Source organism: Streptomyces sp. NPDC088261 (assembly GCF_044740805.1).
Lineage (GTDB): Bacteria > Actinomycetota > Actinomycetes > Streptomycetales > Streptomycetaceae > Streptomyces.
In genome coordinates, this window is record NZ_JBIURL010000019.1 from 1 (window position 1) to 57,671 (window position 57,671).

General features: G+C 71.7%; 43 protein-coding genes, 1 tRNA gene and 1 riboswitch (1 of these 45 running past the window's edge). Of the genes, 33 read left to right on the forward strand and 11 right to left on the reverse strand.

The genetic code is table 11. The features are described 5' to 3' along the window. Positions 1-82 precede the first annotated feature (82 nt). Positions 83-1,267 (reverse strand): methyltransferase domain-containing protein, encoded by a 1,185-nt coding sequence (locus ACIODU_RS28625; protein WP_401771096.1) that lies wholly within the window; start codon positions 1,265-1,267, stop codon positions 83-85. A gap of 422 nt (positions 1,268-1,689) precedes the next feature. On the opposite strand from ACIODU_RS28625, the gene mfd reads away from it, so the two are divergent. Together mfd and ACIODU_RS28635 are read left to right on the forward strand one after the other, a co-directional pair. Further along, entirely contained in the window at positions 1,690-5,241 is a 3,552-nt protein-coding gene (gene mfd / locus ACIODU_RS28630) for a transcription-repair coupling factor (protein ID WP_401771099.1), read from the forward strand. A 113-nt stretch (positions 5,242-5,354) separates the two neighbouring features. Further along, a complete protein-coding gene (locus ACIODU_RS28635; RefSeq protein WP_401771101.1) occupies positions 5,355-6,158 on the forward strand; it encodes an HNH endonuclease family protein in 804 nt (267 codons plus the stop codon). A gap of 71 nt (positions 6,159-6,229) precedes the next feature. On the opposite strand, the gene ACIODU_RS28640 is transcribed toward ACIODU_RS28635, so the two are convergent. Then, the gene (locus tag ACIODU_RS28640) at positions 6,230-7,036 is read right to left on the reverse strand and encodes a hypothetical protein (RefSeq protein WP_401771103.1); all 807 of its coding nucleotides are present in this window, start codon (positions 7,034-7,036) and stop codon (positions 6,230-6,232) included. A 173-nt stretch (positions 7,037-7,209) separates the two neighbouring features. Between ACIODU_RS28640 and ACIODU_RS28645 the strand changes: the two genes are divergently transcribed. The 18 genes from ACIODU_RS28645 to ACIODU_RS28730 all read left to right on the forward strand — a co-directional run bounded on the left by ACIODU_RS28645 (position 7,210) and on the right by ACIODU_RS28730 (position 29,048). Beyond that, the gene (locus ACIODU_RS28645; RefSeq protein ID WP_401771105.1) at positions 7,210-9,327 is read left to right on the forward strand and encodes an N-6 DNA methylase; all 2,118 of its coding nucleotides are present in this window, start codon (positions 7,210-7,212) and stop codon (positions 9,325-9,327) included. A gap of 177 nt (positions 9,328-9,504) precedes the next feature. Next, positions 9,505-10,164: a hypothetical protein gene (locus ACIODU_RS28650; protein ID WP_401771107.1), complete on the forward strand. Its 660-nt coding sequence runs from the start codon at positions 9,505-9,507 to the stop codon at positions 10,162-10,164. Then, entirely contained in the window at positions 10,161-11,690 is a 1,530-nt protein-coding gene (locus ACIODU_RS28655) for a protein kinase (protein ID WP_401771110.1), read from the forward strand. The genes ACIODU_RS28650 and ACIODU_RS28655 overlap by 4 nt, the downstream gene beginning before the upstream one ends. Beyond that, complete coding sequence (locus ACIODU_RS28660) at positions 11,690-12,109, forward strand: GtrA family protein (protein ID WP_356429539.1); 420 nt, start codon at positions 11,690-11,692, stop codon at positions 12,107-12,109. The genes ACIODU_RS28655 and ACIODU_RS28660 overlap by 1 nt, the downstream gene beginning before the upstream one ends. Before the next feature lie 99 nt (positions 12,110-12,208). Continuing rightward, positions 12,209-12,865, forward strand: coding sequence for a SurA N-terminal domain-containing protein (locus ACIODU_RS28665; protein ID WP_356429536.1), 657 nt, complete (start codon positions 12,209-12,211; stop codon positions 12,863-12,865). 140 nt (positions 12,866-13,005) lie between these two features. After that, positions 13,006-14,013, forward strand: a complete 1,008-nt coding sequence (locus ACIODU_RS28670) for a nucleoside triphosphate pyrophosphohydrolase (RefSeq protein ID WP_356429533.1) — start codon at positions 13,006-13,008, stop codon at positions 14,011-14,013. A gap of 95 nt (positions 14,014-14,108) precedes the next feature. Beyond that, positions 14,109-15,350, forward strand: coding sequence for a cytochrome P450 (locus tag ACIODU_RS28675; protein ID WP_401771114.1), 1,242 nt, complete (start codon positions 14,109-14,111; stop codon positions 15,348-15,350). Positions 15,351-15,531: 181 nt separating this feature from the next. Next, positions 15,532-16,533, forward strand: a complete 1,002-nt coding sequence (locus ACIODU_RS28680; RefSeq protein ID WP_401771117.1) for a transglycosylase family protein — start codon at positions 15,532-15,534, stop codon at positions 16,531-16,533. 321 nt (positions 16,534-16,854) lie between these two features. Further along, a riboswitch (cyclic di-AMP (ydaO/yuaA leader) is annotated at positions 16,855-17,050 on the forward strand. 4 nt (positions 17,051-17,054) lie between these two features. After that, entirely contained in the window at positions 17,055-17,756 is a 702-nt protein-coding gene (locus tag ACIODU_RS28685) for a transglycosylase family protein (RefSeq protein ID WP_401771120.1), read from the forward strand. 292 nt (positions 17,757-18,048) lie between these two features. Then, positions 18,049-19,335, forward strand: coding sequence for a phosphopyruvate hydratase (gene eno / locus ACIODU_RS28690; protein WP_161311171.1), 1,287 nt, complete (start codon positions 18,049-18,051; stop codon positions 19,333-19,335). 150 nt (positions 19,336-19,485) lie between these two features. Beyond that, positions 19,486-19,959 carry a septum formation initiator family protein gene (locus tag ACIODU_RS28695; RefSeq protein WP_356429522.1) on the forward strand — a complete coding sequence of 158 codons (474 nt, stop codon included), beginning with the start codon at positions 19,486-19,488 and terminating at the stop codon, positions 19,957-19,959. An 82-nt stretch (positions 19,960-20,041) separates the two neighbouring features. After that, positions 20,042-20,668, forward strand: coding sequence for a DUF501 domain-containing protein (locus ACIODU_RS28700; protein WP_401771123.1), 627 nt, complete (start codon positions 20,042-20,044; stop codon positions 20,666-20,668). Next, positions 20,665-21,612 (forward strand): exopolyphosphatase, encoded by a 948-nt coding sequence (locus ACIODU_RS28705; RefSeq protein WP_401771125.1) that lies wholly within the window; start codon positions 20,665-20,667, stop codon positions 21,610-21,612. Before ACIODU_RS28700 ends, ACIODU_RS28705 begins: the two co-directional genes overlap by 4 nt. Positions 21,613-22,151: 539 nt before the next feature. Then, the gene (locus ACIODU_RS28710) at positions 22,152-24,539 is read left to right on the forward strand and encodes a glycoside hydrolase domain-containing protein (protein WP_401771296.1); all 2,388 of its coding nucleotides are present in this window, start codon (positions 22,152-22,154) and stop codon (positions 24,537-24,539) included. Beyond that, the gene (locus tag ACIODU_RS28715; RefSeq protein ID WP_401771127.1) at positions 24,540-24,914 is read left to right on the forward strand and encodes a hypothetical protein; all 375 of its coding nucleotides are present in this window, start codon (positions 24,540-24,542) and stop codon (positions 24,912-24,914) included. A gap of 41 nt (positions 24,915-24,955) precedes the next feature. Beyond that, positions 24,956-25,597, forward strand: a complete 642-nt coding sequence (locus tag ACIODU_RS28720) for a hypothetical protein (RefSeq protein WP_401771130.1) — start codon at positions 24,956-24,958, stop codon at positions 25,595-25,597. 502 nt (positions 25,598-26,099) lie between these two features. Further along, the gene (locus ACIODU_RS28725) at positions 26,100-27,485 is read left to right on the forward strand and encodes an NAD(P)/FAD-dependent oxidoreductase (protein WP_356429515.1); all 1,386 of its coding nucleotides are present in this window, start codon (positions 26,100-26,102) and stop codon (positions 27,483-27,485) included. Between the two features lie 243 nt (positions 27,486-27,728). Continuing rightward, entirely contained in the window at positions 27,729-29,048 is a 1,320-nt protein-coding gene (locus tag ACIODU_RS28730) for a class I SAM-dependent methyltransferase (RefSeq protein WP_401771134.1), read from the forward strand. A gap of 85 nt (positions 29,049-29,133) precedes the next feature. Here ACIODU_RS28730 and ACIODU_RS28735 read toward each other — a convergent pair whose 3' ends face one another. Both ACIODU_RS28735 and ACIODU_RS28740 read right to left on the reverse strand, forming a co-directional pair. Next, a complete protein-coding gene (locus tag ACIODU_RS28735; RefSeq protein WP_401771136.1) occupies positions 29,134-31,704 on the reverse strand; it encodes an ABC transporter permease in 2,571 nt (856 codons plus the stop codon). A 112-nt stretch (positions 31,705-31,816) separates the two neighbouring features. Further along, positions 31,817-32,587, reverse strand: a complete 771-nt coding sequence (locus tag ACIODU_RS28740; protein ID WP_401771139.1) for an ABC transporter ATP-binding protein — start codon at positions 32,585-32,587, stop codon at positions 31,817-31,819. A gap of 386 nt (positions 32,588-32,973) precedes the next feature. Between ACIODU_RS28740 and ACIODU_RS28745 the strand changes: the two genes are divergently transcribed. The 3 genes from ACIODU_RS28745 (at position 32,974) to ACIODU_RS28755 (ending at position 34,595) form a co-directional block, all read left to right on the forward strand. After that, positions 32,974-33,057: transfer RNA gene (locus ACIODU_RS28745), tRNA-Leu, on the forward strand. Positions 33,058-33,273: 216 nt separating this feature from the next. Further along, on the forward strand, positions 33,274-34,134 hold the full coding sequence (locus tag ACIODU_RS28750) for a Bax inhibitor-1/YccA family protein (RefSeq protein WP_401771142.1): 861 nt from the start codon (positions 33,274-33,276) through the stop codon (positions 34,132-34,134). 101 nt (positions 34,135-34,235) lie between these two features. Continuing rightward, positions 34,236-34,595, forward strand: a complete 360-nt coding sequence (locus tag ACIODU_RS28755; RefSeq protein WP_401771144.1) for a hypothetical protein — start codon at positions 34,236-34,238, stop codon at positions 34,593-34,595. A gap of 28 nt (positions 34,596-34,623) precedes the next feature. On the opposite strand, the gene ACIODU_RS28760 is transcribed toward ACIODU_RS28755, so the two are convergent. The 3 genes from ACIODU_RS28760 to ACIODU_RS28770 all read right to left on the reverse strand — a co-directional run bounded on the left by ACIODU_RS28760 (position 34,624) and on the right by ACIODU_RS28770 (position 38,577). Then, entirely contained in the window at positions 34,624-35,568 is a 945-nt protein-coding gene (locus ACIODU_RS28760; RefSeq protein ID WP_356429500.1) for a hypothetical protein, read from the reverse strand. Between the two features lie 331 nt (positions 35,569-35,899). Continuing rightward, a complete protein-coding gene (locus tag ACIODU_RS28765) occupies positions 35,900-37,120 on the reverse strand; it encodes an acetyl-CoA C-acetyltransferase (protein ID WP_401771147.1) in 1,221 nt (406 codons plus the stop codon). Positions 37,121-37,440: 320 nt separating this feature from the next. After that, positions 37,441-38,577, reverse strand: a complete 1,137-nt coding sequence (locus ACIODU_RS28770; RefSeq protein WP_401771298.1) for an SGNH/GDSL hydrolase family protein — start codon at positions 38,575-38,577, stop codon at positions 37,441-37,443. A 169-nt stretch (positions 38,578-38,746) separates the two neighbouring features. Between ACIODU_RS28770 and ACIODU_RS28775 the strand changes: the two genes are divergently transcribed. Beyond that, the gene (locus ACIODU_RS28775; RefSeq protein ID WP_356429495.1) at positions 38,747-40,153 is read left to right on the forward strand and encodes a cystathionine beta-synthase; all 1,407 of its coding nucleotides are present in this window, start codon (positions 38,747-38,749) and stop codon (positions 40,151-40,153) included. A 345-nt stretch (positions 40,154-40,498) separates the two neighbouring features. Here ACIODU_RS28775 and ACIODU_RS28780 read toward each other — a convergent pair whose 3' ends face one another. Continuing rightward, positions 40,499-40,912, reverse strand: a complete 414-nt coding sequence (locus ACIODU_RS28780; protein WP_401771150.1) for a hypothetical protein — start codon at positions 40,910-40,912, stop codon at positions 40,499-40,501. 195 nt (positions 40,913-41,107) lie between these two features. On the opposite strand from ACIODU_RS28780, the gene ACIODU_RS28785 reads away from it, so the two are divergent. From ACIODU_RS28785 to ACIODU_RS28800, 4 genes are all read left to right on the forward strand, one after another. Next, complete coding sequence (locus tag ACIODU_RS28785) at positions 41,108-42,055, forward strand: FkbM family methyltransferase (protein ID WP_401771153.1); 948 nt, start codon at positions 41,108-41,110, stop codon at positions 42,053-42,055. 156 nt (positions 42,056-42,211) lie between these two features. Continuing rightward, entirely contained in the window at positions 42,212-43,876 is a 1,665-nt protein-coding gene (locus tag ACIODU_RS28790) for an aromatic amino acid ammonia-lyase (protein ID WP_401771155.1), read from the forward strand. Continuing rightward, on the forward strand, positions 43,873-44,709 hold the full coding sequence (locus ACIODU_RS28795) for a MurR/RpiR family transcriptional regulator (protein WP_401771158.1): 837 nt from the start codon (positions 43,873-43,875) through the stop codon (positions 44,707-44,709). The genes ACIODU_RS28790 and ACIODU_RS28795 overlap by 4 nt, the downstream gene beginning before the upstream one ends. A gap of 124 nt (positions 44,710-44,833) precedes the next feature. Beyond that, positions 44,834-45,412, forward strand: a complete 579-nt coding sequence (locus ACIODU_RS28800; protein WP_401771161.1) for a hypothetical protein — start codon at positions 44,834-44,836, stop codon at positions 45,410-45,412. 1,408 nt (positions 45,413-46,820) lie between these two features. On the opposite strand, the gene ACIODU_RS28805 is transcribed toward ACIODU_RS28800, so the two are convergent. The 3 genes from ACIODU_RS28805 to ACIODU_RS28815 all read right to left on the reverse strand — a co-directional run bounded on the left by ACIODU_RS28805 (position 46,821) and on the right by ACIODU_RS28815 (position 50,389). Beyond that, positions 46,821-48,083, reverse strand: a complete 1,263-nt coding sequence (locus tag ACIODU_RS28805) for an MFS transporter (protein ID WP_401771163.1) — start codon at positions 48,081-48,083, stop codon at positions 46,821-46,823. A 69-nt stretch (positions 48,084-48,152) separates the two neighbouring features. Further along, a complete protein-coding gene (locus ACIODU_RS28810; RefSeq protein WP_401771166.1) occupies positions 48,153-48,842 on the reverse strand; it encodes an alpha/beta fold hydrolase in 690 nt (229 codons plus the stop codon). 2 nt (positions 48,843-48,844) lie between these two features. Next, on the reverse strand, positions 48,845-50,389 hold the full coding sequence (locus ACIODU_RS28815) for a diaminopimelate decarboxylase (protein ID WP_401771168.1): 1,545 nt from the start codon (positions 50,387-50,389) through the stop codon (positions 48,845-48,847). Between the two features lie 192 nt (positions 50,390-50,581). Here ACIODU_RS28815 and hutU point away from each other — a divergent pair, with 192 nt between their 5' ends. The 5 genes from hutU to ACIODU_RS28840 all read left to right on the forward strand — a co-directional run. Beyond that, on the forward strand, positions 50,582-52,327 hold the full coding sequence (gene hutU / locus ACIODU_RS28820; protein WP_401771170.1) for a urocanate hydratase: 1,746 nt from the start codon (positions 50,582-50,584) through the stop codon (positions 52,325-52,327). 122 nt (positions 52,328-52,449) lie between these two features. Further along, on the forward strand, positions 52,450-53,694 hold the full coding sequence (locus tag ACIODU_RS28825; protein WP_356429581.1) for an allantoate amidohydrolase: 1,245 nt from the start codon (positions 52,450-52,452) through the stop codon (positions 53,692-53,694). Continuing rightward, positions 53,691-55,085, forward strand: a complete 1,395-nt coding sequence (locus tag ACIODU_RS28830) for a formimidoylglutamate deiminase (protein ID WP_401771173.1) — start codon at positions 53,691-53,693, stop codon at positions 55,083-55,085. The genes ACIODU_RS28825 and ACIODU_RS28830 overlap by 4 nt, the downstream gene beginning before the upstream one ends. A gap of 83 nt (positions 55,086-55,168) precedes the next feature. Further along, the gene (hutI, locus tag ACIODU_RS28835) at positions 55,169-56,416 is read left to right on the forward strand and encodes an imidazolonepropionase (RefSeq protein WP_401771176.1); all 1,248 of its coding nucleotides are present in this window, start codon (positions 55,169-55,171) and stop codon (positions 56,414-56,416) included. Between the two features lie 123 nt (positions 56,417-56,539). Beyond that, positions 56,540-57,671, forward strand: the 5' portion of a protein-coding gene (locus ACIODU_RS28840; protein ID WP_401771179.1) for a GNAT family N-acetyltransferase. The gene runs 35 nt beyond the window's last position; the window shows 1,132 of its 1,167 coding nt (coding positions 1-1,132); it begins with the start codon at positions 56,540-56,542; its stop codon lies off the right edge, out of view.

The window sequence follows — 57,671 nt, forward strand, 5'->3', positions numbered from 1 at the left end:
CCCTTGACGCCCGGACCGGACCCGCGACAATCAACACCAAGGGGCGGCCCCACCCCGCACCACACAACCCGGCCACCCCCGACTACCCCTCGGTCTGAACCGATGGCCACCTCGGACCTGTTGCCGCGTCTCCGCACCACACATATTGACCGTCGGGCTCCACCGTCATGCCGTAGTCGTACAGGCTGGGACTGCCCATGCCCACCCATGCGTCCCACGCCTCCTCCAGCTCGTCCGCTAAGCGGCGTGGTCCGCCCTGATGTACCACCGTGCCGCCGCCGCCTCCGCAGCCATCACCGCCACCGCCGACGGCGGACAGTGTTGCCCAGGAGGTTGCCCAGGAGCCGGGACTGCACCCACCCTCGTCGTGCAGCCACGCGTTCAGGCCGTCTTCGTCCTCCGCTGTGGTGATTCGGACGTCCGGCAGGGCGACTCGCAGCGCGAACCGTAGGTGGACATCGTTCCGCAACGGGCCCAGGTTTCTCGTCATCGGGCGTTCGGCTTCGGCGGGGGCTGTTCCTCGTACCTGGCTGAAGGTCCGGCCCGGACCGGTGGTTCCCCTCGCGGACATGAACTGGGCCAGTCCCTGCACCCAACCCGTCGCCGACGCGCCGTCCTCCGCCACCGTCAGCGCGACATGCCCCAGCCGGCCCCACGGGGTCACGATCCTGCCGCCCGGGCGGGTCTGTGCCACCCAGGCCCACGGGATCCGGTCCACCGCGTACGTGGCCATCACCCGGTCGTACGGTGCCCCCGCCGGCCACCCCGTGCCGCCGTCGCCCACCACGACCCGTACACGGTCACCCGCTTCCCCGAGGCGCTCCCGTGCCCGTACCGCCAAGCCTGGATCCACCTCGACGGTGGTCACCAGCTCGGCCCCGGCCCGCCACGCGAGCAGCGCGGCGTTCCGGCCGGTGCCGGTGCCCAGTTCCAGGACGCGGTGGCCCGGTTCCAGCAGGAGCGAGTCGAGCATGTCGGCCACGACCGCCTCGCAGGAGAGGCTGGAGGAGGGGAGACCGTCGGTGACCTGGGTGACGGCGGCGCTGTCCGGATCCCCGTACACCTGCGCCGACCACCCGTCGGGGTCGCCGTCCCGGTCCACCGGCACGTACGCGCGGCCGTCCCAATACCACAGCCGGTCCGGTGCGAAGAGGTGGCGTGGTACGGCGTCGGCGGCCCGGCGGACCCAGGGTGACCGCACCGGCCAGTCACCACGCCGGTCCATCTCCGCCGCCAGGCCGCGACGCCACGCATCCGATGAGTCCACGCGTTCCTACCTCTTTGCTTGCCGTCCGGGGCTCGGCGGGTGTCTCAGGATGACGTCAGCGCTTTCCGCTCATCCACTGCTTGCCGCGGATGCACCCCAATGCGGTCACTTCACGTCTGCGTTGACCCCCAGCGGTCGGTGTTGTCCTCAATCGCCGGACGGGCTTATTCGGCAGGCGGCCCCGTGCGGGTAATGACCGGTGCCGGTCACTGTGTCCTCAATCGCCGGACGGGCTTGATCGCCCCTCGGCCTGGAAGGGACCTGGAAGGGGCGGCCGGGAAGCGACGGGGGCCGCCGCCCCCTCCGTCGGCGTCGTACTCTGGATGTACCCCGGCCCGTGCGACGTGTCGGGTCCTTCGCGTTGTCCCCTCAGCCGCACCGCGGCAGCCCCGCTCAACGGATCTGGACGGAAACCACCCTTCATGAGCCTGCACGGTCTGCTCGACGCCGTCATCAAGGACCCGGCGCTCGCCGAAGCGGTGAAGGCCGCCGCCGGCGGTCACCGTATGCACGTCGACCTGGTCGGGCCGCCCGCCGCGCGGCCCTTCGCCGTCGCCGCCCTGGCGCGGGAGTCGGGACGGCCGGTGCTCGCCGTGACCGCGACCGGGCGGGAGGCCGAGGATCTGGCGGCGGCGCTGCGGACGCTGCTGGACCCGGACACCGTCGTGGAGTACCCGTCCTGGGAGACGCTGCCGCACGAGCGGCTCTCGCCCCGGTCCGACACCGTCGGCCGGCGCATCGCCGTCCTGCGCCGCCTCGCCCACCCCGCCAAGGACGATCCCTCCGCCGGGCCGGTCAGTGTGGTCGTGTCCCCGATCCGGTCCGTCCTCCAGCCGCAGGTCAAGGGGCTGGGGGAGCTGGAACCCGTCGCCCTGAGGAGTGGGCAGAGCGCCGATCTGAACGAGGTGACGGAGGCCCTTGCCGCAGCCGCCTATGCCCGTGTGGAGCTGGTCGAGAAGCGCGGTGAGTTCGCCGTACGCGGCGGGATCCTCGATGTGTTCCCGCCCACCGAGGAGCACCCCCTGCGGGTGGAGTTCTGGGGCGACGACGTCGAGGAGATCCGTTACTTCAAGGTCGCCGACCAGCGTTCGCTGGAGGTCGCCGAGCACGGGCTCTGGGCGCCGCCCTGCCGTGAGCTGCTGCTGACCCCGCAGGTACGGGAGCGGGCCGCCGCCCTCGCCGAGGTCCACCCCGAGCTGGGCGAACTGCTCGGCAAGATCGCCGAGGGGATCGCCGTCGAGGGCATGGAGTCCCTGGCCCCGGTGCTGGTGGACGACATGGAGCTGCTGCTCGACGTCCTGCCCGAGGGGGCCATGGCGCTGGTCTGCGAACCGGAGCGGGTACGGACCCGGGCCGCCGACCTCGTCGCGACCAGCCAGGAATTCCTCCAGGCGTCCTGGGCCGCCAGCGCCGAGGGCGGGAAGGCCCCCATCGACGTGGGCGCGGCCTCGCTGTGGGGCATCGCGGACGTCCGCGACCGGGCCCGTGAGCTGGGCATGATGTGGTGGTCCGTCTCCCCGTTCGCGGCCGACGAGGACGTCTCGGCGGAGACGATCCGGCTCGGGATGCGCGCCCCGGAGTCGTACCGCGGCGACACCTCCCGCGCCCTCGCCGACACCAAGGGCTGGCTGGCCGACGGCTGGCGCACGGTGTACGTCACGGAGGGCCAGGGCACCGCCTCCCGTACCGTCGAGGTCCTGGGCGGGGAGGGCATCGCGGCCCGCCTCGACACCCCCGAGGCCGGGAACGGCCGCGGCCTCGTGGACATCTCCCCGAACGTCGTGCACGTCGCCCGCGGCTCCATCGACTGGGGCTTCGTCGACCCCGCGCTCAAGCTCGCCGTCCTCACCGAGACCGACCTCTCCGGCCAGAAGGCCGCCGGCAAGGACGGCCAGCGCCTGCCCACGAAGCGCCGCAAGACCATCGACCCCCTCACGCTGGAGGCGGGCGACTTCATCGTCCACGAACAGCACGGCGTGGGCCGGTACGTGGAGATGGTGCAGCGCACCGTCCAGGGCGCGACCCGCGAATACCTACTGGTCGAGTACGCGGCCGCCAAGCGCGGTCAGCCCGGCGACCGGCTGTACATCCCGACCGACCAGCTGGAGCAGGTGACGAAGTACGTCGGCGGCGAGGCGCCCACCCTGCACCGCCTCGGCGGCGCCGACTGGACGAAGACCAAGCAGCGCGCCAAGAAGGCCGTCAAGGAGATCGCCGCCGACCTGATCAAGCTCTACTCGGCGCGCATGGCGGCCCCCGGCCACGCCTTCGGCCCCGACACCCCCTGGCAGCGGGAGCTGGAGGACGCCTTCCCGTACGTGGAGACGCCGGACCAGCTCTCCACGATCGCCGAGGTCAAGGAGGACATGGAGAAGACGGTCCCGATGGACCGGCTGGTCTGCGGCGACGTCGGGTACGGCAAGACGGAGATCGCGGTACGGGCCGCCTTCAAGGCCGTCCAGGACGGCAAGCAGGTCGCGGTGCTCGTACCGACGACGCTGCTGGTGCAGCAGCACTTCGGTACGTTCTCGGAGCGGTACGCGCAGTTCCCCGTCTCCGTGAAGGCCCTCTCGCGCTTCCAGTCGGACGCCGAGGCCAAGGCGACGCTCCAGGGGCTGCGCGAAGGCGCGGTCGACATCGTCATCGGTACGCACCGGCTGTTCTCGTCCGAGACGAAGTTCAAGGACCTCGGTCTGGTCATCGTGGACGAGGAGCAGCGCTTCGGCGTCGAGCACAAGGAGCAGCTCAAGAAGCTCCGCGCCAACGTGGACGTCCTCACGATGTCCGCGACGCCCATCCCCCGTACGCTCGAAATGGCCGTCACCGGCATCCGCGAGATGTCGACCATCACCACCCCGCCGGAGGAGCGCCACCCGGTGCTGACCTTCGTGGGCCCGTACGAGCAGAAGCAGATCGGCGCGGCCGTCCGCCGTGAACTCCTGCGCGAGGGCCAGGTGTTCTACATCCACAACCGGGTGGAGTCGATCGACCGGGCCGCGGCGCGGCTGCGCGAGATCGTCCCGGAGGCGCGGATCGCCACGGCGCACGGGCAGATGGGTGAGAGCGCGCTGGAACAGGTCGTGGTCGACTTCTGGGAGAAGAAGTTCGACGTGCTGGTCTCCACGACGATCGTGGAGTCCGGCATCGACATCTCGAACGCCAACACCCTGATCGTGGAGCGCGGCGACAACTTCGGCCTGTCCCAACTCCACCAGCTGCGCGGCCGGGTGGGCCGCGGACGGGACCGGGGTTACGCGTACTTCCTCTACCCGCCCGAGAAGCCGCTGACCGAGACCGCGCACGAACGGCTCGCGACGATCGCCCAGCACACCGAGATGGGCGCGGGCATGTACGTGGCCATGAAGGACCTGGAGATCCGCGGCGCGGGCAACCTGCTCGGCGGCGAACAGTCCGGCCACATCGCGGGTGTCGGCTTCGACCTGTACGTCCGCATGGTCGGCGAGGCGGTGGCGGACTACCGCGCCGCCGTGGACGGCACGGTGGAGGAGGCGGCGCCGCTGGAGGTCAAGATCGAGCTGCCGGTCGACGCGCACGTGCCGCATGAGTACGCGCCGGGCGAGCGGCTGCGCCTCCAGGCGTACCGCGCCATCGCCTCCGCCACCACGGAGGCGGACATCAAGGCGGTGCGCGAGGAGCTGACCGACCGCTACGGCAAGCTGCCGGAGCCGGTGGAGAACCTGCTGCTGGTGGCGGGCCTGCGGATGCTCGCGCGGGCGTGCGGGGTGGGCGAGATCGTGCTCCAGGGCCCGAACATCCGCTTCGCGCCGGTGGAGTTGAGGGAGTCGCAGGAGTTGCGCCTCAAGCGGCTGCATCCCCGTACGGTCATCAAGCCGGCGGCGCACCAGATCCTGGTGCCGCGTCCGACGGCGGGGAAGATCGGCGGGAAGCCCGTGGTGGGACGCGAACTGCTGTCGTGGACCGGGGAGTTCCTGGCGACGATCCTGGGGTCCTGAGACCGCCTGCCCCCGATCCCCCTACTGAGGCCCCGCGTTCCGCGCCTCAGTAGGGGGATCGGGGGCATACGTCTCCCTGCCGGGCCGGCCGGCGGGAAGCGTAGGGTGCGGGCGTGGACGGACGTGGGGTACGGGTGGCGCGGGCTGGCCTGCGCGGTGGGGCCGTGGTGCTGGCGGTCGCCGTCCTCGGCGGGTGCGAGGGCGGGATCGGCATCGACCCGGGACCGGCCGCTTCGGCCGGGGCGCGGGATCCGGGCTCGGACACGGGGTCGGGGTCGGGCGGTTCCGGCGCGGGCCCGCTGAAGAACCCCGACGGGACGAAGCGCGGGCTCGCTCCCCTCACGTCGGAGGCGGACAGGAGCGCGGGCCGCGAGCTCATCGAGCGGGTGAAGACGAAGGGGCGCGGCCCCAAGACGGGCTACGACCGCGACAAGTTCGGCTACGCCTGGCTGGACTCCGCCGACGGGGTGCCCTTCGCGCACAACGGCTGCGACACCAGGAACGACCTGCTCGCCCGGGACGGCGAGCGGCTGAAGTACCGGTCGGGGTCCGACTGTGTCGTCGTCTCGATGACGCTGCGGGACCCGTACACCGGAAAGACGATCGAGTGGCGCAAGCAGTCCGCGTCGAAGGTGCAGATCGACCATGTGATGCCGCTGTCGTACGACTGGCAGATGGGCGCGGCCCGTTGGGACGAGGCCAAGCGCAAGCAGATCGCCAACGACCCGCTCAACCTCATTCCGGTGGACGGCCCCACCAACGGATCCAAGTCGGACTCGGGCCCGGCGTCCTGGCTGCCGCCGGACAAGCGGATCCGCTGTTCGTACGCGGTGCGCTTCGCCCAGGTCTCGCTCAAGTACGAACTGCCCGTGACGGCGGCGGACAAGAAGGTGATGCTCCGTCAGTGCGGCGGCTGACAGGGGTGGTTGGTGAGTGCGGGCTGCGGTAGGGCGGCTGTACGGCCCCGTCGGGCGTGGCCCGTACGCCGTCAGCCGTCCAGGTTCGCCAGGTCCACCACGTCCTTGTCGGCCGGGACCTCCGCCGCGACCGGGCGGTCGAACTCCGAGAACGCCATGGTCCCCTCCTCCTTGCCGGTCCAGACGATCTTGAGCAGGTACGGCTTCCCCTCCGCCGCCACGTGCACGGTGTAGTCGGACGAGCCGTCCGTCTCCGTCAGCGTGAGCGCCGGCTGTCCGTCGACCGTGCTCGCCGGGCCCTTGCGGGCCACGCTGTCGCCGCCCTCGAACGCGGACAGCAGCTCGTCCAGGTCGCAGAAGCCGACCAGATCCTTGGCGTCGGGTTCCTTGGCGTCGGCCTTGATCCACCGGTCGGCGAGCATGTCGACCGCCGCGTCCACCTCGGCCTTCGGCCGGCCCTTGCCCTGCGACCGCAGCAGCTCTTCGTCGTACTTCATGTAGACGGTCTGGCCGGTCTTGGTGAGGGTCACCGTGCCCTGCCCGTTCATCGACATCGTGCCCGCGCAGTCGCCCTTCTTGTCGAGCGCCACGTCGACGGCGACGCGACCCTCCGGATCCGGCATGTCGGCCTTGAGGGTCAGGGAGGTGGCGGCGCGGGTCGCGGCGAAGGCCCGGTCCAGGACCTCGGGGCCCGACTGGTCCGCGAAGGGGGCGGGCTTCTTGGTGGCCTTCGCGGCCTTGGTGGACTTGGTGGCCTTCTTGGCCGGGCCGTTGTCGCCGCCCGTGCCCGTGCCGCAGGCAGGGAGCGTCAGGACGGCGGCAGTGCAGAGGGCGGCGAGGGCGCCACGGCGGGCGCGCGGCGAGAGGTGTATCTGCATGGTGATCTCCGGGAAAGTCGTGTGGCGATGAGTCAATGACAACAGATGCTGTGAACCGAGTCAACCACGATTCTCGGTATCGCCTACGTCCACCACGGGAATCCGTTCGAAAGGGGTGCGCGCCGCTATGCTCGGTCCGACACGACAGCCGTGCGGGTGAGGGAGGCAGCCAGGTGCCGGAGAACGCAGCGGAGGTCACGGCCGCCGGGATCGCCCGGCTCGCGGGTGTCGGAAGGGCCGCCGTCAGCAACTGGCGCCGCCGCCACAGCGACTTCCCGCAACCGGTCGGAGGCACCGAGACCAGTCCCTCCTTCGCCCTCGGCGAGGTCGAGCAATGGTTGCGCGACCAGGGGAAACTCGCCGAGGTCCCGCTGCGCGAACGCGTCTGGCAGGAAGTCTCCGGCGACCCCGCGGGCGCCGCCTCCGCCCTGATCCGTACGGGCTGCGCCCTCCTCCTCGTCCACGAGCGCCCCATGGTCTGGCTGGAGCTGGCCGCCGCCAGTGACGTACGGTTCGCCGAGCTGCTGCCCGCCGCCCTGGACGACGTCCTCACCGCCCGCCTCGGCGAACGGGCTGACAGACCGGTTCACACCCCCGGCGCCCGAGAGCTGCGTTCGCGCGTGCCTCTGCTGCGGGCCGCCGCCGAACTGGCCAAAGACCTCGGCGCCCGCCAGGCGTTCGAGTTCCTGCTCGGCCGCTACCTGGACGCCAACCCCCGCCAGTACACGCTCACCCCGCCCGAAGCCGCCGCCCTCATGACCGCGCTGGCGGGCGCCACGGTGGAGGGTGTGAGCGTGCTCGACCCCGCTGCCGGCACCGGCACGCTGCTGCGCGCCGTACCGCACCCGGCCGCCCTGCACGCCCAGGAGGCCGTCCCCGAGCCCGCCGCGCTCACCGCGCTGCGCCTCGCCCTTCATACGGAGGCGGAGGTGCGCGTCCACGCGGGCGACACCCTGCGCGCCGACGCGTTCCCCCGGCTCGCGGTCGACGCCGTCCTCTGCCACCCGCCGTTCAACGAGCGCAACTGGGGCCACGAGGAACTGGCCTACGACCCGCGCTGGGAGTACGGCTTCCCGGCCCGTACGGAGTCCGAACTGGCCTGGGTCCAGCACGCCCTGGCCCGCCTGCGCCCCGGCGGCACCGCCGTCCTCCTGATGCCGCCCGCCGCCGCCTCCCGCCGCTCCGGCCGCCGGATCCGCGCCGACCTGCTGCGGCGCGGCGCCCTGCGGGCCGTCGTCGCCCTGCCGGCCGGCGCCGCGCCCCCGTACGGCGTCCCGCTCCACCTCTGGGTCCTGCGCAGGCCCGCCGCCGGTGACCGGCCCGCGCCCGAGCTGCTCCTCGTCGACACCGCCGGGCTCGCCGCCCCCGGGGGCGGGCGCGACACCCTCGACTGGTCCGCCGTCCACAGCACGGTCCTCGACGCCTGGGGCGCCTTCGAGCGGCAGGGCACGGTGGAGGAACGGCCGGGCGTCTGCGGCGCGGTGTCCGTCATCGAGCTTCTGGACGACGACGTGGACCTGGCCCCCGCGCGCCATCTCCCGCCCCCGGCCGCCGCGAGCGGCACCGCCGAACTCGCCCTCGTACGGGAACGGCTGACGGACACCCTGCGCCTCACCCACGACCTGGTCCCGCCGGCCGTCACGGCGGCGGACGGCGCGGGGGAGGCGGCCCGGGCCCCGCTGCCGGGCGTCACCGTCACCGTCGGCGAACTCGCCCGCGCGGGGGCCCTGGTGCTCCACGCGGGCGGCACCGGCACAAGCACCGGCACAGGCGCGGGAACAGGCACAAGCACCGGCACCCCCGCCCCCACCCCCACCCCCGTCCTCACCGAACAGGACGTCCTCGCCGGCCGCGCCCCCTCCGGCGCCCTCCCCGAAGGGCCGCCCGAAGAGCCCGTACGTACGCGGGAAGGGGACGTCGTCGTCCCCGTCCTGGGAGGCGGCGCCGTGGTGCGCGTGGTCGACGCCGCGACGGCCGGTGCCGCCCTCGGCCGCAACCTCCAGCTGCTGCGGCCGGATCCGGCCGCCCTCGACCCCTGGTTCCTCGCCGGATTCCTGCGGGGCACCGCCAACAACCGCCGGGCGAGCAGCTACGCCTCCACCGCCACCCGGCTCGACGTACGGCGTCTGCGCCTGCCCAGGCTCCCGCCCGCCGACCAGCGGCGGTACGGTGAACGCTTCCGCGCGCTGGCCGCCTTCGAGGATGCGGTGCGGCTCGCGGGACAGTTGGGGGAACAGCTGGTCCGAGGGCTTCACGACGGCCTGACGGACGGCAGCGTCGACCCCGGCTGAACCAACGGCCGCGGATCCGTTCCGTGGCCGGTAAGGGCCCCTGCGGGCCCGGTTCGGGGAGGAGTTGTCGATGCGGTACCAGTTCCGCGCAACCCGGGGGCGGGGTGTCACCGTCGCTGTATACGCTCGTCCCCGTACCGCGGATTCCGCCTCGTCCCCAGGCCTTCAGGAGCAGTGATGCACGGCCACGGCTACGTGCCGCCGCAGCGACCGACAGACGGGACCTCCGTCGTCGTGTTGCGTGTGTTCTTCGCGCTGGCCGCTGTTCTCAGCTGCGGGTTCCTCGCCTGGGCGCCGATGCTGCGGCTCGCCATCATCACCCGCAAGGGCCTGAACTGGGCGCTGTTGGCCCTCACCGTCGCGATGCTCGTCCTGTGCGTGGCGCTGATCGGCACGGACGAGACCGAGGACCTGTCGGCCACCCAGTCGGACGTCAGCGTCGGGCTGCTCCTGCTGACCGCCGTCTCCGTCCTCTTCTACTACCTGTACGCGGACATCGTGCACTTCAGCCGCAGGAACGCGCAGGCGGCCCACCCGCAGCCCGTCCCGCCCCAGCCCATCCCGCCCCAGGCCGCGTACGGCTACCCCCCGGTCGGTACGGCCACCCCGCCGCCCGCCGTGCGCCCGCACGTCCCGCCGCCCCCGCCCGTACCCCCGGCGCACCACCCCGCGGACTCCGCGCGGACGAACACCCCGCGGCCGGACGGGCACGGCACGGGCGGCCCCCGCGCCACCGACCACCCCCGCACCGACCACCCCCGTATCGACCAGGTGCGCGCCGAGCTGGACGAGTTGAGCGACTTCCTGCGCAAGGGCAAGGGCCAGGAAGGCCGGTGAACGGGCGGGTCATCGCGGACCGTTACGAGCTGTCGACGGTCATAGGCCAGGGCGGCATGGGCCAGGTGTGGACCGCGTACGACCAGCGGCTCGACCGCCGCGTCGCCGTCAAGCTCCTGCGCCCCGACCGGATGACCGCCGCCAGCGGCGCCGACGAGATGCGCCGCCGCTTCGTCCGCGAGTGCCGGGTCACCGCCCAGGTCGACCACCCCGGCCTGGTCACCGTCCACGACGCGGGCAGCGACAACGACGACCTGTACCTCGTCATGCAGTACGTGGAGGGCGCGGACCTCGCCGACCACCTCGCCGAGCACGACCCGTACCCCTGGCCCTGGGCCGTCTCCGTCGCCGCGCAGCTCTGCTCCGTCCTCGGCGCCGTCCACGCGGTGCCCATCGTCCACCGCGACCTCAAGCCGCGGAACGTGATGGTGCGGCCCGACGGTACGGTCACGGTCCTCGACCTCGGGGTCGCCTCCGTCCTCGACACCGACACCACCCGCCTCACCCACACCGGTTCGCCCATCGGCAGCCCCGCGTACATGGCGCCCGAACAGGCGATGGGCGGCGCCGTCGGCCCGTACACCGACCTCTACGCCCTCGGCGTGCTCCTCCACGAACTCCTCAGCGGGAACGTGCCGTTCGCGGGCTCCACCGTCCTCGGGGTCCTGCACCGCCATCTGTACGAGGCGCCCGTGCCGATCCGCCGGCTGCGGGCCGAGGTGCCCGAGCAACTGGAGCGCGTCGTCCTGCGGTTGCTCGCCAAGGACCCGCAACACCGGCCCGCCGGCGCCCAGGAGGTGTACGAACACCTCGTCCCGCTCCTGCCCGCCCGGGGCGGCCCCACGGGCCCGCTCGACCCGACCCGCCCCTTCCTGCGCCCGCACGCCCCCTGGCCGGACCGCGCCACGACCGTGCCGTCCCCGCCGGTGACGCAGCAGGCGCCCGTCCCGGCCGAACGGCCGGACGTGGCAGCGGCGGTGGACGAGGTCAAGCGGCTGCTGGGGGAGGGCAGCATCACGCAGGCCGTGGACATCCTCGGCGGCATCCTGCCCGCCGCCGCGGCGGAGCACGGCGAGTACTCCCCGGTGGTCCGCATCCTGCGCAAGCAGTACGCGTCGACCCTGCTGGACGACGGCCAGTACCGGCGCGCCCTCCCGGAGCTGCGCCGCCTCGCCGACGACCGGACGGCCGAGGCGGGGGCAGGCGACCCGCAGGCGCTCCAGTTCCGGTACGAGGCCGCGCAGTGCCTCGAACAGCTCGGCGAGACCGCCGCCGCGCTCGCGGAGTACCGTGCGCTGGTGCCGTACTACGAGAGCATGCGGCAGCCGGGCGGCGACGCGGGCCGGGCCTTCGAGATCCGCCACCGCATCGGGCACCTGCTGCTCGCGGTGGGCGACCACGCGGCGGCGCGGCAGCAGTTGCGGAGCCTGCTGTGGGACACGGAGCGGGCGTACGGCCCGTACCACCCGCTCCCCGCCGAACTGCGGCGCGCGCTCGAACACCAGCAGCAGTTCCGGGGCGCGTGATGACGCTCCGCGGCCAGCTGATCAGGTTCGCCCTGGTCGGAGTGGTCAACACCGGGACGTACTACGCCCTCTACCTGGTCCTGCTGACCCGGCTGCCGTATGTCGCCGCGCATGTGATCGCGTTCACACTCTCGATGGTCGGCTCGTTCTTCCTCAACAGCCGCTTCACCTACCGGACCCGCCCGACCTGGCGCAAGTTCGTGCTCTTCCCCCTCACCAACGCCGCGAACTTCGTGATCACCACCAGCGGTGTCTACCTGCTGGTGGACGTGCTGCGCCTCAGCAGCCGTTACGCCCCGCTGGGCGCCGCGGGCGCGGCCGTACCGATCACTTTTGTGGTCTCCCGCGCGATCATGCTCCGCCCCGACCGGGACCCGGAACCGACTTCTCCGGCGGGGCGCACCCCAATCTCCCGGTGAATCGTTGGTCGAACCAGTGGCCCCTGCCACGCGGACTGCCTAACATCGATCACTGCAAGGCCTTGTGCATCGCCGCACAATCACGCCGGGAGGCTCCCTTTGCACCGCCGCCGTCGCACCGCGCTCTCCTTCTCCGTCGCGCTCCTCGCCGCGGCTCCCCTGCTCACCGCCTGCGGCAGCGACGCCCATCCCGGGGCCGCGGCGGTGGTCGGCGGGCAGCGGATCGAGGTGTCCACCCTCCAGGGAGCGGTACGGGACGTCCGTACCGCCCAGGAGGCGTCGCCCGAGTCGGCCGAACTCATCAAGAACACCGGCAGGCTCAGCCAGATCAAGCTGAACGGCATGATCTTCGACCGCGTCCTCCAGCGGGCGGCGGACGACGCCGGCGTGACGGTGAGCCGCAAGGAGGTCCAGGCGGCCCGGCAGCAGGCGGTCGCGCAGTCCGGCGGCGAGAAGCAGTTCCTCGCGCTGGCGCTCCAGCAGGGCGCGGTCACCCCGGACCAGCTCGACGACGCGATCCGCCGTGACGTCCTGCTGACGAAGGTCGGCGCGGCGCTGGGCGCGGACTCGATGACCCCGCAGGGCCAGCAGAAGCTGGTGGCGGGCCTGGCGGCGACGTCCAAGAAGCTGAGCATCGACGTGAACCCGCGCTACGGCAGCTGGGACAACGGCAAGGTCCAGCTGGGCGACGCGAAGACCCCGTGGATCACCCAGGTGACCAAAGAGGCCCCGCAGGAACAGCCGACGGACGCGTAGATCAAGCGCGTCCGGCCGCATATCAAGCCCGTCCGGCGTTTGAGGACACCCATCCACCGGGCCGCCACATCCAGCCCGTCCGGCGATTGAGGACAAGCCCGCCGGGCGGGCCCCGCACGCTCCGGAGGTAGGTTCAAGGGGTGACCCAAGAACCTCCCGCCCCCCACGACCCGGCCACCCCCGGCCGCATCGTTCTGCTCACCGCCAGCCACCGTGTCGCCCCCGGCCTCCTCTCCTGGCCCGCCTGGCAGACCCTGCACGCCGCCGACCGCGTCCTCTGCGCGGACCCCGCGCACCCGCAGCTCCCGTACCTCCGCGAGGCCGGCGTCACCGTGGAGCACACCGCGCCCACCGCCCACGAGCTGGTCGAGGAGTGCGCCGGCGGCCGTACCGTCGTCGTCCTCCCCACCGCCGACGGCGACGGCACGGACGCCGTCCTCACCGACGGCCTCGCCCGCCTGGCCGGCTCCGGCCGCGTCCAGATGCCGGACCTGGAACTGCTCCCCGGCTCGTACGACCTCCCCGGCGCCCGGCTCCTCGACCTCGTCCAGGTCATGGACCGCATCCGCGCCGAGTGCCCGTGGTCCTCGGTCCAGACGCACCAGGGCCTCGCCAAGTACGGCATCGAGGAGGCGTACGAACTGGTCGAGGCGATCGAGGACGGCGACGGCGACGAGCTGCGCGAGGAGCTGGGGGACGTCCTGCTCCAGGTGGTCTTCCACGCCCGCATCGCCCAGGACGGCCTGGACGACGACATCGAGCCGTTCTCCATCGACGACGTCGCCGGCACGCTCGTGGACAAGCTCATCCACCGCCACCCCCACGTCTTCGGCGACGAGACCGCCGAGACCCCCGAGGACGTCAAGGCGCACTGGCTGCGGACCAAGGCGATCGAGAAGCAGCGCGATTCGGTCACGGACGGCGTCCCGCTGGGCCAGCCCGGGCTCGCCCTGGCGGCGAAGCTCGCGGGCCGGGTCCGTACGGCGGGACTGGACGTACCGCCCCCGGCGGGCGACGGCATCGGCTACCGACTCCTCGCCCTGGCCATGGAGGCGGAGCGCGCCGGCACCGACCCGGAAACGGCCCTGCGCGCCGCCGCGCGCGCGTACCGGGACGCGATCCGCGCCGCGGAGGGCCTCGCGAAGTAGCTCGTACCGACAGCCCCGTACCGCCAGCCCGCACCGAGAGCCCGTACCTACCGCCCGAACCGACAGCCCGAACCAGCCACGATTACTGTCAAGGCATGTCCACCCCCGACGCGCCCGAGCTCTTCACCTGGGAGTTCGCCACCGACCCCTACCCCGCCTACGCCTGGCTGCGCGAGCACGCGCCTGTCCACCGGACCGAGCTGCCCAGCGGCGTGGAGGCCTGGCTCGTCACGCGGTACGCCGACGCCAAGCGGGCGCTCGCCGACCCCCGGCTCTCCAAGAACCCCGTCCACCACGCCGGGTCGGCGCACGCCAAGGGCAGGACGGGGATCCCGGGGGAGCGCAACGCCGAGCTGATGACCCACCTGCTGAACATCGACCCGCCGGACCACACCCGGCTGCGGCGGCTCGTGTCCAAGGCGTTCACCCCCCGCCGCGTGGCTCAATTCGCACCACGCGTGCAGGAGTTGACGGACCGCCTCATCGACGGCTTCGCGGCGGAGGGCGAGGCGGACCTCATCCACGACTTCGCCTTCCCCCTCCCCATCTACGCGATCTGCGACCTGCTCGGGGTGCCGCGCGAGGACCAGGACGACTTCCGCGACTGGGCCGGGATGATGATCCGCCACGGCGGCGGCCCGCGCGGCGGCGTCGCGCGGTCGGTCAAGAAGATGCGGAGCTATCTCGCCGAACTCATCCACCGTAAGAGGGAGAACCCCGGCGACGACCTGATCACCGACCTGATCCGGTCGAGCGACCAGGGCGAGCACCTCACCGAGAACGAGGCCGCCGCGATGGCCTTCATCCTCCTCTTCGCCGGGTTCGAGACGACCGTCAACCTCATCGGGAACGGCATGTACGCGTTGCTGCGCCACCCTGAGCAGCGCGCGCTGCTCCAGGCGTCGCTCGACGCGGGCGAGAGCGGCCTGCTGGCGACCGGCGTCGAGGAACTGCTGCGGTACGACGGGCCGGTGGAGCTGGCGACCTGGCGGTACGCCACCGAGCCGCTGACGCTCGGCGGACAGGCGGTCGCGACCGGCGATCCGGTCCTCGTCGTCCTCGCGGCGGCCGACCGGGACCCCGCGCGGTTCGAGGACCCGGACCGGCTGGATCTCGCACGGCGTGACAATCAGCATCTCGGTTACGGACACGGCATCCACTACTGCGTCGGCGCGCCGCTCGCCCGCCTGGAGGGACAGGCCGCGCTCGGCACGCTGCTGACGCGCCTGCCCGACGTGCGACTTGCGGGAGATCCGGCCGATTTGCGGTGGCGGGGCGGGCTCATCATGCGGGGATTGCGCACACTTCCGGTGCAGTTCACGCCTTTGCCCAGCTGATTGACCGCCATGAAATAACTGACGGACCGTCAGGAATGTGACTTTCACGTGATCTCCCCTGCATCGACTTGTGACAAGCGTTCGAGTCCGGCTACCTTCACCGACAGCTCAGCAGCCACACGCTGTAGTCGATTTCACGTGTGACGCTCCCTGCGTCGTACGGCACACGGAAGGCAACCGCATGTCCGCGAACGGCCGACACCGTCGCCCCCGCCAGGCGCCCGCTCTGATCGTCGCGGCGGGGGTGACCGGCTCCGCGATCGCGATCCCCCTCCTCGGCGCCACCTCCGCCAGCGCGGCGGACGCCTCCACCTGGGACCGCGTCGCCGACTGCGAGAGCGGGGGCGCGTGGAGCGCGGACCTCGGCAACGGTTTCTTCGGCGGACTCCAGATCGCCCAGGAGACCTGGGACGACTTCGGCGGCGGCGACTACGCGACCCGCCCCGACCTCGCCAGCCGCTCGCAGCAGATCGCGGTCGCCGAGAAGGTCCTCGACGCGCAGGGCCCGTCGGCCTGGGCCAGCTGCGCGCCCGTCGCCGGACTCCTGAAGGACACCGCGGAGCCGCTGGTCGACCCCGGGGCGGCCCCCGGGACGGTCGAGGAGTCCGCGAGCCCCGAGGCGTCCACCGGCGGCGCGGCGGACACGGACCGGGCGGAAGGCTCCGACACCACCCCCAGCACCCCCGACAGCACCCCCTCCGCCGGCACCACCCCCTCCGGCAGCGCGAAGAGCGCGGGCGGCGAACGGGACAGCGGTGACGGTACGGAGAGCGGCGCCACGGACGCGGGCACCCTGAGCCCGTCCCGCTCGGCCACCCCCTCCTCCCGGGCCACCACGGACACCGTCAAGGGCAAGCACCGCGGCGGCGCGGCCCCCGAGGACCCGGCGACCCCCGGCGCGACCGGCCTCACGCCGGACAACTCGGGCGAAGAGCGTGAATCCGGGCGTCACGCCTCCCGGGGTGACGGACTGACACGTGACGCGGAAGGCGTGACGGCGGATGCCGCCGGCGCCGCCGACGGCGAATACGTCGTCCGTCCCGGTGACTGCCTGTGGCGTATCGCGGACGAGAACGGCGTCGAGGGCGGCTGGTCCGCGCTCTACGAGGCGAACAAGGACGCGCTCGGCTCCGACCCCGACCTCATCCTCCCTGGCCAGACCGTCGATCTCGGCGTGAAGTAGGAGCAGTTGACGGGCCGCCCCCGGCCGGCCCGCGGCCCGCCCCCGGTCCGTTTCCGGGGGCGGTTGGAGGCCCTATGTCCACTTCTGCGCAAGTGAGACAAGGGTCTCTTTGTCTCAACAGAGGACCTTTGGCCCCCAGGTGGCACGGTTTCGGCCCTCACCTGCGAAAACACAGAAGGCACACAGGGGAGTTCGGGCGATTTTTCCCGGATCGGGTTCTTTGAACATCAGGGGCACCTGTGTCTACGGTCTGAACCGCTCGCACCGCGGGCCCCGTCGACCGTCACGCCGAATCCTGCCGTCGGTCGGGGGGAGTAGTCGTCGCGTCAAGCGCCGAAGGCAGGAGCGGGGGACCCACAGGTTAGGTGCCGGCCCCGGCCGTCGAGAGACGGCCGACGACCGGCTCGGGGTGAAGCCGCGTACAGCGAGGGCCGGGAGGCCCCCACTGGCACGCGGCCGGGCAACTCACTTGGCCCGAACCCGACAGCTGACCTCGCAGGCGTCGGTGAGGAGATAGCTTCATGCTGCGTTCCAAGGCCAAGCACCGCCGTCCGTCCAAGGCCGTCCGCTACGCCACGCTCGCCGGGGTGACCGGTGCCGCCGTCGCGGTCCCGCTGCTCGGCGCCACGTCCGCCTCCGCCGCGACCACCGCCGAGTGGGACCAGGTCGCCGCGTGCGAGTCCGGCGGCAACTGGTCCATCAACACCGGCAACGGCTTCTCCGGCGGGCTCCAGTTCACCCCGTCCACCTGGGCCGCGTACGGCGGCACCGCCTACGCGCCCAACGCCTACCAGGCCTCCAAGTCGCAGCAGATAGCCGTCGCCGAGAAGGTCCTCGCGGGCCAGGGCAAGGGCGCGTGGCCGAGCTGTGGTGTGGGCCTCTCCGGCGCCTCGAACGACTCCGCCCCGGCCGCCCCGTCGCAGCCGGCGGAGCAGCCCGCCGCGCAGCCGCGGCAGTCGGCGCCGCGGCAGTCCACTCCGCAGCAGTCCGCCCCGTCGACGTCGACGCGGAGCACCGAGCAGCCGGCCTCGCGCGGTACGAGCCGTCCCACCACGATCAAGAAGGGTGACGGCGAGTACAAGGTCAAGTCCGGCGACACCCTGTCGAAGATCGCCGCCGGTCACCACGTCAAGGGTGGCTGGAAGAAGCTGTTCGACCTGAACAAGGACATCGTCGCCGACGCGGACGTGATCTTCCCGGGCCAGCAGCTCCACCTGAGCTGACCCACCCCCCCCGGGGCCATCCGTCCCCCTTTGTGGCCCCACCCCCGGACCACCCCGGCCCCGCGCGTTCTTCCCCCGTACGCGCGCGGGCCGGGGTTTCCCCGTTCCGGCCGCCCGGGTGTCGTACGGCCGGAACAGCCGGCCGCGGGCCGTTCGCCCCCGTGTCATCAGGATGACGTCTTCATTTCGTCCCAGCGGGCGGGCACCGGCCTGCCGGAGGGCCGGGGCCGGTTAGGCTCGTGTCGCGCGGCCGAGCGGCCCCGCACCCAAAGCGTCACATCCCATGAAGGAGATGCTCGTGCCGTCCATCGACGTCGTCGTAGCCCGGGAAATCCTCGACTCCCGAGGCAACCCCACGGTCGAGGTCGAGGTCGGCCTCGACGACGGCAGCACCGGCCGTGCTGCTGTCCCCTCCGGTGCCTCCACCGGTGCGTTCGAGGCCCTTGAACTCCGCGACGGTGACCCCAACCGTTACCAGGGCAAGGGTGTCGAGAAGGCCGTCCTCGCCGTCATCGAGCAGATCGGCCCGGAGCTGGTCGGGTACGACGCCACCGAGCAGCGCCTCATCGACCAGGCGATGTTCGACCTGGACGCCACCCCGGACAAGTCGTCGCTCGGCGCCAACGCCATCCTCGGCGTCTCCCTCGCCGTCGCGCACGCCGCCTCCGAGGCGTCCGACCTGCCGCTCTTCCGCTACCTCGGCGGCCCGAACGCGCACCTGCTGCCCGTTCCGATGATGAACATCCTGAACGGCGGGTCGCACGCCGACTCGAACGTGGACATCCAGGAGTTCATGATCGCCCCGATCGGCGCGGAGTCCTTCTCCGAGGCCCTGCGCTGGGGCGCCGAGGTCTACCACACGCTCAAGCGCGTCCTGAAGGACAAGGGCCTGTCGACCGGCCTCGGCGACGAGGGCGGCTTCGCCCCGAACCTGGACTCCAACCGCGCCGCGCTCGACCTCATCCTCGAAGCGATCAAGGAAGCCGGTTACGCGCCGGGCCGCGACATCGCGCTCGCGCTCGACGTCGCCGCGTCCGAGTTCTACAAGGACGGAAAGTACGAGTTCGAGGGCAAGTCCCGCTCGGCCGCCGAGCTGACCGAGTACTACGAGGAGCTGGTCGCCTCCTACCCGCTGGTCTCCATCGAGGACCCGCTGTACGAGGACGACTGGGCCGGCTGGAAGGTCCTCACCGACAAGCTGGGCTCCAAGGTCCAGATCGTCGGCGACGACCTCTTCGTCACCAACCCCGAGCGCCTCGCCCGCGGCATCGAGGAGGGCTCCGCGAACGCCCTGCTCGTCAAGGTCAACCAGATCGGCTCGCTCACCGAGACGCTGGACGCCGTCGAGCTGGCCCAGCGCAGCGGCTTCAAGTGCATGATGTCCCACCGCTCCGGCGAGACCGAGGACGTCACCATCGCCGACCTCGCCGTCGCCACCAACTGCGGCCAGATCAAGACCGGCGCGCCCGCCCGCTCGGAGCGCGTGGCCAAGTACAACCAGCTGCTGCGCATCGAGGAGATCCTCGACGACGCCGCGGTGTACGCGGGCCGCAGCGCGTTCCCCCGCTTCAAGGGCTGACCCCGCCGGGTCGGCTGCCTCCGACCGCGCCGCCCGGCGCCCGCCGGCCGCGCCGCTCGGCGGGCGCCGACCAGCCCGTCGTCCGTACGTCCCCGTCCCCGGTCCCGTACCGTGTCCGGGGACGTACGTACGTGACAGGGGAGGCGGACCATGGCCGGGAACCGGGACCGGTTCTCCACCGCGACCAGGCTGCGGGTGCTCGGGGAGCAGACCGCGGCCCGTGTCTACCGCTCGCAGAACCGCCGCCAGGCCCGCCGCTCCCGGCTCACCGGACGCGCCGCCTTCCTCGCCCTCGTCGTCTGCACGCTCGTCGTCGCGCTCGCCTATCCGATGCGCCAGTACGTCTCGCAGCAGAACGAGATCGCCGACCAGGAGAAGCTTTCCCGCGAGGCGCGCGAGCGGGTGGAGGAGCTGCGCGACGAGAAGGCGCGCCTCCAGGACGACGCGTACATCGAGCGGCTGGCCCGCGAGCATCTTCACTACGTGATGCCGGGGGACACCGGCTACACGATGATCGACCCGGGCGCGGCGCGGCAGGAACGCGAGGACCAGGGCGCGGCCGACCGCCCCTGGTACTCGAACGTGCTGGACAGCGTGGACAACGCGGACCGCCCGGACACGTAAACACCGGACACGCAACACGTAACACCGGACAGGCAACACGCAACACCGGACACGCAACACTCGACGCAGAACCTAGGCAGGCATGGACACGCCCCCTCCGCAGACCGAACGCACCGAGCCCACCGAGGCGGACGTCGCGGCTTTCAAGGAACAGCTCGGCCGCCCGCCCCGCGGGCTGCGGGCCATCGCGCACCGCTGTCCCTGCGGACAGCCGGACGTGGTCGAGACCGCCCCGCGGCTCCCCGACGGCACGCCCTTCCCGACGACGTACTACCTGACCTGCCCGCGCGCGGCCTCGGCCATCGGCACGCTGGAGGCGAACGGCGTCATGAGGGAGATGTCCGAGCGCCTGGCGACCGATCCCGAACTGGCCGCCGCGTACCGCGAGGCGCATGAGGACTACCTGGCCCGCCGGGACGCCATCGAGGTCCTGGAGGGCTTCCCCAGCGCCGGTGGCATGCCCGACCGGGTGAAGTGCCTGCACGTCCTGGTCGGCCACTCGCTGGCGGCGGGCCCCGGCGTGAACCCGCTGGGGGACGAGGCGCTGGCGATGCTGCCGGAGTGGTGGCGCAAGGGCCCGTGCGTGACGCCGTGCGGGGCCGCCCCGGACGACGACCGGGCCCTCCCGGAGGACGGCCGGCCCACCCCCGAGGACAGCCGGCCGACCACCCCCCAGGACAGCCGGGCGACCGAGGGGAATCCCGCATGACCAGGGTTGCGGCCATCGACTGCGGTACGAACTCGATCCGCCTGCTCGTCGCCGACATCGATCCCGGTACGGGCGAACTCACCGACCTGGACCGGCGGATGAGGATCGTCCGGCTGGGCCAGGGCGTGGACCGGACGGGCCGGCTCGCCCCCGAGGCGCTGGAGCGCACCTTCGCCGCCTGCCGGGAGTACGCGGACGTCATCGCCGAGCACGCGGTGGAGCGGATCCGCTTCGTGGCGACCTCCGCCTCCCGCGACGCGGAGAACCGCGACGACTTCGTCCGGGGGGTCCTGGACATCCTGGGTGTCGAGCCCGAGGTCGTCACGGGCGACGAGGAGGCGGCGCTCTCCTTCACCGGCGCCACGAGCGAGCTGGCGGTCCGGGACAGCTGCCTGGTCGTGGACATCGGCGGCGGCTCCACGGAGTTCGTCGTCGGCGACGACCGGGTCAGGGCGGGACGGTCCGTGGACATCGGGTGCGTACGGCTGACCGAGCGGCACCTCCTGCACGACGGCGTCCTCAGCGACCCGCCCACGGCCGCCGAGGTCGCCGCGATGCGCGCCGACATCGAGGCGGCCCTGGATTTGGCGGGGGAGACCGTTCCGCTGGCGGAGCCGCGCACGCTGGTGGGGCTCGCCGGTTCGGTGACCACGGTCGCCGGGATCGCGCTGGGCCTGCCCGCGTACGACTCCGCCGCGATCCACCGCTCCCGGGTCCCCCTCGCGCGGGTGAAGGAGATCACCGAGCGCCTTCTGCACGCCACGCACGACGAGCGGGCGGCGATCCCGGTGATGCACGAGGGCCGGGTCGACGTGATCGGCGCGGGGTCCCTGATCCTCCTGGCGATCATGGAAAGGACCGGCGCGACAGAGGTCGTCGTCAGTGAGCACGACATCCTCGACGGCATCGCGCACGGGGTCGCGGCGGACACGCGAACGCGCTGACCCGTGGCTGTCGGCTGTTCCGACTCATCGGGGCTCCCGTGAGAGACATTCAAGGATCTCGTACTTCCGCAATCTGTCGAATCGCCGGAGTTCCGGGAACAGAGACTCCCAATCATTCAGTGCTGCGTGACAGTAGTCACAATGCAGACAGTGATGGGGAGATTTCAGCGTAAGGGGAAAACGGGTACATAGCAGGCCGTGCTGTGACCTTGCGTGGATCATTCGCTGATTCAATATGCGGCCTGCGCTCATCAGGTCTTTTCGCGCTGTGCTGTGAACCGTATGCTCTGAGTAACTCGGCCGGCGCATATGTCCAAGGTGGCCAGGAACTCAAAGGGAGAAGGCTCCAGTGCTTGCTCCCAAAGGATCGATGTTTCGTGGCTTGCCCGCTGTTGCCGCGTTAGTTGTGCAATGACAAGCCGGTGTGTGCAGTTTCTTCAACGATGTCGGCTCGACGCGATACGCGGGCGTTCGATTGCATGACAATTGCACTGCCGCTGCAGATTCCGACGCGCTACTCCCTCCTGAAGGGGATTCATATGGACGAGAAGGTCTTAGCTGCTCAGAAATGGGTCAACGCCACCTACGGAAACGTTGCCGGGTACGCCAGATGTTCCGAAAACGGACAGACAGGCTGGCCCACCATGTACAGCCTTACCATGGGTCTTCAGCATGAACTGGGTATCAGTCCGGTTGCCGCTAATTTTGGTGATGGAACCCTTTCCAAGGTCGCCGCCCTCGGTGCTATCGGAATCGGGTGGAACAAGAACGCAAATATCGTCAAGATTATTCGCCACGGCTTGTTCTGTAAAGGCTACTGGGGTGGTGACACGAACGTCTCCAGCTTCGACGCCGACGCAGCATCGTCTGTTAATCAGATGAAGAACAACATGGGTCTTGCCGAAGATGGTGGCGTCGTCCAGGCCAAAGTACTCAAGGCGATCCTCAACATGGACGCCTATGTCGTCCTCGCCGGCGGCTCGGACAAGGTGCATTCCATTCAGCAGTGGCTCAACGGTCGTTACTGGACAAAAAGCACCTTTTCTGTAGGTCCCACGGACGGTCACTATTCACGTGACGTTCAGCAGGCCTTGATGAAAGCTATTCAGCTGGAGATCGGTATTCCGGAGAGCCAGGCCACCGGAAATTTTGGAGCAGGTACGCAGGCGGGTCTGAGGGCCAATACTGTAGGTCCCGGCTCGGCGGGAATTTTCATGCAGTTGTTCTCCGCCGCCTGTGTCTTCAACGAACCGGTGTCGAGTGCACCGGAAGACGATCAGAGGACTCACTTCACCGGAAGCTGGGATTCTGATATCGAAGGCTGGGTGCGGGGCTTTCAGCGATTCTCTGCACTCGATGTGACCGGGAAGGGCGACTATGCCACCTGGGCGCAGCTTTTGGTTTCCATGGGTGACCCGGATCGCCCGGCCAATGCTTCTGATACTGCGTACACCATGACGCCGTCACGAGCGCAGAGACTGTATGTGGACGGGTATCGTTACGTGGGGCGGTATCTCAACGAGGCATCTGCCGGCGGTGGGTCCAAGATGCTTGAAGAGGGAGAGCTGGCCAACATCTTCGCCGCTGGTCTCCATGTCTTCCCCATATTCCAAGACAATGGAAGATCGCTGGCGGAATACAAGTGGAACATAGGCTATGCGCATGGCCAACTCGCCCATGACCAAGCCGTGCATTTTGGATTCAACCGGGGCACTGTCATCTACTTCGCTGTCGACTACGACGCCACCGTGGAAGATATGCCTCATATATTGGAGTATTTTCGTGGAGTGACCTCAGGTTTGGCTTCCAGGGGTAAGCGCTACCTTCACGGGGTGTACGGATCCCGCAACGTTTGTGCACGGGTAACCCAAGACGCCTATGCCACGTACTCGTTCGTCTCCGGCATGTCGTGGGGTTTCTCCGGCAACCTGGGATTTCCGCTGCCCGCGAACTGGTCGTTCAACCAGATCAAGGAATATCAGGTTACCGACGGCGGTGATACCTTCGCTCTGGACCGGGATGTGCACCGGATCGGTTCCGACAGCGGCCAGAACAATGTCAATCGCCCTGTTTCTCCGGCCGCCGAGTTCATCGCGAACATCGACAAGCTGTACAATCTGGCTAAAAGTTACGGCAAAGGTGACGCGAACCGACTGGTTACAGATTATTACCGCAAGGTCAGGTATGCCGGTACCCAGTGGCGAGTCCTCATCGGTGGCGTCGACTCCGCATTCATCGACTATGCCGACAGCAACGGTGCAGAACTACTGTCCGAGCTCACCGATCCTTTTACTGGCCAGACACTTGGCCCTCAGCACCTTCTTGCCACTGCGGCCGGGCACTTCATCAAGGCCCCCTCGGCTGATTTGCACACGGCTAATGCGGGGGACGTGGCAGGATGGGCCGGGGACCTGATGACGTTCTACGGGGAATGGCGCCGAGACAGTGACTCATACGCCTCGGGCTACACCTACTGCACCGAACGCCTTGCAAAGATCGGAGTGAACTCGACCTTCGGGATAGGCGACCTCATCGAGGATGCCGACGGGTTCTTGCTGGCTGAGAAGATGCGGGCCGGCAAGCCCATCAACGAGGCGGTACGGGAGCACTACGCGGGCAGTGGCGGAGCCGCTCGTTTCCGTGACTATCTTGCCAAGCGGTTCGGCGCCTCGGCGGACACCGCGGCCGACGCGGCCTTCGACGTCCTCACCAACATGACGGACCCCGTCATCTCAGGAGGGCGTGCCTACCTCGTCCTGTCCACTGCGGGGGAAGGCGTGATCCTTCCCCAGCTGCTCCCGTCGGACCGGCTGAGGGAGTACTGCGGCGGTTTCGCGGACTCGCTCATCGCCCGCGCCGGTCTGGAGAGCCGCAATCAGGCCAAATATCTCGCACATCACGCAAGGCTGTTCAGCAAGGGTGCATGAATGGGTAGTTGGATCATCGCGGTAGCTATCGGCGCCATCGGAGCGTTGTGCCTCAGTTTCCGTACAGGCGCGCGCTTGCGCGGCGCCCTGAAAGCCGGTCTGGTCATCGCTGTCCTCTGCGGCCTCATGGGTGCGGGGCAGGTCTTCTTCGCCGACCCCGCACGCATGTGCGACCCGCTCGAGCCCATACCTGACTGGAATCGGTACGAAGAAAGGCTTTTCCCTCCGCGAGCCGCCTGCCACTGGGCAGACGGCCGCACCTACGAGCTCGTCTCGGTCTGGGTCAATCCCATGCTGTTTACCGCCCTGGGGGTGGCCGTCGTGTGTCTACTCGCGCTCGCCGTCTCTCGTTACCGGAAAGGACCACTGCATTGAGCGAGTCCCCTCCTCGACCCAGCCGTCGCCAGGCTCTCGGAATGGCCGCCGGCGTCTCGGCCGGGATCGTGCTCGGCGCCTTCCCGTCGTCAGCTGTCGCAACCCCGCAAGGAGGAGAGTGGCGAAGCAGGCGGTCGCAGAACAGTTGGCCCGTCATCGACAGTGACCGTGCGGAGAAGTTCCGGATCGAAGGCACCAACGTCGATGTGGCGCTGTTGGGAGGGGACGTTGCCACGGTGCTCCTCTACGTGGCTCGCCGGTTCTCCTATGAGCTCGGCGCTCTCCGCTCGGCGGAGGTGGTGGGCCACACGGCGGACCGGCAGGTCGGCGTCGGCTTCGAGTCGAACCACCTGTCCGGGACCGCGCTCGCGATTCGCCCACTCCTCTACCCCCTCGGGGCCTCGAAGGACACGGGCATGTCGACTTCCGAGCGCACGGTGGTGGACGACATTCTCGCTGATTGCTCAGGTGTCGTCTCCTGGGGTGGCGAGCTGGCTCCGGTCAAGGAGTCCCACTTCCAGATCGACGTGCCACCGGCGGACGCGCGCCTGGTCCGACTCGCTCGGCGGATCCAGGGGTGGGACGACACGCCGGGCCAAGGCGCCGGAACCATCGACGCCTTCGCACCGAGCCGGATCCGTCGGGCCAGGACAGCAACGGGAGCACGCCGGCCGCGCGCGTGACCGCGCCGGCGTCGCCGCACCTGTGAGTGGCTCCCCTTGCGCGAGAGCGAGGAGACGGGCATCTCGTCGGCGCGGGTGCAGGGCCTCCTGGTACCTCGGTCTCGCTGCTGTGCGAGCGACTCCAGGAGGCCCTGGACCGCCGCCTACGGAGCCGCGCGGAGAGCCCCGCGAGAAACTTCGTGAAGTTCTTCACAAGGAAAACGGCTCGCTTGGACGCTCTTCGTCTTCCGTAGGGCCGTCCGGTGGCCGAAGAGGCTCCCCGGACCTCAATGCGACACCGTTCCGGGGGCGTTACGCGCGGATGAACCCACGGGGTGGTCCACTCCGTGTAAGAGGGAGAGAGGCAGCTCACGGGGGGTGAACAGGGCCTCGCTCACCCCTCCGGTACGGTGCCGGAGAAGGGCCTCCCGGTAAGGTGGCCGCGCAGTGTAGCACGGGGTACCCAACACCTTGTGAAGGGGCTCACGAGCACCCCCTCCCAGGGGGGTGGATACTCGATGGCATGAGCACCACGGAGCGTCCCAGGATCCTCGTTGTAGGCGGTGGGTACGTAGGCCTGTACGCAGCTCGTCGCATTCTGAAGAAGATGCGCTACGGGGAGGCGACCGTCACGGTCGTCGACCCTCGCTCGTACATGACGTACCAGCCCTTCCTCCCCGAAGCTGCCGCCGGCAGCATCTCGCCCCGGCATGTCGTCGTCCCGTTGCGGCGCGTCCTGCCCAAGGCGGAGGTGCTCACCGGCCGGGTCACGACCATCGACCAGGACCGCAAGGTCGCCACGGTCGCGCCGCTCGTCGGCGAGGCCTACGAGCTGCCCTTCGACTACCTGGTCGTCGCGCTCGGCGCGGTCTCCCGTACCTTCCCGATCCCCGGCCTCGCCGAGCAGGGCATCGGCATGAAGGGCATCGAGGAGGCCATCGGCCTGCGCAACCATGTGCTGGAGCAGCTGGACAAGGCCGACTCGACCACCGACGAGGAGGTCCGCCGCAAGGCGCTGACCTTCGTCTTCGTGGGCGGCGGCTTCGCCGGCGCGGAGACCATCGGTGAGGTCGAGGACCTGGCCCGCGACGCGGCCAAGTACTACTCGAACGTCACGCGCGAGGACATGCGGTTCGTCCTCGTCGACGTCGCCGACAAGATCCTCCCCGAGGTCGGCCCGAAGCTGGGCACGTGGGGCAAGGAGCACCTTGAGGGCCGCGGTGTCGAGATCTACCTCAAGACCGGCATGGACTCCTGCGTCGACGGTCATGTGGTGCTCAACAACGGCCTGGAGGTCGACTCCAACACGATCGTCTGGACGGCCGGCGTCAAGCCGAACCCGGCGCTCGCCCGCTACGGTCTCCCGCTCGGCCCCCGCGGCCACGTGGACACCACCGAGAAGCTCCAGGTCCAGGGCACCGACTACATCTGGGCCGCCGGCGACAACGCCCAGGTCCCGGACATCGCCGCCCGCAAGGCCGGCGTGGAGAACGCCTGGTGCCCGCCGAACGCGCAGCACGCGCTCCGGCAGGCCAAGGTCCTCGGCGACAACGTGATGTCCGGCATGCGGGGCTTCCCGCAGAAGGACTACAGCCACGCCAACAAGGGCGCGGTCGCCGGTCTGGGCCTGCACAAGGGCGTCGCGATGATCGTCGCCGGCAAGGTGAAGATCAAGTTCAAGGGCCGGCTGGCCTGGTACATGCACCGGGGTTACCACGGCATGGCGATGCCGACCTGGAACCGCAAGATCCGGGTCTTCGCCGACTGGACGCTCGCGATGTTCCTCAAGCGCGAGGTCGTCTCGCTGGGCGCCATGGAGACGCCGCGCGAGGAGTTCTACGAGGCCGCGAAGCCGGCCCCGGCGGCCGCTGTACCGCAGCCCGCGCAGGAGAAGGCCAAGGCCTCCTGACCGGCGCCGCCGGTACGACCGCGACCCGGTGAAGGGCCGCCCGCCATCCGTGGTGCGGGCGGCCCTTCCCCGTGTCCGGGCCCGCTCCGGGCGGATACGGCCCGGCAGGGCCCGTACCAAAGTGCATGGTGAATGCAGGTATTTTGCCTTCTCATTGCGTGCTGTCGGGACTGCAAGTGACCGCCTCCGGTGTTTACCTGGCGTTGTGTATGTCCGGTATCCACCACCACGGAGGTGTACGCCATGGCCGACGCCGCGCCGCGGCTGACCACTCTTGCCGAAGAGTTGCTGGGGGCGCCGCTCCCGGTCCGTATCCGTGCCTGGGACGGCAGCGAGTCGGGCCCCCCGAACGCACCCGTCCTCATCATCCGCAACCGCCGGGCCCTGCGCCGACTCCTGTGGAAGCCCGGCGAACTGGGCCTGGCCCGCGCCTGGGTGGCCGGTGAGATCGACGTCGACGGTGACCTGTACGCGCTGCTGGAGCGGCTTGCCGGGATCATCTGGGAGCGCGGCACGGACGTGAAGGACGCGGTCCATCCCGTACTGGACCCCCGGATGCGGGCCGCGGCCCGCGGGCTGGTCGCGATCGCGGGGCCGTGGCCGCCGCCCGCCCCGCCCCCCGAGGAGATCAGGCGGCGGCACGGCGCGACGCACACCAAGCGCCGTGACAAGGAAGCCATCAGCCACCACTACGACGTGGGCAACGACTTCTACGCGATGGTCCTCGGCCCGTCCATGGTCTACTCCTGCGCCTACTGGGACGCGGGCCCGGGCACCGGCGGCGCGCCCGACGCCGGGACCAGCCTGGAGGACGCGCAGCGCGACAAGCTCGACCTCGTCTGCCGCAAGCTCGCGCTGAAGAAGGGGGACCGGCTGCTCGACGTGGGGTGCGGGTGGGGCTCGATGGCCCTGCACGCGGCCCGCGAGTACGGCGTCCGGGTCACCGGCATCACCCTCTCCCGGGAGCAGGCGGCGTACGCGCGCGAGCGGATCGCCGAGGAGGGGCTCGCGGACCTGGTGGAGATCCGCGTCCAGGACTACCGGGACGTCAAGGACGGTCCGTACGACGCCATTTCGTCCATCGGCATGGCCGAACACGTGGGTTCGGTCCAGTACCGCGAGTACGCGGACGACCTCTACGCCCTCCTCAAGCCGGGCGGCCGGCTGCTCAACCACCAGATCGCCCGCCGGCCGGAGAAGAACGAGGACGAGTACCGCATAGACGATTTCATCGACGCGTACGTCTTCCCCGACGGCGAACTGGCCCCGCTCGGCCGGACCGTCGCCACCCTGGAAGAGGCCGGCTTCGAGGCCCGTGACGTGGAGTCGATAAGAGAGCACTACGCGCTGACCCTGCGCCGCTGGGTGGCCAACCTGGAGAAGCACTGGGACCGCGCGGTCCGGGCCACCTCGCCGGGCCGCGCCCGCGTGTGGCGGCTCTACATGGCCGCGTCCGCCCTCTCCTTCGAGACCAACCGGATCGGGGTCAACCAGATCCTGGCCGTACGGCCTCCGGAGAACGGCGCGTCCGGGATGCCGCTGCGGGCCCGCGACTGGCGCTGACGCGGGGGGCGCTGACACGGCGCCGCGACAGAGCGCCGGACGGGCTCCAGGCCCGTCCGGCGCTCGTGTCTCTCGCGGAGAACCGCTATTCGGTCTTGATCGCCGTCAGCATGTTCAGCCGCGCGGCGCTGCGCGCCGGCCACAGGGCGGCCAGTACGCCGACCACCCCGGCCAGCAGCAGGAAGATCCCGATCCGCTCCCACGGGACGACCAGCACGTACCCGGGGATCGAGCTCTTGATCGTCTGGCCGATCGCCCAGGCCAGGAAGCCGCCGAGCGCCACCCCGACCACCGCGCCGAAGAGCGAGATGACCACGGCCTCCAGCCGGATCATGCGCTTCACCTTCGCCCGGTCGAGACCGATGGCCCGCAGCATGCCGATCTCCTGCTGCCGCTCGAAGACCGACATCGCCAGGGTGTTGACGACCCCGAGGACCGCGATGATCAGGGCCATCGCCAGCAGGCCGTACATGATGTTCAGCGCGGTGTTGATGAAGCCGCCGAAGGTGTTCCTGATGTCCTGCCGGTCCATGATGCTGATGCCGGGGTTGTCGCCCAGCGCGTCCACGAGGGCCTGTTCGTGAGCGGCGCTCGCGCCGCCGTCCGTCCTGACCCACACCTGGCTGATGTACGGCCGGGACTCGTGGGCCTCGACGGTGTCCGTGGAGAGGAGCACCGCGTCGAGGAACTCGTTCTCCTCGAACGTGGCGCCGATCCGCAGCGAGCCCTTCTTCCCGTCGTCGTACGTCACCGGCAGGGTGTCACCGGTCCGCCAGTGGTTCGACTTCGCCGTCTTGCCGGAGACCGCGATCTCGCCCCGGGCGAGGGTGTCCAGCGAGCCCGAGAGGGTGGTGACCGCGAACAGCCGCTCGATGTCGCCGGGGGTGACGGCCGAGGCGGAGTGGAACTTCCCCTTCACCCTGAGTCCCGCCGACTGCTGCGGGGAGAGCGCGCTCACGCCGGGCGCCTTCTCCAGCGCGGCGGCCGCCGACGGGTCCAGGCCGCCGCCGCTCGCCATCTGCACCATGTAGTCGGCGCGGATGTTGTCCGTGGTCATCTTGTCCACGGCCTGCCCGACCGTCACCCCGATGACGGTGAGCCCGGTGACCAGCGTGAGGCCGATGGCCAGCGCGGAGGCGGTGGCTCCGGTACGGCGCGGGTTGCGCACCGCGTTCTGCGCCGCCAGCTTGCCGGAGACCCCGAACACCCCCCGGAGCGGCGACCGTACGAGCGCGATGACCGGGCGCGAGAGCAGCGGGATGAGGATGATGACACCGACCATCGCCAGGAACGCGCCGATGCCGATGAGCGTCCGGCCGTCGGAGCCGGCGGCGGCGCCCGCGACGATCCCGGCGGAGCCGATGAGGGCCAGTGCGCCGCCGATCGAGTTCCGTACCACCAGCGACTTGGTGGTCGCCAGGCCGTGCACGCTGCTCATCGCCGCGACCGGCGGGATCTTCGCCGCGCGGCGGGCGGGCAGCCAGGCGGCGAGCACGGTGATCAGCACGCCGACACCGAAGGCGGCGGCGACCGCCGTGGGGGAGACGACGAGCGGTCCGGCGGGGAGCCGCGCGCCGAACGAGCCCATGACGGACCGCAGTCCGGTCGCCAGCCCCAGTCCGACGACGAAGCCGACCGCCGACGCGATCAGGCCGACGACCGCGGCCTCGGTCAGGACGGAGCGCTTGACCTGGCGGCGCGAGGCGCCGACGGCCCGCAGCAGGGCCAGCTCCCTGGTGCGCTGGGCGACGAGCATGGTGAAGGTGTTGGAGATGAGGAAGACGCCGACGAACAGCGCGATGGCGGCGAAGGCGAGCAGGATCTGGTTGAGGCCGGAGAGCCCGCTCTCGATGTCGGCGGCCTGGTCGTCGGCGAGCTGCTTGCCGGTCTGCGCCTCGGCGTTGTCCGGCAGAAGCGCCTTGACCCCGGCGAGCACGGCCGCGTCGGAGGCGCCGGGCTCGGCGCTGACGGTGGCGTCCTTGAAGAAGCCGGGCTCCAGGTAGAGCTTCTGCGCCACGGCGGTGTCGAAGAGGACGAGGCTGCCGCCCGCGTTGACCGCGCCGTCCTCGGTGGTGAAGACACCGCTGAGGGTGAACTCGCGCACCGGTCCGTTGGTACCGACCCGCACCGTGTCACCGACCTCGTATCCGCCCTTGTCGGCGGTGGTGCGGTCGAGGGCCACCTGGTCGTCCCGCTGCGGGCCCGCGCCCTCGGTGAAGGTGTACGCGGGGTCCTGGCCGCCCTTGGCGGGGACGAAGTTCGAGCCGGAGTTGGACCAGCCGCTGCCGATCAGCTTGCCGTCCTGGTCCGCGACCCCGGCGAAGCCGTCGACCCGGCCGACGACGGAGGAGACACCGTCCAGGGCGCCTATCTTCGTGAGGGTCGCGGCGCTGATGCCGGGGTTCCGGGCACCGCCCTCGTCCTCGCCGCCCCCCGGGCCGCCGCCGTCATTGCCGCCGTCGCGGCTGTCGTGCGAACGGACGGCGACGGAGACGTCCTTGTAGCTCTTGGCCGACTGGTTCCTGAAGGCGTTGCCGAGGGTGTCGGTGAAGACCAGGGTGCCGGAGACGAAGGCCACGCCGAGCATCACGGCGAGCACGGTCATCAGCAGTCTGGCCTTGTGCGCGAGCACGCTGCGCAGGGCGGTACGGAACATGGTGGAAGTCCTGGTGGGATGGGCCGGGTGGGACGGGGCGGGCCGGGCGGGTGCGGTCGTACGGCCGTACTGGCGTGCGAAGGAGAGCGTGCGGCGGTGGTCGTACGACCCGTCAGCTCGTACGGCCCTTGGCGTCGAACGCCTTCATCCGGTCGAGCACGCCGTCGGCGGTGGGGTGGAGCATCTCGTCGACGATCCGGCCGTCGGCGAGGAAGATCACCCGGTCGGCGTAGGAGGCGGCCACCGGGTCGTGGGTCACCATGACGACCGTCTGGCCCAGCTCCCGTACGGAGTTGCGGAGGAAGCCCAGCACCTCGGCGCCCGCGCGCGAGTCCAGGTTCCCGGTCGGCTCGTCGCCGAAGATGATCTCCGGCTGCGAGGCGAGGGCGCGGGCGACGGCGACCCGCTGCTGCTGGCCGCCGGAGAGCTGGGTGGGCCGGTGGCCGAGCCGGTCGGCGAGGCCGATCATCGTGATGACCTGATCGAGCCACGCCTGGTCGGGCTTGCGGCCCGCGATGTCCATGGGAAGCGTGATGTTCTCCAGGGCCGACAGCGTGGGCGGCAGGTTGAAGGCCTGGAAGATGAAGCCGATCTTGTCCCGGCGGAGCTGGGTGAGCTGCTTGTCCTTGAGGGAGCCCAGCTCGGTGTCCCCGATCCGTACGGACCCGGCGCTGAAGCTGTCGAGGCCGGCGACGCAGTGCATCAGCGTCGACTTGCCGGACCCGGACGGCCCCATGATGGCGGTGAACTCGCCCTGGCCGAAGTCCACACTGACCTGGTCGAGGGCGACCACCTGGGTCTCGCCCTGTCCGTAGACCTTCGACAGTCCGGAGGCGCGGGCGGCCACGGCGGTGGCGCGGTGAGCGAGCGGGGTGGTGGTCACGGCGGGGGACTCCTGTCGACGCGCTGAGTGGACCCCTTCATCGTCTCGGCCGTCCGGCGGCGGGGCGTCAGCCCCGATGCCCGTTCCCGGGGCCCTCTTGGGACTGACCGGAGCCCGCCCGGCTCCTCCTCCGGGATGACACCACCCCCGAGAGAGGGACGACGTGCCCCCGGACAGGTACGACTTGAGTGACCGGGCGGCGACTTTTCGTCATTTCCGTACGCCGCAGTAGGTAATGACCACCCGCGCCCACCATGTGTCGATGGCTCATTCCATGTGCTGACGCACCCTCAGGTGTCAGTAAAATAAGACAACATCGGGCCATGGGGCTGAAATTCGGGGCGCGCGCCCCGATATGCTCGTGTGCCAACGCGGAGCCGCGCCACGCCCGGGTGGTGGAATGCAGACACGGCGAGCTTAAACCTCGCTGCCCCTCTCGGGGCGTACCGGTTCAAGTCCGGTTCCGGGCACATATCCGACTTTTCGTTCAGCACCGGAAGCCCTCATTCCGGTCCGACGACTTCTCCGCCCGGGCCGGCCGGCCCGCCGCCGCCCCACCGGTGTGATCGACGGCACCCGTTTCGGGTCACGATCCCGGAAAGATCCTCCCGGAGCAGTAGGGTGTTCCTTTTGCTCGCCCATTACTCTTGTGCCAAGGCCACGCTGGGTGGCCATGGAGGAGTGAGATGAGGAGCAGCAACCCGGTCTTCTCGCGACGGGGCTTCAGCCGCGACAACGGCCATGCGGGCTTCACCGCGGCACCGGCCGGGGGCCCCGCCGTAGGAACCAACCCCTACGCGACCAACCCTTACGCGCCTCAGCAGGGCACTCAGCCCGGCGGTCCGCAGGCGCCCGCCCGCGCGGACGTCATGACGATCGACGACGTCGTGGCCCGTACGGCCATGACGCTGGGCACGGTCGTGCTCACGGCCGTCCTGTCCTGGGTCCTGCTGCCCGTGGACGACGCGAACCTCGGCACGTCGTACGGCATCGCCATCGGCGCCGCGCTCATCGCCTTCGTCTTCGCGATGATCCAGTCGTTCAAGCGCACGCCCGTCCCGGCGCTGATCTTCGCGTACGCCGCCTTCGAGGGCGTCTTCCTCGGGGTCATCAGCAACGCGGTGAGCACGTACATCTCGCCCGGTGTCGTGATCCAGGCCGTGCTCGGCACCATGGCGGTCTTCGCCGGCGTGCTGATCGCGTACAAGATGCGCTGGATCCGGGTCACCCGCCGCTTCTACGGCTTCGTGATGGCCGCGGCGATGGGCTTCCTGATCCTGATGGCGGTCAACGCGCTGTTCGCCCTGTTCGGCGGCGGTGACGGCCTCGGTTTCCGCAGCGGCGGCCTCGGCATTCTCTTCGGCGTGATCGGCATCATCCTCGGCGCGTGCTTCCTGGCGCTGGACTTCAAGCAGGTCGAGGACGGCGTCGCGTACGGCGCTCCGCGCGAGGAGTCCTGGCTGGCGGCCTTCGGCCTCACCGTGACGCTCGTGTGGATCTACACGGAGATGCTGCGGGTCCTGTCGATCCTTCAGGGCAACGACTGACACGGCGGCAGAGCTGCTGACAGAGCGACAGACAGACGCGAAGGGGTCCGTGGCGGGTGCCACGGACCCCTTCGCGTGCCCGGGGCGCGTAGGGTCGCGGGGTGCTCGATACAACGCCCCTGACGGCTGCCGTGGACCGATTCGCCGACCGCCTGCGGTCCGCCCCCCGCAGCAGGCTCCAGCGGGGCGCGGCCGCGGAGGCGCTGGCGCTGGCGAGGGAGCTGTCCGTACGGGCCCAGCGGCTCGAAGCGGCCGGCGAGGGCGGCGGCGCGGACGGGAGCGGCGCGGGCCCGGGGCCGGAGCCCCGGCTCATGCCGGACGCGGGGGTCTTCGTGGTCGCGGACCAGCTGACCGTCGCGGCCGCCGACCTGGCGGAGGCACTGCGAACGGCCCCGTCCTTGGTGGAGCTGGACGAGGCCGTGAGGTCGGTCGAGCGGGCCGTGGCGCGAGCGAAGCTCTGACGGAGGCTCCGACGGGACGGACACCGCCCTAGAGCGAGGCTATGACGCGGTCCGCGAGGATGTAGACGTGCTCCCCGCCGTCCCCGCCGGTGTCCGCGGCGGGAGCGTCGGTCGAGAAGGTCAGCGTGTACGCCCCCGAGACCCCCGAGCCGCCCAGCAGGAACGGCGCGCCGCCCTGCCGCAGGGACTCGGCCAGCCGCTCCGCGGTCTCGCGGTGGCCGGGCGTCATGCAGAGCGTGGTGCCGTCGGTGAAGACGTAGACGTCGAGCGTGCCCAGCGGTCCCGGCCGCACGTCCGCCAGGGCCGTACGGGTCTCGGCGAGCTCTTCGAGCCGGGCCACGGTCCGCTCGTGGTCGGTGACCACGGGGGTCTGCACCGGTACGAAGTCCGGGTGCGAGGGGTGCCGGCGGCGGGCGGCGGCCAGCTCGGGGGAGTCCTCGGCGTACTCGCCGGCGAACTCGCTGACCTCGCTGACCTCGCTCAGGTCGGGCAGGTCGGCGAAGCTGTCGTCCGCGTCGGTGAACCCGCCGCCGTCGAGGGCGTCGAGGTCCAGGGACTCCAGGGAGTCCAGCGCGTCGACGGGCTCCAGGGACTCCAGCCCGGCGAAGTCGGCCTGGCGGGGCACGTAGAAGGGGCCGCCCTCCTCGGTGCCGAGCCCGGCGAGACCGCCCAGCAGGGACGGGGTGTCGGCCGCGTCGCGGGCCTCCTGCGCGGCCCAGAAGGCACGCGCCTCGGCCAGCTCGCGCTCGCGCTCCTCGGCCAGGGCCTCGGCGACGGCGGAACGTATCTCCTCGGTCGGTGTGGCGCTTCTGGCCTGCGGTACGGACACGGCGGGCCCGGCGGGGTTCGCGGCCAGCTCACCGCGCAGGGCGGCCACCTCGCGACGCAGCCCGTGGGCGGCGTGCAGTGCGGCGACTCCCACGGCCGTCGCGGCGGCCGTGGTCAGCAGCAGGGCAAGAGATGTGGCGCTCACTGACAACTCCCGGTCTCAATAGATACCCCCGACTTCCTACATCAGCTTGTCGTGGGTGCGGGGCCCGCCGTCAGTGCATTACGTCATGAATGGGACAGGTCTTTGGGCCTTAGGTTCAGTCTCCATCCGGACCTGACCAGCTCAAACGAATCTCCCCGTGGAAGAGGTCACATCCTGGGGGAGATTCAGTCACGACTGGGGATCGGCGCGCGTCCGCGGGGGCGCGGACGGGCAGGCCCCGGGTGGCCTCCCCGTCCGTTCCGTACCAGGTCAGCAGCCCGCTGCCAGGAGGAATGCGGACCCCGGGCGGTGCGGAACCGCCCGGACGGGCTCAGCTCAGCCGCTCGATCACCATGGCCATGCCCTGGCCGCCGCCCACGCACATCGTCTCCAGGCCGAACTGCTTGTCGTGGAACTGGAGGCTGTTGATCAGCGTGCCGGTGATGCGGGCGCCGGTCATGCCGAAGGGGTGGCCGACGGCGATCGCGCCCCCGTTGACGTTGAGCTTCTCCAGCGGAACGTCCAGGTCGCGGTAGGACGGGATGACCTGCGCGGCGAACGCCTCGTTGATCTCGACCAGGTCGATGTCGCCGATGGTCAGCCCGGCGCGGGAGAGCGCCTGCCGGGACGCCTCGACCGGGCCGAGGCCCATGATCTCCGGCGACAGGCCGGTGACGCCGGTGGAGACGATCCGGGCCAGCGGGGTCAGGCCCAGGTCACGGGCCTTGGTGTCGGACATGATCACCAGCGCGGCGGCGCCGTCGTTCAGCGGGCAGCAGTTGCCCGCCGTGACCAGGCCGTCGGGGCGGAAGACGGGCTTGAGTCCCTGCGTGCCCTCCAGGGTGACGCCCGCGCGGGGGCCGTCGTCCTTGGTCACCACCGTGCCGTCGGGAGTGGTCACGGGGGTGATCTCCCGCTCCCAGAAGCCGTTCTTGAGGGCTTCCTCGGCGAGGTTCTGGGACCGTACGCCGAACTCGTCCATGTCCCGGCGGGTGACGCCCTTGAGGCGCGCCAGGTTCTCCGCCGTCTGCCCCATCGCGATGTACGCGTCCGGGACCAGGCCGTCCTCGCGCGGGTCGTGCCAGCCCGCGCCCTCGCTCTGCGCGACCTCCGCCGTCCGCGCCTCCGCGTCCGCGAAGAGCGGGTTGTGCGTGCCGGGCATGCCGTCCGACGAGCCGTTGACCTGGCGCGACACCATCTCGACGCCGGCCGAGACGAAGACGTCGCCCTCGCCCGCCCTGATCGCGTGCATCGCCATCCGGGAGGTCTGGAGCGACGAGGAGCAGTAGCGGGTGATCGTGCAGCCGGGGAGGTGGTCCATCCCCATCTGCACGGCCACGACGCGGCCCAGATTGTGCCCCTGCTCGCCGCCGGGCAGCCCGCAGCCCAGCATCAGGTCGTCGATGTCGCGGGGGTCCAGCTCCGGGATCTTGTCGAGCGCGGTACGGATGATCGTGGCGGTCAGGTCGTCGGGCCGCAGCTCCTTGAGCGAGCCCTTGAAGGCCCGGCCGATGGGGGAACGGGCGGCAGAGACGATCACGGCTTCGGGCATCGGACGGCTCCCAGGATGCTGGACGGCGGAAATCGGGACTGTCTGGGAAGTTACCCGTACGTAGCGCTCGGGTCACCGAAGCGGTCGTGTGATGCGGACCTCTTTTCTAAGCGCTTGCTCAGTGAGGGCGGTGCGGGCGCAGGGTGCGGGGGCGTACACGGAGCGCACGCGCACGCCCGGCGTACCGGGGCGCGCGGTCGGTTTTGGTCGCGCACCGGATCGCGGCCCGACTCTGGCGCGATTCGCGCGCCACCGTCCCGGAGCGGCGGCCGTCCATGATCGGTATGCGCCACTCCCTCCATACCGGTGGCGCGCGGCCGTCAGGTCTGCTGGGGGGTCGTCCCCTGGCGCGCCCTGCGGGCCCGCCGCGCCTCGGCGGGGGACTCGGCGTTCGGGTCCGCGACGCTCGCGCCGCGCGGGGTGGTGTTGTGCGGGGCCGCCTCCTGGGCGGCGAGGTCCTCGTCCTCGGAGAGGGCGTCCAGCGCGCCCGCCTCCTGGGGCGCCGCCTCCTCCGGCGTGACCGGGTGCCTGCGGCGCCGGTGTTTGAGCAGGGCCCACGGCCCGCGCGCGCCCGTGACCTCCGTACCCGCGCGGGACGCGGCGGCGGAGGCGGCCTTGGCCACCGGGAGCATGTCCTCGTCGCGCGACACGTCGAGGTGATCGGTCTCGGGCCACAGGCCCAGCACCGCGCACAGCGTCGGCAGGACGGCCATCGACGCCGTCGCGTACCCCTCGGCCGACGGGTGGTAGTTGTCGGGCCCGAACAGCTCCCGCGGGTTCTCCGCGAACTCGGGACCCAGCAGGTCGCCCAGCGAGACCGTGCGGGCCCCCTGCTGGACCGCCACGATCGTCTGCGCCGCCGCCAGCTGCCGGCTCACCCGGCGCGCCAGATAGCGCAGCGGCTGGTACACCGGCTCGATCGTGCCGAGGTCCGGACAGGTCCCCACGACCACCTCGGCGCCCGCCGTCCGCAGCCGCCGTACCGCCGCCGACAGGTACCGCACCGAGCGGGTCGCCGACATCCGGTGCGTGACGTCGTTCGCGCCGATCATGATCACGCAGACCTCCGGCGGCTCCGCGCCGGACAGCAGCAGCGTCACCTGCCGGTCCAGGTCGTCCGAGCGCGCCCCCGGCAGCGCCACGTTCCGCAGGTCCACCGGCCGCTCCGCGACCGCCGCCAGCCCCGACGCCAGCAGCGCCCCCGGGGTCTGCCCCGCCCGGCGCACGCCCTGCCCCGCCGCCGTCGAATCGCCCAGCATGCCCATCCGCAGCGGATCGGTGTGCCCGAAGGCCAGTCCGTACCAGCCGTTGCCGCTCGGCGGTACGGGTGCGATCCCGCCGCCCACCGACCGCTTCGCCAGCTGCGCCTCCGCCAGCAGGATCCCCACGCCGGCCGCGCCGATCAGGCCGATGCTCCCGCCCCCGTAGGCCGCGCCCGCCGCGATCCGCCGTGCCACCCTCGCCCTCGACACAGTCCGAGCCACCTCCTCCTCGCCGCACGCCGTACGCCGCGCGCCCTACGCGTGAGTACGTACACCAGCTAACTGCCCCGTAAGGACCGTCGCCCAATCTCGCGCGTCTCCGCATACGCTGGCCGGACCATCACGGAGACCCCGGAGACATACGGTGCAATTCCACGACTCGATGATCAGTCTGGTTGGCAATACCCCGCTGTTGAAACTGAACAGCGTGACCACGGGCATTCGGGCGACAGTCCTGGCCAAGGTCGAATACTTCAACCCGGGCGGTTCGGTGAAGGACCGGATCGCCCTGCGCATGATCGAGGCGGCGGAGCAGAGCGGAGAGCTCCGGCCGGGCGGCACGATCGTCGAACCGACCAGCGGCAACACCGGCGTCGGACTCGCGATCGTGGCCCAGCAGAAGGGCTACAAGTGCGTCTTCGTCTGCCCTGACAAGGTCTCGATGGACAAGATCAACGTCATGCGGGCGTACGGCGCGGAGGTCGTCGTCTGCCCGACGGCCGTCGACCCCAGCCACCCGGAGTCGTACTACAACGTCTCCGACCGGCTGGTCACGGAGACGCCGGGCGCCTGGAAGCCGGACCAGTACAGCAACCCGAACAACCCCCGCTCGCACTACGAGACCACCGGTCCGGAGCTGTGGGAGCAGACGGAGGGGAAAATCACCCATTTCGTGGCCGGTGTGGGCACCGGCGGCACCATCTCGGGCACCGGCCGCTACCTCAAGGAGGTCAGCGGTGGCAGTGTGCGCGTCGTGGGCGCCGACCCCGAGGGGTCCGTCTACTCGGGCGGCTCGGGCCGGCCGTACCTGGTCGAGGGCGTCGGTGAGGACTTCTGGCCGACCGCGTACGACCGGACGGTGACGGACGAGATCGTCGCCGTGTCCGACAAGGACTCGTTCCGGATGACCCGCCGGCTGGCCAAGGAGGAGGGGCTGCTCGTCGGCGGCTCCTGCGGGATGGCGGTCGTGGCGGCGCTGAAGGTCGCCGAGGGGCTCGGCCCCGACGACGTCGTGGTGGTCCTGCTGCCGGACAGCGGGCGCGGCTACCTCAGCAAGATCTTCAACGACGAGTGGATGAACGACTACGGGTTCCTGGAGCAGACCGGGGGCGCGGCGGCCGTCGGTGACGTCCTGCGCCACAAGGAGGGCCCCATCCCGACCCTCCTCCACATGCACCCGGAGGAAACGGTCGGCCAGGCCATCGAGGTCCTGCGGGAGTACGGCGTCTCCCAGATGCCCATCGTGAAGCCGGGCGCGGGACACCCGGACGTGATGGCCGCCGAGATCATCGGCTCGGTCGTGGAACGGGACCTCCTGGACGCGCTGTTCACCCAGCGGGCCGCGCTCGGCGACGCGCTGGAGAAGCACATGTCGGGGCCGCTGCCGCAGGTCGGTTCCGGTGAGGCGGTCGCCGACCTGATGGCCGCGCTGAGCGGTTCGGACGGCGCCGACGCGGCGATCGTGCTGGTGGAGGGGAAGCCGACCGGTGTCGTGAGCAGGCAGGATCTGCTCGCGTTCCTGTCCAAGGACGTGCCCCACCCGGCACATTGACCCGGGGTTTCGCACATTCGCGAAAGTGGTACGAGGGCGACACGTCCACGCAGCACCCGCTTAACACGCGTACGGCACATTGGTTGTTGTCGGCGTCACGGACTACGGAGCGGCTCCCGGACCTCCATGGACGCCCAGGACACGAGAACCGGCCCTGACCCGGATCGTGTCCCTCGCGGGGACCGTCGTCGTCCCGCCCCCCAGCAATGGGGGTGCGGCGGTCCCCGCGCTTACTTTTTCCGCTTCCTTTTTTGCGCGCGTACGCGTTGCTTTGCCGGCGCTCGTACGCGTTCCCTTTCCCGCGCTCGTACGCGTTCCCTTTCCCGCGCCTGTACGCGCCGGTCCTCAGTCCTCCCAGTCGGATTCGCGCCGCCGCCGCGCCGCCCACGGCCAGCCGTGCGACGAGTGCACCGTGTTGACCGCCACGATGCCCAGCCAGCAGACGATCAGGCCCTTGACGCCGGCCGTGCCGCTGGCGATCGCGGACAGCGGGACGGCGAGGATCAGCGAGATGATGCCGAAGCCGAACCGCTCGCCGAACCCCTCGGGGCCGGCCGGCGAGCGGCTGCTGCGGGCCGCCGACATCTGCTGTTCGGCGAGCTGGCGCCGTACCCGCCGGTCGACCGTCCCGTCGATGCGCTGCTCGACCTTCCCCAGGAACGACTCGACGAGCGCGGGCTCGTACTCCGTCCCCAGCTCCCGGCGGGCCTGAAGGGTCGCGTCGAGCTCCTTCTTGAGCTCAGGATCGAAGGCTTCCATGCGGACCACCGTACGAAGCGGGAGTGCTTGCGGTCCCTGGGGGTAACCCCCCATTTTCCGGCCCCCCGGACGGGCCGGGCCCGACGTCCAGGCATTCGCCTCGCGTTCACCCGGTGAACATCCTGCGCTCAGCGGGCGGCGGCAACATCGGCACACTCGAACGGCCCTTCCGTCGGAAGACATCCAAGGAGACCCGTGAAGATCCTCCGCAAGATCTCGTCAGCCGCACGCCGGGCGCAGCCGGGCTCCGGCCGGCCGGCCGCCGCCCCGCGCGGCACCCGGATCCAAGACCTCGACGCGGCGAACCGGGTGACCGCGACGGAGGCCGCGCGCGTCCGGCCGGTCACGACCACCGAGATCCTCAACACCCACCGCAAGGCCTTCCCCCACCACGGATGGGTGGAGATCGACTCGGGGCTCTGTCCGCCCTTCGTCATGTTCTGCGCGAACGACGAGGCCGTCGCCCTCGACACCGTGTGGAACGGCCGCTTCGGCTACGAGTCGGCGAGCCTCTACCACTGGAGCCGCCTCGCCGCCGGCAGCCGTACGGTCGTCGACGTCGGCGCGCACGTCGGCTACTACGCGATGATCGCGGCCCTCTCCGCCCCCAAGGCGAAGGTGCACGCGTTTGAACCGGTCCCGCCCATCCACGCCAGGCTGGCCGTCAACCACCGGATCAACGGCGTCAAGAACCTGGTGCTGCACCAGAAGGGCGTCTCCGACCATGTGGGGTTCGCGGACATCAACATCCGCTTCCCGCTGGTGAACCTGCTCTCCACCGGCTCCTCCCTGGAGGACTTCACCAAGCCCGTGGCCAGCGCGATCACCAGCCGGGTGCAGCTGGTCTCCCTGGACGACGCGCTGGGGGACACCCCGGTCGACCTGATCAAGATCGACGTCGAGGGCCACGAGCCGAGTGTCCTCGCCGGGGCCCGGCACCTCCTCAAGCGCGACCGGCCCGTCGTCATCCTCGAAGCGCTCCAGTCGACGCTGCTGGACCAGCTCACCGAGCCCTTCCGGGGCCTCGACTACACCTTCCGCTGGATCTCGGAGTCCGACCGCCGGCTCGTGCCGATCGCCGACGGGCGCCCGGGCAAGAGCCGCAACCTGATCTTCGCGCCCCGGGAGAAGGAGTACGCCTGACCCGGAGCCGTGACCCGGAGCCGTGATCCGGAGCCGGACCCGGAGCCTTGACCCCGGAGAAGGGCTGCGTCTGACAGCTGCCGCGCTTGCCCGGCTTGCATATAGTCATGCAGAGTTGTGTGTGGCTGAATGGATGCCAAAAGGGGGCATGCGCGCATGATGTCGTCCCACCCGCCGTACCCGGTGGCCGCCGCCGTGGTCGTCCTGGACGGGCAGAGCCTCCCGGTGGCCGACGTCGTACGGCTGGCCGACGGCGCCGCCCGTCCCGTCCCCGGCACGGACTCGATGAAGCGCGTCGAGCGGACCTGGGACGTGGCGCGCGAGCTGGCCGCGTCGGGACGGGTGTACGGGCGGTCCACCGGCGTCGGCGCCAACCGCACCGAGGCCGTGCCGACCGAGGCCGCCGCCGACCACGGGCTGCGGCTGCTGCGCAGCCACGCCGGGGCCATCGGCGGCGCCCTGCCCGCCCGCGAGGTCCGGGCGATGCTGGCGGTACGGGCCAACCAGCTCCTCGCCGGGGGCGCCGGGCTGCGCCCGACCGTCGTCACCGCGCTCTGCGAGGCGCTGGAGACCGGCGCGTACCCCGTGGTGAACGAATTCGGGTCCGTCGGTACGGGCGACATCGCGGCCCTCGCCCAGCTGGGCCTCGCCCTCGCCGGTGAACACCCCTGGTGGGGCGGGCGGCCCCCCGGGGCGCAGCCCCTCGACAACAACGACGCGCTGGCGCTCATCAGCAGCAACGCGCTGACGCTCGGTCAGGCGACACTCGCGCTGGACGAGTTGCGCCGCCTGGTGACCGCCACCGAACTGGTCGCCGCGCTCTCGCTGCTGGCCGTCGACGGTTCGTACGAGACGTTCGCGGAACCGGTCCACGCGGCGCGCCCGCACGCCGGTTCGTACGCCGTCGCCGCCGACATGCGCCGGATGCTGGGCGCCCCCGACCGCCCCGCGCCGCCGCTCGGCCGGATCCAGGACCCGTACGGCTTCCGGTGCGTGCCGCAGATCCACGGCCCGGCCAGGGACGCCGCCGACGCGTTGGAGAGCGCGCTGGCCGTCGAGATCAACGCCGCCGCGGAGAACCCGCTGATCGTCCCCGGGACGGAGAGCGAGCCGGCGCCCGCCGCGTACCACCACGGCGGCTTCTACCTCGCCCAACTGGCCCTGGCCTTGGACCACTTCCGGCTCTCGCTCGTCCAGACCGCCCGGCTGTCCACCTCCCGCCTCGCCGCCCTGAACGAGCCCGCCTTCACCCGGCTGCGGCCGTTCCTCGCCGACGCCGAACCCGCGAGCTCCGGCGTGATGATCCTGGAGTACGCGGCGGGCGCGGCGCTGGGCGATCTGCGGGCCTACTCGGCGCCGGCCTCCCTCGGTCACACCGTCCTGTCCCGGGGTGTGGAGGAACAGGCCAGTTTCGCCTCGCTCGCGGCCCGGCAGACCCTCCGCGCGGCGGGTGCGTACCGGCTGGTCGTCGGGTGCGAACTGGTCGCCGCCGTACGGGCGTTGCGGCAGCGGGGGCTGCGGCCCGAGCCCGGTCTGCCGGTGGGGCGGGCCTTCGAGCTGGCGGAGTCCGTACTCCAGGAGTCGTCCGCCGACCGGCCGTTGACCGATGATGTGACGGGCGCGGCCGCGCTGCTCGACCGGTTCACCGATCTGGCGGCGGACGCGGGGGGCCGTGCGGGGCGGGCGACGCCCCGTACCACCGCCGTACCCGCCACCGCCGTTCCGACGGCGGTCCTGCCGCCTGTCCCGTCGCCCGTCCCGCCGCCCGTCGGGCCGCTCGTCCCACCGCCCGACCCGGACCTGAGAAGGGGGATCGCGTGAGCGACAGCCCTGCCGCCCGACTTCAGCAGCTCTTCGAGGGCCACCGCCTCACCCCCACCCAGCGGCGCATCGCGCACAGCATGGTGCGCCGGGCCGGGGACGTGCCCTTCCTGTCGAGCGTCGAACTCGCCGAGCTGGCCGGGGTCAGCCAGCCGTCCGTCACCCGCTTCGCCGTCGCGCTCGGTTTCGACGGGTACCCGGCGCTGCGCAAGCACCTGCGCGACGTCGCGCCGACGGGGCAGGACGCGGGGGCGGCGCCGTACAACGAGTACCAGCAGGCCGTGCTGGGCGAGATCGAGAATCTCCGGCATCTGGCCGAACTGCTCGCGGACCCGGCGCCGGTCGAGCGCGCCGGCCGACTCCTCGCCGCGTCCCGGCCGCTGCCGGTGCTCGGGCTGCGGGCCGCCTCGTCGCAGGCGCGCGGCTTCTCGTACTTCGCGGCCAAGGTCCATCCGGACGTACGGCTGCTGGACGAGGGCGGCACGATGCTCGCGGACCGGATCGACACGGCCAGGAGCGCGGGGGCGAGCGCCCTGCTCTGTTTCGCGCTGCCGCGCCACCCGAAGGAGGTCGTGGAGGCGCTGGCTTACGCGCGCGCGGCGGGGCTGACGGTGGTGACGGTCGCGGACTCGGCGTTCGCGCCGGTCGCCGCGTACAGCGACCTGCTGATCCCGGCGGCCGTTGGCACGGGCCTCGCCTTCGACACGGCGTGCGCGCCGATGCTGCTGGGGCGGGTGTTGCTGGAGGCGATGTGCGACCACCTGCCGGAGGCGCAGGCGCGGCTGGAGGAGTTCGACGCGGGGGCGGCGGCGCGGGGGCTGTTCGTGGAGTAGACGCCGCGGGTGGTCGGTAGACACCGCGGGTGATCAGTAGACAGCGCGGGCGGTCATTTCTCAGAATTCGCTCAGGAAGCCCCACTACTCTCCCCGGCACACACAGGCCGTGAGGAGGCGGATCGTGGGGCGTGCGGGACGCGGTGGACAGACGCTGGTGAGGGTCGCGGTGGTGGTACGGGCCGGTGCGGTCCCGCTCTGGTGGCTCGGGGTGGCCGCCGCCGGGATCGGGCTGCTGATCCCCGGTCTGACGGGGCGCGCGATCGGCGTGTACGCGGGGGTGGCGCTGTTCGTCCTGTCGGCGGCGGCCGTGACGCTGACCCGCCGCCGCACGTACACGGCCTGGGCGGAACGCGCCTCGCGGGCGGGCCGGTTCGACGTGCTCCAGGACCGGGCCGTGACGATACGGAACTGGCGCCGCGCCCATGTCTGGTGGCTGGCGGGCGGGTTCGCCGCCGCCGTCGCCGCCTCCTTCGCGGTGCCGGTCGCCGCGGGCGCGGTGCTGGCGGGCGCGGGGGTGGGCCTGTGGCTCAAGGCGGCCTGGCTGGGCCGCCTGGAGCGCCGGGACGACGCGCTGCTGTGGGTACGCGCGGACTGGGCCGGCTCGGGCGCCCCCACCGGCAAACGGGTCCAGGGCTACCGCACCACGGGCCTAGCCGCAGGCAACGCGGCCCCGGGCGGCGCCCGCCGCCACGGCCCCTGACCGGACCGCCCCACACCACCACGCACCCGCCACCCAACGGGCCGTGGATCCCCCCACACACACGGGCGGCGACGCCCCTACGCGGCCGCGTTGACGGGCCGTACTTCCCCCACGCGGGCGCGCCCGTCGCGTGCGCGGGCGGCGATCGCCGGGCTCGGCCGGGTTGATGGGGGGCACGTTCCCTCCTGCCGGGCGCGCCCGTCGCCTGCATGGGCAGCGTTCGCCTCGCTCGGCCGCGTTGGCGGGGGCGTGGCTTTCCCTGCGTTGGCGCTCCCCTCGCCTGCGCGGGTGGTGATCGCTTCCCTTGGCCGCGTTGGCTGGGGCGTGGTTCCCTCGCGCGGGGCGTTGCCACCGCCTGTGCGGTTCGGCCGCGTTCGCGGGCCGTGGCTCCCCCCGCCGGCCGTTCCCCGTCGCCTGCGCGGGCGGCGATCGCCTCGCTCGGCCACAACCGGGGGCCGTGGGTTCCCCACGCCGGCGCACCCACCGCCTGGGCGGGCGGCGACCGCCTGACTTGGCCGCGTTCGCGGCGGCGTGGCTCCTTCGCGCGGGTGCTCCCACCGCTTGCGCGGCTTGGCCCCCCTGGCGGGTGCTCTGATCGCCTGCGCGGGCGGCATCCGCGTGGCTGGCAGCGTTGACGGGGCGCGGTTTCCCCGCGCGGGCCTCCCACCACCCACGCGCGGCGACCGCTCACTCCGACACCCCACCCGTGCTCGCACCTCCTGTGCCACCACCGGCCGTGCTCTTTGGGGCGTTCCCCGCCTGTGCCACCCCCGGCGGTGCTCTCTGTGGCTGCCCCCGCCTGTGCTTCCCGGGGTGCGTTCACCCGTGATGCCTAGGGAAATGCCCGCCCGTGTGCCCCGGGTGTGTTCGGCCTGACTTCCTTCCCGGGCGCCCCTGGCGGTACTTTCCGGGCTGTGCCCGGTGGTAGTTCTTGGGCCACTTTCGGTTGTGCCCTTCGGGCGGCCCCCCGCCCGTGGTCCTGGGCCGCGTCAGCCGTGCCCCCGGGGCCGTGCCCGGCCCATACCTTCCGGGCCGTGCCTGCCCGTGGTGCTTGGGACGCGTCAGCCGTACTCCCCGGGCCGTGCCCGCCGGTGCTTTCCGGGCCGAGCCCGGCGGTAAGTTCTGTGCCGCTTTCGGCGGTCCCCCCCGGATGGGGCGGCCTCCGTCGGCACCATCTTCGGCCGGCCCCGCCCGTGGTGCCCCGGGCCGTGTCCAGAGCGCGCTCCCCGAACTGCTCCCGTCCGTACCTCCGGGCTGTGCCCGGCGGTAGTTCCGTGCGGCTTTCGGCGGTGCCTCCGGGGCGGCCTCCGCCCAAGCTTCCGTGGGGGGCGCCCTCCCATGCTTTCCGTGCCGCGCCCTCCCATGCTTCCGGGCCGCGCCCGACGTACTGCCCGGGCTGTGACGGGCCCTACTCGCTGGGGCCGCGCCCGTCCGGGCTCTGCGTGCCGGGGCCGCCCGTACCGCCCGCGTCCCGCCGTGCCGTGTGGAGCCCCACCCACGCCGCCAGTACCGCCACGCAGGCCGTGAAGATCAGGCCCACCGTTCGTAGGTCCAGGACGAGTGAGAGCGCGCCCACGCCGATCACCGGGAGGGAGATGCCGATGTAGGCGATGACGAAGAACGCCGAGATCGTGCCTGCCCGCTGGGCCGGCGGGGCTGTCGCGCCGATGGAGGTGACGGCCGAGCGGAAGGCCAGGCCCTGGCCCAGGCCGGCCGTCACCGCGCCCGCCACCAGCAGGCCCAGCGACTCCGCCGCCAGCGACGCCGCGACCAGTGCCAGGCCGCCCACCAGGACGAAGCTGCCCAGGGGCAGCGCCCTGCGGCCGCCGACCCATCCCATCGCGAGCTGTCCCACGGTCGAGGCGAGGAAGGTGGAGAAGACCACCGCGCCCACCACCGCGAGGTTGTCCTCGTGCAGCGTCTGGGTCGCGAAGCTCGGCGCGACCGAGCTGAACAGCCCCAGCAGCGCGAAGCCCGCGAACGCGGCGAGCGCGGCGGGACCGAACACCCCGCGGACCTCGGGCGGGACCACCAGGCCTTGCGGAGTCGGCCGGGGCCACCGCCGTACCCGCCCCGCCTCCCCGTCCCGGACGGATGCCCGCCGTTCGACGCTCTCCGGGAGCAGCAGCGTCAGACAGGTCGCCACCGCCAGCAGCACGAGGTGCACCAGGAACGGCAGGCGCAGCGGGTGCGTCGCGTACTCGGCCAGCAGCCCCGCCAGCAGCGGCCCGCACCCGAGCCCGCCCATGTTGGCGGCGGTCGCCGCGAGACCCGCGCGCGCCTTGTGCGCGGGGGAGGCCAGGTCCAGCACGGTCGCGGTGGCCGCGCCGCTGAACAGACCGGCCGAGAACCCCGACAGCAGGCGCCCCACGAAGAGCAGGCCCAGCCCGCCCTCGAACAGGAAGCACAGCGCGCTCGCCGCCGACAGCCCCACCGCGATCAGCAGGACCGGCTTCCGGCCCACCGTGTCGGAGTAGTTCCCCGCGAGCAGCAGGACCGCGATCACGCCCACCGCGTAGACGGCGTAGACCACCGTCACGATGAACTCGGAGAAGCCCAGTTCCTCCCGGTAGAGCCCGTACAACGGGGTGGGCAGCGTGGTGCCCGCCATGCCGATGGCGAACACCACCGCTGCCGCCGGGTAGCCGAGGTGTCGTGGTGTGGTCCGCATGGGTCTCAGGATGCGCGGAATCGGCCCGGCGGACCGGCTCCGCCACGGCGCGTGGCCGACGGGCGGCCCCTACGCCCCCGCGCGGTACGCCTCCAGACGGTCGGCCAGTTCCCGGGGGCGGCCGAGCATCGGGCAGTGGTCGCCGGGCATCTCGTCGGGGGTGATGCCGAGCCGTTCCCGCACGATCCCCCGCATGTACGCGGCGGGGAAGAAGCGGTCGTCCCGGGACAGCAGGAACTTCGTCGGCACGTCCGGCCACGCGTCCAGCGGCCAGGGCTTCATGAAGGGGGTGGCCGACTGCGGACGCGCGTGTTCCTGGGCCCGCGCGGCCAGCTCCGGCGGAGTGTCGTGGTGGAAGAGGGCGACGGTGTCGTCCGGATCCCTGCCGTCCCGCTCGTCCTGCTCGCGCCTGGCCCGCTCGAAACCGGTGTTGCCCCACCACTCGCCCGGGCTCTCACCCGGCGCCGGGATCTGCGCCTGGAGCAGCACCAGCAGGCCGACCGGCACGCGGTCGCACACCAGCGGGGCGGTGAACCCGCCGAAGGAGTGGGCCACCACGACCAGTTCCGTACGGTCACGGTCACGGTCACCGATGGCCCGGACCGCCGTGTCGGCGTACTCGGCCAGTCCGGCCGTGTCGTCGTCGCACGGCAGGTCGACCGCCACGACGTCGTGGCCCCGCCCGCGCAGCTCGGCCTCCAGCAGGTGCCAGTACCAGGCGTCGGTCCCGGCGCCGGGAAGCAGTACGTACGTGGCCATCGTCAGAGACTCCTCGGGGGCGTGTCATGATCCGCGGGCGACGCGTCCGCGGGCGATGCGTCCGGGTGCGACGCGTCTGCGGCTGACGCGTCCGCGCGCAACGCGTCCGCGTGCGGTCCGCCCGACTCGGCGACGATCTCCTCGACCGTCTGGGGAGTCCGTACGGTAGCGAAGCGCACCCCGTCGCGGTCTCCGCCGCCGTCGGGGGACTGTACGAACCCGTAGATCCCCGGCCGGGCCAGGCTGTTGTACGCGTAGTGGTTCGAGAAGTAGTACGCGCCGGTGTCCAGCGCCGCCACCAGGTCCCCCTGCCCCAGCAGCGGCAGGGCCCGGTTCTCGGCGAGGAGGTCGCCCGCGAAGCAGGCCGGTCCCGCGACGTCCTGGGCCACCACCTGGGCCGTGCTCGGGCGCCCCTCGGCGTCGTACGCGGCGATGCGCAGCGGCCAGGAGGCGGGGTCGTAGACCGTACGGGTGGCGAGCTGCGCGCCCGCGTGGGTGACCGCGATCGGGCGGCCGCCCGCGGACTTGGCGTACTCGACGCGGGCCAGGACCGTGCCGTGCTTGGCGAGCAGCGAGCGGCCGAACTCGGTGACCAGGCCGTACCTGCCGTCGAACAGCCCGGGGACGGTGTCCCGCAGCAGCCGCGCGTAGGTGGCGTACGTCGGGGTCTCCTCGTCCGAGGCGAAGTTGACCGGGAGGCCGCCGCCGAGGTCCAGGGTGTCGATCTGCCGCCGGCCGACGGCCGCGTTGATCTCCTCGGCCAGTTCGTACGCCGCCCGGACGCCGCGTGCCAGCAGCTCCAGCGGGACGCCCTGCGAGCCGGTGTGGGTGTGCAGCCGGGTGAGCCAGGGCCGGTCGAGGCAGGCGCGGACGACCCAGGCGCGGGAGCCCTCGTCGCGGAGCGCGACGCCGAACTTGGACGTCGCGGTGGCGGTGGACAGCGCGCCGATGGAACCGCCGCCGACCTGGGGGTTGACGCGCAGGCCGATCGGGGAGCGGGGGCCGGGGGCGTCGGCGACGAGCGCGTCCAGGCGGCCCAGCTCCTGCGGGTTGTCGGCGTTGACCGCGATGCCGAGGGCGAGGGCCTCGCGCAGCTCGGCGGTGGTCTTGGCGGGGGAGTCGAGGACGGTGTGCTCCGCCGGGACGCCCGCGGCCCTGGCCAGCGCCAGCTCGCCGGGGCTCGCGACCTCGGCGCCGATGCCCTCGTCGTTCAGCAGCCGCAGGACCGGCACCAGCGGGGTGGCCTTGACGGCGAAGGCGTGCAGGACGGCGGTGCCCGGGGCGGTGACCTCGGCGAACGCGGTACGGAGCGCGGCGGCGGAGGCGCGGATCCCGGCCACGTCGAGCAGGGCGATCACGGGCCGGTCCTCGGTGAGCAGCCCTTGCGCGACGGCGGCGCGCACGGCGCGGTCACGCCGGGCGGGCGCGCCGCCGTCCCGGTCGTGCTGGTCGTCGCGCTCGCGCTCGTGGTCACGCTCGCGCTCGTGGTCGCTGTCGTGGTCGCGACCCCGGTCTCGGTCTCGGTCGTTCTCGCGGTCCAGGCCCATGGTGGCCAGCCAATCATCGTTGTCGGCCGATCGCCGTCGATTTGCGGTCGATCTGCCCCCGATCGGACCGCGTGCGCCTCGCGCCTGTTGACTACAACTATTCATCCGTTCAGGATGTGAATAGATCGGCCAACATGACGTGCACGGCCCACATGATCCACTGTGCACCACCCCCATGGAGGAGGCACCGCCATGTCAGGACCCCGCCCCGTACGGGCAGCGCGCGGTACGGAACTGAGCGCCCTGGGATGGCAGCAGGAGGCCGCCCTCCGCATGCTCCAGAACAACCTCGACCCCGAGGTCGCCGAACACCCCGACCAGCTCGTCGTCTACGGCGGCACCGGCAAGGCCGCCCGCGACTGGCGCTCCTTCGACGCCATGGTCCGTACGCTGCGCACGCTCAAGCAGGACGAGACGATGCTCGTCCAGTCCGGCCGCCCGGTGGGCGTGATGCAGACGCACGAGTGGGCGCCCCGCGTGCTGCTCGCCAACTCCAACCTGGTGGGGGACTGGGCGAACTGGGAGGAGTTCCGGCGCCTGGAGGCCCTCGGGCTCACCATGTACGGGCAGATGACGGCCGGCTCGTGGATCTACATCGGGACCCAGGGCATCCTCCAGGGCACGTACGAGACGTTCGCCGCCGTCGCCGCGAAGAAGTTCGGCGGCACGCTCGCCGGGACGATCACCCTCACGGCCGGGCTCGGCGGCATGGGCGGCGCCCAGCCGCTCGCCGTGACCATGAACGACGGCGTGGTCATCTGTATCGACTGCGACCCGCGCGCCATCGAGCGCCGGATCGAGCACCGCTACCTGGACGTGCGGGCCGACAACCTCGCCCACGCCCTCCGGCTGGCCACCGAGGCCCGCGACGCGCGCCGCCCGCTCTCCATCGGGCTGCTGGGCAACGCGGCCGAACTGCTGCCCCGCATGCTCGCCGAGGGCGCCCCGGTCGACATCGTCACGGACCAGACCTCCGCGCACGACCCGCTCGCCTACCTCCCGCTCGGCGTGGACTTCGACGACATGGCCGCGTACGCCGCCGAGAAGCCCGCCGACTTCACCCTGCGCGCCCGGGAGTCGATGGCGCGGCACGTCGAGGCGATGGTCGGCTTCATGGACGCGGGCGCCGAGGTCTTCGACTACGGCAACTCCATCCGGGGCGAGGCCCAGCTCGCCGGGTACGAGCGGGCGTTCGCCTTCCCCGGCTTCGTACCCGCCTACATCAGGCCGCTGTTCAGCGAGGGCAAGGGGCCCTTCCGCTGGGCGGCCCTGTCCGGCGAGGCGTCCGACATCCACAGGACCGACCGGGCGATCCTCGAACTCTTCCCCGAGAACGAGTCCCTCCACCGCTGGATCAAGCTGGCCGGCGAACGCGTCCACTTCCAGGGCCTCCCGGCCCGCATCTGCTGGCTCGGGTACGGCGAGCGCGACAAGGCGGGCGAGCGGTTCAACGACATGGTCGCCTCCGGCGAGCTGGCCGCGCCCGTCGTCATCGGCCGCGACCACCTGGACGCGGGCTCGGTGGCGTCCCCGTACCGCGAGACCGAGTCCATGCTCGACGGCTCCGACGCCATCGCCGACTGGCCGCTCCTCAACGCCATGGTCAACGTCGCCTCCGGCGCCTCCTGGGTCTCCATCCACCACGGCGGCGGCGTCGGCATGGGCCGCTCCCTCCACGCCGGACAGGTCACCGTCGCCGACGGCACGAAGCTCGCCGGCGAGAAGATCCGCCGCGTCCTGACGAACGACCCGGGCATGGGCGTCATCCGCCACGTCGACGCCGGTTACACCATCGCGGAGAGGGTCGCCGAGGAGCGCGGCGTCCGCGTCCCGATGCGCGAGGGCGCCGCCGAGGAATCCTCCACGGCAGAGTCCCCCACCGCCGGGTCCGCCCCCGCCGGGTCCGCCACCTCCTCGACGGACGGCACCCCCGCGTGAGCCCCCGGACCCCGCACCCCGCGCCGCCCGCCCGCGAACCCGGCACCCCCGCCGGGGACGCCGGGGAAGCGGGGGGAGCCAGGGCGGCCGGGGCGTCCGGGAACCCGCCCTCCTTCCAGGAGATGTGGCGCGACCTCGCCCCCCTCGGACGCGACGCCACCAGCCACGGCTACCGGCGCTACGCCTGGACCGCCGCCGACACCGACTGCCGCGCCTGGTTCCGCGCCCAGGCCGAGACCCGCGGCCTGGCCCACGAGATCGACCGCAACGGCAACCAGTGGGCCTGGCTCGGCGACCCCCTCGCCGGGGACGCCGTCGTCACCGGCTCCCACCTCGACTCCGTCCCCGACGGCGGCGCCTTCGACGGCCCGCTCGGTGTGGTGTCCTCCTTCGCCGCCCTGGACGAACTGCGCCGCAGGGGAGCGCGCTTCACCAGGCCCCTGGCCGTCACCAACTTCGGCGACGAGGAAGGGGCCCGCTTCGGTCTCGCCTGCGTCGGCTCCCGTCTCACCACCGGGCAGCTCACCGCCGAGAAGGCGTACGAGCTGCGCGACGGCGACGGCGTCTCCCTGCCCCGGGCGATGGAGGCCGCCGGACACGACCCCGCCACCCTCGGCCCGGACCCCGGGCGCCTGGCCCGTATCGGCGCGTTCGTCGAACTGCACGTCGAGCAGGGCCGCGCCCTCGACCTCTCCGGCGACCCGGTCGGCATCGCCTCGGCGATCTGGCCGCACGGCCGCTGGCGGTTCGACTTCCACGGCGAGGCCAACCACGCGGGCACCACCCGCCTCGCCGACCGCCGCGACCCGATGCTGACGTACGCGGAGACCGTCCTCGCCGCCCGCCGCGAGGCCGAGCTGGCCGGAGCCCTCGCCACCTTCGGCAAGATCTCCGTCGAACCCAACGGGGTCAACGCCATCCCCTCCCTCGTCCGTGGCTGGCTGGACTCCCGCGCCGCCGACCAGGCCACCCTGGACACCGTCGTCGCGGGGATCGAGGCGGCGGCCCGTGAGGCCGCCGAACGCGCCGGGATCGACCTGACCGTCGTACGGGAGTCCTTCACGCCCGTCGTCGAGTTCGAGCACGCCCTGCGCGACGAGCTGGCCAGGATCCTGTCCGGTCCCGCCCCGCGTCCCACGTCCGGACCCACGTCCGGTCGCGCCGCCGGCCGTACCTCCGTCCCGGTCCTCGGCACCGGCGCCGGGCACGACGCGGGTATTTTGTCCGGATCCATTCCAACCGCCATGCTGTTCGTACGGAACCCGACCGGCGTATCGCACTCCCCGGCCGAATCCGCGGCCGAGGACGACTGCCTGGCGGGCGTCCTCGCCCTGGCCGACGTACTGGAAGGACTGGCGTGCGCATGACGCAGGGACCGCAGCAGTCGCAGGACCGGCAAGGCCCCCGTAGCACCTACTGGCTGGAGCATGCCTGGCTCGACCACCACGTCGAGCCCGGCGTGGCCGTCGAGGTCGCCGACGGCAGGATCACCGCCGTCCGCACCGAGACCGACACCCGGCCCCCGGGCGCTGTGGCCCTGCGCGGACTCACCCTCCCCGGGCTCGCCAACACCCACTCGCACGCCTTCCACCGCGCCCTGCGCGGCACCACCCAGGTCGGCTCCGGCACCTTCTGGACCTGGCGCGAGCTGATGTACCGCACCGCCGCCCGGCTCACCCCCGACACGTACCACGCCCTCGCCCGGGCCGTGTACGCCGAGATGGCCCTGGCCGGTATCACCTGCGTGGGTGAGTTCCACTACCTCCACCACGGCGCCAACGGCATCCCCTACGACGATCCGAACGCGATGGGCGAGGCCCTCATCGCGGCCGCCGCCGACGCCGGCATCAGGATCACCCTGCTCGACACCGCCTATCTCTCGTCCGGCGTCTCCAAGCGGCGAGGCGGGGCGGCCCCCGACCGTCACCAGGTCCGCTTCTCCGACGGCACCGCCGACGCCTGGGCGGAGCGGGCCTCCGCCCTCAAGGACGGCCCCCACGCCCGGATCGGCGCGGCGATCCATTCCGTACGGGCCGTCCCGGCCGAACAGCTCCCGACCGTCGCCGCGTGGGCCCGGGCCCGCCGCGCCCCCCTCCACGTCCACCTCTCCGAGCAGGCCGCCGAGAACGAGGCCTGCCTCGCCGTCCACGGCCGTACCCCCGTGCAGCTCCTCGCCGACCACGACGTCCTCGGCGCCCGCACCACCGGCATCCACAACACGCACGTCACCCCCGAGGACATCGCGCTGCTGGGCGCCACCCACACCGGCACCTGCATGTGCCCCACCACCGAGCGCGACCTCGCCGACGGCATCGGACCCGCCGCCCAGCTCCAGCGCGCGGGCTCGCCGCTCTCGCTCGGCAGCGACAGCCACGCCGTGATCGACCTCTTCGAAGAGGCCCGCGCGATGGAACTCAACGAACGGCTGCGCACCCGCACCCGGGGCCACTGGACGGCCGGCGCCCTGCTCCACGCCGCCTCCGCCGACGGCCACGCGGCGCTCGGCTGGCCCGAGGCGGGCCGGATCGAACAAGGGGCGCTCGCCGACCTCGTCACGATCGCCCTGGACTCGGTCAGGACAGCGGGACCCCTGCCCCGGCTCGGAGCGGAGACCGCCGTATTCGCCGCCTCCGCCGCTGATGTACGCCACACGGTCGTGAGCGGTCGTCATGTCGTCCGGGACGGGGTCCACACACAGGTCCCCGACACCGCGCGGGCCCTCGCCGACGCGATCGGAGCCCTGTCCCGCCGCGCCTGACCCCCGCGGGCCCGACGGACCCCCGTCCCGCACCACTCGACGTCCGGCCCGCGGCCAAGCCGCCGAAGGAGCGCACCTCCCCCATGCCCACGAGCACGCCGGACACCCCCCGGCACACCCCCACCACAGCGGCGACCACCGCCCTCACCCACATCGCCGGTCTGGTCACCAACGACCCCTCCCTCGGTGATGGATCCCCCATCGGTCTGATCCAGGACGCGGCCGTCGTCATCGAAGGCGACCGTGTCGTCTGGGTCGGTGAATCAAGCAAAGCACCCCCCACTGACAACGCCCTCGACCTCGGCGGCCGGGCCGTCGTCCCCGGCTTCGTCGACTCCCACTCCCACCTGGTCTTCGCCGGCGACCGCACCGCCGAGTTCAACGCCAGGATGTCCGGCCGCGCCTACACCGCCGGCGGCATCCGCACCACCGTCGCCGCGACCCGCGCCGCCTCCGACGCCGACCTGGACGCCACCCTCGCCCGCTATGTCGCGGAGGCCCTGCGCCAGGGCACCACCACGCTGGAGACCAAGTCCGGCTACGGCCTGACCGTCGAGGACGAGGCACGCTCCCTGCGCCTCGCGGGCGAGCACACCGACGAGGTCACCTACCTCGGCGCCCACATCGTCCCGCCCGACCACGCCGACGACCCCGCCGCGTACGTCGCGCTCGTCACGGGCGACATGCTCGACGCCTGCGCCCCGTACGCCCGCTGGATCGACGTCTTCTGCGAGACCGGCGCCTTCGACGGCGACCAGGCCCGCGCGATCCTCCTCGCGGGCCGCGCCAAGGGCCTGCACCCCCGGATCCACGCCAACCAGCTGTCGTACGGCCCCGGCGTCCAGCTCGCGGTCGAACTCGACGCCGCCTCCGCCGACCACTGCACCCACCTCACCGACGCGGACGTGGACGCGCTCGCCCACAGCGACACGGTCGCCACGCTGCTCCCCGGCGCCGAGTTCTCCACCCGCGCCGCGTGGCCCGACGCCCGCAGGCTCCTCGACGCGGGCGCGACCGTCGCCCTCTCCACCGACTGCAATCCCGGCTCGTCCTTCACCTCCTCGATGCCGTTCTGTATCGCCCTCGCTGTACGGGACATGCACATGAGCCCCGACGAGGCGGTCTGGTCGGCCACGGCCGGCGGCGCGCGGGCCCTGCGCCGTACGGACATCGGCCGCCTCACCCCGGGCGCCCGCGCGGACCTCACCGTCCTGGACGCCCCGAGCCACGTCCACCTCGCCTACCGCCCCGGCGTCCCGCTGGTGTCGTCGGTCTGGCGGAGCGGGGTCCGCGTCCTGCCCGGAGAGCGCGACCTCCGGAACCGCCCCTGAAACCTCTCCCGCCCCACCCCTCCCGCCTCCTCGACGGATCCGTCACAGGGTGGGCGACCGGCACTGTCCGCGAGGGTTTTGGGCCGGTACCGTCCTCACGAGTGCGCGCCCACGCGCGAGTTCATGGGGGACGTGGACGCGGCAGCGGACCGGGGGGTCGACTTGAGCGACGTACGCAGTGCCGCGCGCATCCGGGTGGTGGCGCCGGCCGACCTGAGCGAGGCGGAGGCGGCGGCCTGGCGGGAGCTGCGCGCCACGTCCGGCACCCCCGCCAACCCGTTCATGGAACCGGAGTTCACCCGGGCGGTCGGCCGGGTACGCCCCCGGTCCAGGATCGCCGTCGTACGGGCGGCCGACCGGGACGGGGACGGTGACGGTGATGGGGCCGAGCCCGTGGGCTTCTTCCCGTACGAGAAAGGCCCGTTGGGCCGGGGCAGAGCCATCGGGATGGGCGTCTCGGACTGCCAGGGCGCGGTTCTCCGCCCCGGACTGCGGCTCACCGCGCGGGAGTTGCTGCGCGCCTGCTCCCTCTCCGCCTGGGAGTTCGACAACCTCGAAGCGGGCCAGGACCTCTTCGTCCCGTCCGCCGCCGAGGAGTTCGCGTCACCCGTCATCGACATCAGTCAGGGGTACGAGGCGTACGAGGCGGTCCTGCGCGCCCAGTCGCCCAAGTTCCTCAGAACCACCACGGCGAAGGAACGCAGACTCGGCCGCCAGACGGGCGGGACACGCTTCGTCTTCGACGAACGCGACCCCCGCGCGCTGCGCACGCTCATGGAGTGGAAGTCCGCGCAGTACCGCAGGACGGGCCGCCGCGACCGCTTCGCCCAGGAGTGGATCACCGAGCTGGTACGGCAGTTGGCGGCCACGCGCACACCCGGCTGCTCCGGCGTCCTCTCCGTCCTGTACGCGGCGGACCGCCCCGTCGCCGCCCACTTCGGGCTCCGCTCGCGCACCGTCCTGTCGTGCTGGTTCCCCGCGTACGACCCCGAGTTCGCCAAGTTCTCGCCCGGTCTGATCCTCCATCTGCGGATGGCGGAGGCCGCCGCCGCCGAGGGAATCGGCCTGCTCGACCTGGGGCGCGGCGCGGCGGAGTACAAGGACGCGCTCAAGACCGGCGCGCTGAGAGTGTACGAGGGGTCGTCCGTACGGCCGGGGCCCCGGGCGGCCGTCTCCTGGCTGGGCCGCGAACCGGCCCGCCGCGCGCACGGTTTCGTACGGAACCGGCCCAGGCTGGCCGGTTACGCGCAGCGGA

What these genes read in the sequence shown, in the direction of transcription:
- ACIODU_RS28815 (WP_401771168.1), bottom strand. Translation starts at nt 50,389, where the DNA reads ATGGGCCTGGACCGCGAGAACGACCGAGACCGAGACCGGGGTCGCGAC.
- ACIODU_RS28730 (WP_401771134.1), top strand. Translation starts at nt 27,729, where the DNA reads ATGGCCGACGCCGCGCCGCGGCTGACCACTCTTGCCGAAGAGTTGCTG.
- ACIODU_RS28810 (WP_401771166.1), bottom strand. Translation starts at nt 48,842, where the DNA reads ATGGCCACGTACGTACTGCTTCCCGGCGCCGGGACCGACGCCTGGTAC.
- ACIODU_RS28695 (WP_356429522.1), top strand. Translation starts at nt 19,486, where the DNA reads ATGGCCGGGAACCGGGACCGGTTCTCCACCGCGACCAGGCTGCGGGTG.
- ACIODU_RS28725 (WP_356429515.1), top strand. Translation starts at nt 26,100, where the DNA reads ATGAGCACCACGGAGCGTCCCAGGATCCTCGTTGTAGGCGGTGGGTAC.
- ACIODU_RS28710 (WP_401771296.1), top strand. Translation starts at nt 22,152, where the DNA reads ATGGACGAGAAGGTCTTAGCTGCTCAGAAATGGGTCAACGCCACCTAC.
- ACIODU_RS28715 (WP_401771127.1), top strand. Translation starts at nt 24,540, where the DNA reads ATGGGTAGTTGGATCATCGCGGTAGCTATCGGCGCCATCGGAGCGTTG.
- ACIODU_RS28700 (WP_401771123.1), top strand. Translation starts at nt 20,042, where the DNA reads ATGGACACGCCCCCTCCGCAGACCGAACGCACCGAGCCCACCGAGGCG.
- ACIODU_RS28825 (WP_356429581.1), top strand. Translation starts at nt 52,450, where the DNA reads ATGTGGCGCGACCTCGCCCCCCTCGGACGCGACGCCACCAGCCACGGC.
- hutU (WP_401771170.1), top strand. Translation starts at nt 50,582, where the DNA reads ATGTCAGGACCCCGCCCCGTACGGGCAGCGCGCGGTACGGAACTGAGC.
- mfd (WP_401771099.1), top strand. Translation starts at nt 1,690, where the DNA reads ATGAGCCTGCACGGTCTGCTCGACGCCGTCATCAAGGACCCGGCGCTC.
- eno (WP_161311171.1), top strand. Translation starts at nt 18,049, where the DNA reads ATGCTCGTGCCGTCCATCGACGTCGTCGTAGCCCGGGAAATCCTCGAC.
- ACIODU_RS28680 (WP_401771117.1), top strand. Translation starts at nt 15,532, where the DNA reads ATGTCCGCGAACGGCCGACACCGTCGCCCCCGCCAGGCGCCCGCTCTG.
- hutI (WP_401771176.1), top strand. Translation starts at nt 55,169, where the DNA reads ATGCCCACGAGCACGCCGGACACCCCCCGGCACACCCCCACCACAGCG.
- ACIODU_RS28640 (WP_401771103.1), bottom strand. Translation starts at nt 7,036, where the DNA reads ATGCAGATACACCTCTCGCCGCGCGCCCGCCGTGGCGCCCTCGCCGCC.
- ACIODU_RS28660 (WP_356429539.1), top strand. Translation starts at nt 11,690, where the DNA reads ATGACGCTCCGCGGCCAGCTGATCAGGTTCGCCCTGGTCGGAGTGGTC.
- ACIODU_RS28765 (WP_401771147.1), bottom strand. Translation starts at nt 37,120, where the DNA reads ATGCCCGAAGCCGTGATCGTCTCTGCCGCCCGTTCCCCCATCGGCCGG.
- ACIODU_RS28735 (WP_401771136.1), bottom strand. Translation starts at nt 31,704, where the DNA reads ATGTTCCGTACCGCCCTGCGCAGCGTGCTCGCGCACAAGGCCAGACTG.
- ACIODU_RS28790 (WP_401771155.1), top strand. Translation starts at nt 42,212, where the DNA reads ATGATGTCGTCCCACCCGCCGTACCCGGTGGCCGCCGCCGTGGTCGTC.
- ACIODU_RS28805 (WP_401771163.1), bottom strand. Translation starts at nt 48,083, where the DNA reads ATGCGGACCACACCACGACACCTCGGCTACCCGGCGGCAGCGGTGGTG.
- ACIODU_RS28650 (WP_401771107.1), top strand. Translation starts at nt 9,505, where the DNA reads ATGCACGGCCACGGCTACGTGCCGCCGCAGCGACCGACAGACGGGACC.
- ACIODU_RS28705 (WP_401771125.1), top strand. Translation starts at nt 20,665, where the DNA reads ATGACCAGGGTTGCGGCCATCGACTGCGGTACGAACTCGATCCGCCTG.
- ACIODU_RS28720 (WP_401771130.1), top strand. Translation starts at nt 24,956, where the DNA reads ATGGCCGCCGGCGTCTCGGCCGGGATCGTGCTCGGCGCCTTCCCGTCG.
- ACIODU_RS28750 (WP_401771142.1), top strand. Translation starts at nt 33,274, where the DNA reads ATGAGGAGCAGCAACCCGGTCTTCTCGCGACGGGGCTTCAGCCGCGAC.
- ACIODU_RS28780 (WP_401771150.1), bottom strand. Translation starts at nt 40,912, where the DNA reads ATGGAAGCCTTCGATCCTGAGCTCAAGAAGGAGCTCGACGCGACCCTT.
- ACIODU_RS28675 (WP_401771114.1), top strand. Translation starts at nt 14,109, where the DNA reads ATGTCCACCCCCGACGCGCCCGAGCTCTTCACCTGGGAGTTCGCCACC.
- ACIODU_RS28830 (WP_401771173.1), top strand. Translation starts at nt 53,691, where the DNA reads ATGACGCAGGGACCGCAGCAGTCGCAGGACCGGCAAGGCCCCCGTAGC.
- ACIODU_RS28685 (WP_401771120.1), top strand. Translation starts at nt 17,055, where the DNA reads ATGCTGCGTTCCAAGGCCAAGCACCGCCGTCCGTCCAAGGCCGTCCGC.